Source organism: Phaeocystidibacter luteus, from assembly GCF_008933115.1.
GTDB lineage: Bacteria > Bacteroidota > Bacteroidia > Flavobacteriales > Schleiferiaceae > Phaeocystidibacter > Phaeocystidibacter luteus.
The window spans coordinates 57672-112444 of the sequence record NZ_WBVO01000009.1 but is presented as its reverse complement, the minus strand read 5'-3'; the positions used below and the strand labels follow the sequence as shown (position 1 = coordinate 112444).

General features: G+C 47.2%; 67 protein-coding genes (2 of these 67 cut by a window edge). 43 read left to right on the top strand and 24 right to left on the bottom strand.

The window, feature by feature from the left end; genetic code table 11:
- The 33 genes from fusA to F8C67_RS11095 all read left to right on the top strand — a co-directional run.
- Window positions 1-1274, top strand: the 3' portion of a protein-coding gene (gene fusA / locus F8C67_RS11255) for an elongation factor G (RefSeq protein WP_151667950.1). 829 nt of this gene lie to the left of the window's left edge; 1274 of the gene's 2103 nt are visible here — the last part of the coding sequence; its start codon lies off the left edge, out of view; its stop codon occupies window positions 1272-1274.
- A gap of 13 nt (window positions 1275-1287) precedes the next feature.
- A complete protein-coding gene (gene rpsJ / locus F8C67_RS11250; RefSeq protein WP_151667949.1) occupies window positions 1288-1593 on the top strand; it encodes a 30S ribosomal protein S10 in 306 nt (101 codons plus the stop codon).
- Window positions 1594-1616: 23 nt separating this feature from the next.
- Window positions 1617-2231 carry a 50S ribosomal protein L3 gene (gene rplC / locus F8C67_RS11245; RefSeq protein ID WP_151667948.1) on the top strand — a complete coding sequence of 205 codons (615 nt, stop codon included), beginning with the start codon at window positions 1617-1619 and terminating at the stop codon, window positions 2229-2231.
- Complete coding sequence (rplD, locus tag F8C67_RS11240; protein ID WP_151667947.1) at window positions 2231-2863, top strand: 50S ribosomal protein L4; 633 nt, start codon at window positions 2231-2233, stop codon at window positions 2861-2863. Before rplC ends, rplD begins: the two co-directional genes overlap by 1 nt.
- Window positions 2863-3156, top strand: a complete 294-nt coding sequence (gene rplW, locus F8C67_RS11235; RefSeq protein WP_151667946.1) for a 50S ribosomal protein L23 — start codon at window positions 2863-2865, stop codon at window positions 3154-3156. The genes rplD and rplW overlap by 1 nt, the downstream gene beginning before the upstream one ends.
- 4 nt (window positions 3157-3160) lie before the next feature.
- Window positions 3161-3985 (top strand): 50S ribosomal protein L2, encoded by an 825-nt coding sequence (rplB, locus tag F8C67_RS11230; RefSeq protein ID WP_151667945.1) that lies wholly within the window; start codon window positions 3161-3163, stop codon window positions 3983-3985.
- A 10-nt stretch (window positions 3986-3995) separates the two neighbouring features.
- On the top strand, window positions 3996-4277 hold the full coding sequence (gene rpsS / locus F8C67_RS11225; protein ID WP_151667944.1) for a 30S ribosomal protein S19: 282 nt from the start codon (window positions 3996-3998) through the stop codon (window positions 4275-4277).
- 12 nt (window positions 4278-4289) lie between these two features.
- Window positions 4290-4712, top strand: a complete 423-nt coding sequence (rplV, locus tag F8C67_RS11220) for a 50S ribosomal protein L22 (RefSeq protein WP_151667943.1) — start codon at window positions 4290-4292, stop codon at window positions 4710-4712.
- An 11-nt stretch (window positions 4713-4723) separates the two neighbouring features.
- Window positions 4724-5440 (top strand): 30S ribosomal protein S3, encoded by a 717-nt coding sequence (gene rpsC / locus F8C67_RS11215; RefSeq protein WP_151667942.1) that lies wholly within the window; start codon window positions 4724-4726, stop codon window positions 5438-5440.
- A 26-nt stretch (window positions 5441-5466) separates the two neighbouring features.
- On the top strand, window positions 5467-5886 hold the full coding sequence (rplP, locus tag F8C67_RS11210; protein ID WP_151667941.1) for a 50S ribosomal protein L16: 420 nt from the start codon (window positions 5467-5469) through the stop codon (window positions 5884-5886).
- A 4-nt stretch (window positions 5887-5890) separates the two neighbouring features.
- Complete coding sequence (rpmC, locus tag F8C67_RS11205) at window positions 5891-6100, top strand: 50S ribosomal protein L29 (RefSeq protein WP_151667940.1); 210 nt, start codon at window positions 5891-5893, stop codon at window positions 6098-6100.
- Between the two features lie 5 nt (window positions 6101-6105).
- Window positions 6106-6366 (top strand): 30S ribosomal protein S17, encoded by a 261-nt coding sequence (rpsQ, locus tag F8C67_RS11200; protein WP_151667939.1) that lies wholly within the window; start codon window positions 6106-6108, stop codon window positions 6364-6366.
- Window position 6367: 1 nt separating this feature from the next.
- A complete protein-coding gene (gene rplN / locus F8C67_RS11195) occupies window positions 6368-6736 on the top strand; it encodes a 50S ribosomal protein L14 (RefSeq protein WP_151667938.1) in 369 nt (122 codons plus the stop codon).
- A gap of 19 nt (window positions 6737-6755) precedes the next feature.
- A complete protein-coding gene (gene rplX, locus F8C67_RS11190) occupies window positions 6756-7076 on the top strand; it encodes a 50S ribosomal protein L24 (protein ID WP_151667937.1) in 321 nt (106 codons plus the stop codon).
- Window positions 7076-7621: a 50S ribosomal protein L5 gene (gene rplE / locus F8C67_RS11185; protein WP_151667936.1), complete on the top strand. Its 546-nt coding sequence runs from the start codon at window positions 7076-7078 to the stop codon at window positions 7619-7621. Before rplX ends, rplE begins: the two co-directional genes overlap by 1 nt.
- Before the next feature lie 6 nt (window positions 7622-7627).
- Window positions 7628-7897, top strand: a complete 270-nt coding sequence (rpsN, locus tag F8C67_RS11180) for a 30S ribosomal protein S14 (protein WP_151667935.1) — start codon at window positions 7628-7630, stop codon at window positions 7895-7897.
- 19 nt (window positions 7898-7916) lie between these two features.
- Window positions 7917-8315, top strand: a complete 399-nt coding sequence (rpsH, locus tag F8C67_RS11175) for a 30S ribosomal protein S8 (protein ID WP_151667934.1) — start codon at window positions 7917-7919, stop codon at window positions 8313-8315.
- 19 nt (window positions 8316-8334) lie between these two features.
- Window positions 8335-8892 (top strand): 50S ribosomal protein L6, encoded by a 558-nt coding sequence (gene rplF, locus F8C67_RS11170; RefSeq protein ID WP_151667933.1) that lies wholly within the window; start codon window positions 8335-8337, stop codon window positions 8890-8892.
- 7 nt (window positions 8893-8899) lie between these two features.
- Window positions 8900-9256: a 50S ribosomal protein L18 gene (gene rplR / locus F8C67_RS11165; protein ID WP_151667932.1), complete on the top strand. Its 357-nt coding sequence runs from the start codon at window positions 8900-8902 to the stop codon at window positions 9254-9256.
- 6 nt (window positions 9257-9262) lie between these two features.
- A complete protein-coding gene (gene rpsE, locus F8C67_RS11160; protein ID WP_151667931.1) occupies window positions 9263-9787 on the top strand; it encodes a 30S ribosomal protein S5 in 525 nt (174 codons plus the stop codon).
- A 19-nt stretch (window positions 9788-9806) separates the two neighbouring features.
- Window positions 9807-9989, top strand: coding sequence for a 50S ribosomal protein L30 (gene rpmD, locus F8C67_RS11155; protein ID WP_151667930.1), 183 nt, complete (start codon window positions 9807-9809; stop codon window positions 9987-9989).
- A 23-nt stretch (window positions 9990-10012) separates the two neighbouring features.
- Window positions 10013-10462: a 50S ribosomal protein L15 gene (rplO, locus tag F8C67_RS11150; protein WP_151667929.1), complete on the top strand. Its 450-nt coding sequence runs from the start codon at window positions 10013-10015 to the stop codon at window positions 10460-10462.
- A 15-nt stretch (window positions 10463-10477) separates the two neighbouring features.
- Complete coding sequence (secY, locus tag F8C67_RS11145; RefSeq protein WP_151667928.1) at window positions 10478-11818, top strand: preprotein translocase subunit SecY; 1341 nt, start codon at window positions 10478-10480, stop codon at window positions 11816-11818.
- Window positions 11819-11820: 2 nt separating this feature from the next.
- Window positions 11821-12036, top strand: coding sequence for a translation initiation factor IF-1 (gene infA / locus F8C67_RS11140; RefSeq protein ID WP_151667927.1), 216 nt, complete (start codon window positions 11821-11823; stop codon window positions 12034-12036).
- Window positions 12037-12047: 11 nt separating this feature from the next.
- A complete protein-coding gene (ykgO, locus tag F8C67_RS11135) occupies window positions 12048-12164 on the top strand; it encodes a type B 50S ribosomal protein L36 (RefSeq protein ID WP_037325435.1) in 117 nt (38 codons plus the stop codon).
- 21 nt (window positions 12165-12185) lie between these two features.
- Window positions 12186-12563: a 30S ribosomal protein S13 gene (gene rpsM / locus F8C67_RS11130; RefSeq protein WP_151667926.1), complete on the top strand. Its 378-nt coding sequence runs from the start codon at window positions 12186-12188 to the stop codon at window positions 12561-12563.
- Window positions 12564-12576: 13 nt separating this feature from the next.
- The gene (gene rpsK, locus F8C67_RS11125) at window positions 12577-12966 is read left to right on the top strand and encodes a 30S ribosomal protein S11 (protein WP_151667925.1); all 390 of its coding nucleotides are present in this window, start codon (window positions 12577-12579) and stop codon (window positions 12964-12966) included.
- Window positions 12967-12990: 24 nt separating this feature from the next.
- Window positions 12991-13596 carry a 30S ribosomal protein S4 gene (rpsD, locus tag F8C67_RS11120; protein ID WP_151667924.1) on the top strand — a complete coding sequence of 202 codons (606 nt, stop codon included), beginning with the start codon at window positions 12991-12993 and terminating at the stop codon, window positions 13594-13596.
- 22 nt (window positions 13597-13618) lie between these two features.
- Window positions 13619-14611 carry a DNA-directed RNA polymerase subunit alpha gene (locus F8C67_RS11115; RefSeq protein ID WP_151667923.1) on the top strand — a complete coding sequence of 331 codons (993 nt, stop codon included), beginning with the start codon at window positions 13619-13621 and terminating at the stop codon, window positions 14609-14611.
- Between the two features lie 6 nt (window positions 14612-14617).
- Entirely contained in the window at window positions 14618-15175 is a 558-nt protein-coding gene (rplQ, locus tag F8C67_RS11110; RefSeq protein ID WP_151667922.1) for a 50S ribosomal protein L17, read from the top strand.
- A gap of 104 nt (window positions 15176-15279) precedes the next feature.
- Entirely contained in the window at window positions 15280-16392 is a 1113-nt protein-coding gene (gene carA / locus F8C67_RS11105; protein WP_151667921.1) for a glutamine-hydrolyzing carbamoyl-phosphate synthase small subunit, read from the top strand.
- A 24-nt stretch (window positions 16393-16416) separates the two neighbouring features.
- A complete protein-coding gene (gene eno, locus F8C67_RS11100) occupies window positions 16417-17706 on the top strand; it encodes a phosphopyruvate hydratase (protein ID WP_151667920.1) in 1290 nt (429 codons plus the stop codon).
- 10 nt (window positions 17707-17716) lie between these two features.
- Window positions 17717-19024 (top strand): citrate (Si)-synthase, eukaryotic, encoded by a 1308-nt coding sequence (locus F8C67_RS11095; RefSeq protein ID WP_151667919.1) that lies wholly within the window; start codon window positions 17717-17719, stop codon window positions 19022-19024.
- 58 nt (window positions 19025-19082) lie between these two features.
- Here the strand turns inward: F8C67_RS11095 and F8C67_RS11090 are convergent, their stop codons facing one another.
- The 5 genes from F8C67_RS11090 to F8C67_RS11070 all read right to left on the bottom strand — a co-directional run bounded on the left by F8C67_RS11090 (window position 19083) and on the right by F8C67_RS11070 (window position 24868).
- Entirely contained in the window at window positions 19083-20123 is a 1041-nt protein-coding gene (locus F8C67_RS11090; RefSeq protein WP_151667918.1) for a cytochrome-c peroxidase, read from the bottom strand.
- Window positions 20107-21201, bottom strand: coding sequence for a cytochrome-c peroxidase (locus tag F8C67_RS11085; RefSeq protein WP_151667917.1), 1095 nt, complete (start codon window positions 21199-21201; stop codon window positions 20107-20109). The genes F8C67_RS11090 and F8C67_RS11085 overlap by 17 nt, the downstream gene beginning before the upstream one ends.
- 1 nt (window position 21202) lies before the next feature.
- Window positions 21203-22162: an MbnP family protein gene (locus tag F8C67_RS11080; RefSeq protein ID WP_151667916.1), complete on the bottom strand. Its 960-nt coding sequence runs from the start codon at window positions 22160-22162 to the stop codon at window positions 21203-21205.
- A gap of 122 nt (window positions 22163-22284) precedes the next feature.
- Window positions 22285-23427 carry a DUF2911 domain-containing protein gene (locus F8C67_RS11075; RefSeq protein WP_151667915.1) on the bottom strand — a complete coding sequence of 381 codons (1143 nt, stop codon included), beginning with the start codon at window positions 23425-23427 and terminating at the stop codon, window positions 22285-22287.
- A 754-nt stretch (window positions 23428-24181) separates the two neighbouring features.
- Entirely contained in the window at window positions 24182-24868 is a 687-nt protein-coding gene (locus tag F8C67_RS11070; RefSeq protein WP_151667914.1) for a hypothetical protein, read from the bottom strand.
- A 666-nt stretch (window positions 24869-25534) separates the two neighbouring features.
- Between F8C67_RS11070 and rpsA the strand changes: the two genes are divergently transcribed.
- The 4 genes from rpsA to F8C67_RS11050 all read left to right on the top strand — a co-directional run bounded on the left by rpsA (window position 25535) and on the right by F8C67_RS11050 (window position 31018).
- A complete protein-coding gene (gene rpsA / locus F8C67_RS11065; RefSeq protein WP_151667913.1) occupies window positions 25535-27529 on the top strand; it encodes a 30S ribosomal protein S1 in 1995 nt (664 codons plus the stop codon).
- Window positions 27530-27614: 85 nt separating this feature from the next.
- Entirely contained in the window at window positions 27615-28706 is a 1092-nt protein-coding gene (locus tag F8C67_RS11060; RefSeq protein WP_151667912.1) for a Nif3-like dinuclear metal center hexameric protein, read from the top strand.
- Window positions 28707-28711: 5 nt separating this feature from the next.
- Entirely contained in the window at window positions 28712-29506 is a 795-nt protein-coding gene (locus F8C67_RS11055; protein WP_151667911.1) for a zinc ribbon domain-containing protein, read from the top strand.
- A gap of 48 nt (window positions 29507-29554) precedes the next feature.
- A complete protein-coding gene (locus F8C67_RS11050) occupies window positions 29555-31018 on the top strand; it encodes a tetratricopeptide repeat protein (protein ID WP_151667910.1) in 1464 nt (487 codons plus the stop codon).
- A gap of 1 nt (window position 31019) precedes the next feature.
- Here the strand turns inward: F8C67_RS11050 and F8C67_RS11045 are convergent, their stop codons facing one another.
- The 7 genes from F8C67_RS11045 to F8C67_RS11015 all read right to left on the bottom strand — a co-directional run bounded on the left by F8C67_RS11045 (window position 31020) and on the right by F8C67_RS11015 (window position 37684).
- Window positions 31020-31742 carry a class I SAM-dependent methyltransferase gene (locus tag F8C67_RS11045; protein WP_223277555.1) on the bottom strand — a complete coding sequence of 241 codons (723 nt, stop codon included), beginning with the start codon at window positions 31740-31742 and terminating at the stop codon, window positions 31020-31022.
- A 32-nt stretch (window positions 31743-31774) separates the two neighbouring features.
- Window positions 31775-32581, bottom strand: coding sequence for a type I methionyl aminopeptidase (gene map / locus F8C67_RS11040; protein WP_151667908.1), 807 nt, complete (start codon window positions 32579-32581; stop codon window positions 31775-31777).
- 10 nt (window positions 32582-32591) lie between these two features.
- Entirely contained in the window at window positions 32592-33008 is a 417-nt protein-coding gene (locus F8C67_RS11035; protein ID WP_151667907.1) for a BT0820 family HAD-type phosphatase, read from the bottom strand.
- Window positions 33005-34531 (bottom strand): 2,3-bisphosphoglycerate-independent phosphoglycerate mutase, encoded by a 1527-nt coding sequence (gene gpmI / locus F8C67_RS11030; protein ID WP_151667980.1) that lies wholly within the window; start codon window positions 34529-34531, stop codon window positions 33005-33007. Before gpmI ends, F8C67_RS11035 begins: the two co-directional genes overlap by 4 nt.
- 76 nt (window positions 34532-34607) lie before the next feature.
- A complete protein-coding gene (elbB, locus tag F8C67_RS11025) occupies window positions 34608-35294 on the bottom strand; it encodes an isoprenoid biosynthesis glyoxalase ElbB (RefSeq protein WP_151667906.1) in 687 nt (228 codons plus the stop codon).
- Window positions 35295-35435: 141 nt separating this feature from the next.
- Window positions 35436-36041, bottom strand: coding sequence for a DUF3575 domain-containing protein (locus F8C67_RS11020; RefSeq protein WP_151667905.1), 606 nt, complete (start codon window positions 36039-36041; stop codon window positions 35436-35438).
- A 65-nt stretch (window positions 36042-36106) separates the two neighbouring features.
- Complete coding sequence (locus tag F8C67_RS11015) at window positions 36107-37684, bottom strand: hypothetical protein (RefSeq protein ID WP_151667904.1); 1578 nt, start codon at window positions 37682-37684, stop codon at window positions 36107-36109.
- 149 nt (window positions 37685-37833) lie between these two features.
- Here F8C67_RS11015 and F8C67_RS11010 point away from each other — a divergent pair, with 149 nt between their 5' ends.
- On the top strand, window positions 37834-38517 hold the full coding sequence (locus tag F8C67_RS11010; protein WP_151667903.1) for a hypothetical protein: 684 nt from the start codon (window positions 37834-37836) through the stop codon (window positions 38515-38517).
- 683 nt (window positions 38518-39200) lie between these two features.
- On the opposite strand, the gene pepE is transcribed toward F8C67_RS11010, so the two are convergent.
- Window positions 39201-39899, bottom strand: coding sequence for a dipeptidase PepE (gene pepE / locus F8C67_RS11005; protein WP_151667902.1), 699 nt, complete (start codon window positions 39897-39899; stop codon window positions 39201-39203).
- A gap of 99 nt (window positions 39900-39998) precedes the next feature.
- Entirely contained in the window at window positions 39999-41579 is a 1581-nt protein-coding gene (locus F8C67_RS11000; RefSeq protein ID WP_151667901.1) for a hypothetical protein, read from the bottom strand.
- Window positions 41580-41657: 78 nt separating this feature from the next.
- On the opposite strand from F8C67_RS11000, the gene F8C67_RS10995 reads away from it, so the two are divergent.
- Window positions 41658-42350 carry a hypothetical protein gene (locus F8C67_RS10995; protein ID WP_151667900.1) on the top strand — a complete coding sequence of 231 codons (693 nt, stop codon included), beginning with the start codon at window positions 41658-41660 and terminating at the stop codon, window positions 42348-42350.
- Window positions 42351-42379: 29 nt separating this feature from the next.
- Here the strand turns inward: F8C67_RS10995 and F8C67_RS10990 are convergent, their stop codons facing one another.
- Window positions 42380-43927 (bottom strand): hypothetical protein, encoded by a 1548-nt coding sequence (locus tag F8C67_RS10990; RefSeq protein WP_151667899.1) that lies wholly within the window; start codon window positions 43925-43927, stop codon window positions 42380-42382.
- Window positions 43928-44030: 103 nt separating this feature from the next.
- Here F8C67_RS10990 and F8C67_RS10985 point away from each other — a divergent pair, with 103 nt between their 5' ends.
- Window positions 44031-44690 (top strand): hypothetical protein, encoded by a 660-nt coding sequence (locus tag F8C67_RS10985; protein WP_151667898.1) that lies wholly within the window; start codon window positions 44031-44033, stop codon window positions 44688-44690.
- Window positions 44691-44707: 17 nt separating this feature from the next.
- Here the strand turns inward: F8C67_RS10985 and F8C67_RS10980 are convergent, their stop codons facing one another.
- Entirely contained in the window at window positions 44708-46018 is a 1311-nt protein-coding gene (locus F8C67_RS10980; protein WP_151667897.1) for a sialidase family protein, read from the bottom strand.
- A gap of 85 nt (window positions 46019-46103) precedes the next feature.
- Here F8C67_RS10980 and F8C67_RS10975 point away from each other — a divergent pair, with 85 nt between their 5' ends.
- The 3 genes from F8C67_RS10975 to F8C67_RS10965 are packed head-to-tail and all read left to right on the top strand — an operon-like array spanning window position 46104 to window position 49505.
- Entirely contained in the window at window positions 46104-46616 is a 513-nt protein-coding gene (locus tag F8C67_RS10975; RefSeq protein WP_151667896.1) for a DUF6702 family protein, read from the top strand.
- Window positions 46613-47188 carry a HupE/UreJ family protein gene (locus F8C67_RS10970; RefSeq protein ID WP_151667895.1) on the top strand — a complete coding sequence of 192 codons (576 nt, stop codon included), beginning with the start codon at window positions 46613-46615 and terminating at the stop codon, window positions 47186-47188. Before F8C67_RS10975 ends, F8C67_RS10970 begins: the two co-directional genes overlap by 4 nt.
- 22 nt (window positions 47189-47210) lie before the next feature.
- The gene (locus F8C67_RS10965) at window positions 47211-49505 is read left to right on the top strand and encodes a M1 family metallopeptidase (protein WP_151667894.1); all 2295 of its coding nucleotides are present in this window, start codon (window positions 47211-47213) and stop codon (window positions 49503-49505) included.
- Between the two features lie 85 nt (window positions 49506-49590).
- On the opposite strand, the gene F8C67_RS10960 is transcribed toward F8C67_RS10965, so the two are convergent.
- The 8 genes from F8C67_RS10960 to cysS all read right to left on the bottom strand — a co-directional run.
- The gene (locus F8C67_RS10960; protein WP_151667893.1) at window positions 49591-50121 is read right to left on the bottom strand and encodes a DUF2911 domain-containing protein; all 531 of its coding nucleotides are present in this window, start codon (window positions 50119-50121) and stop codon (window positions 49591-49593) included.
- A gap of 72 nt (window positions 50122-50193) precedes the next feature.
- The gene (locus F8C67_RS10955; RefSeq protein WP_151667892.1) at window positions 50194-50466 is read right to left on the bottom strand and encodes a hypothetical protein; all 273 of its coding nucleotides are present in this window, start codon (window positions 50464-50466) and stop codon (window positions 50194-50196) included.
- 52 nt (window positions 50467-50518) lie between these two features.
- Window positions 50519-50947 (bottom strand): lipocalin-like domain-containing protein, encoded by a 429-nt coding sequence (locus F8C67_RS10950; RefSeq protein WP_223277558.1) that lies wholly within the window; start codon window positions 50945-50947, stop codon window positions 50519-50521.
- Between the two features lie 91 nt (window positions 50948-51038).
- Window positions 51039-51572 (bottom strand): DUF192 domain-containing protein, encoded by a 534-nt coding sequence (locus tag F8C67_RS10945; protein ID WP_151667890.1) that lies wholly within the window; start codon window positions 51570-51572, stop codon window positions 51039-51041.
- Complete coding sequence (locus F8C67_RS10940; RefSeq protein ID WP_151667889.1) at window positions 51572-52681, bottom strand: prolipoprotein diacylglyceryl transferase; 1110 nt, start codon at window positions 52679-52681, stop codon at window positions 51572-51574. Before F8C67_RS10940 ends, F8C67_RS10945 begins: the two co-directional genes overlap by 1 nt.
- A gap of 16 nt (window positions 52682-52697) precedes the next feature.
- Window positions 52698-53792, bottom strand: coding sequence for a TolB family protein (locus F8C67_RS10935; protein WP_151667888.1), 1095 nt, complete (start codon window positions 53790-53792; stop codon window positions 52698-52700).
- Window positions 53793-53861: 69 nt separating this feature from the next.
- The gene (gene yidD, locus F8C67_RS10930; RefSeq protein ID WP_317132321.1) at window positions 53862-54107 is read right to left on the bottom strand and encodes a membrane protein insertion efficiency factor YidD; all 246 of its coding nucleotides are present in this window, start codon (window positions 54105-54107) and stop codon (window positions 53862-53864) included.
- On the bottom strand, window positions 54104-54773 hold the final stretch of the coding sequence (gene cysS, locus F8C67_RS10925; RefSeq protein ID WP_151667887.1) for a cysteine--tRNA ligase. Its footprint extends 815 nt past the window's final position; 670 of the gene's 1485 nt are visible here — the last part of the coding sequence; the start codon falls outside the window, past its right edge — the gene reads right to left on this strand; it ends in the stop codon at window positions 54104-54106. Before cysS ends, yidD begins: the two co-directional genes overlap by 4 nt.

Sequence of the window (54773 nt, the reverse complement as noted above, 5' to 3'; positions counted from 1 at the left end):
ACATGGTGATGGAAATTCTTCCTTCTCCGCTTGACGTTGACGCGATTACTGGTACTAACCCAGACACAGAAGAACAGGAGAGCCGTAAGCCTAGCTACGAGTCTCCATTCGCAGCCTTGGCATTTAAGATTGCTACGGATCCATTCGTAGGTCGTCTTTGCTTTACTCGTGCTTACTCTGGTACACTTGAGTCAGGTTCTTATGTATGGAACTCTCGTACTGGTAAGAAAGAGCGTATCTCACGTATCTTCCAGATGCACGCGAACAAGCAGAATCAGATCGACACTTTGGGTGCGGGTGATATCGCTGCCTTGGTTGGATTTAAGGATATCAAAACTGGAGATACACTCTGCGACGAGAAGAACCCTATCGTTCTCGAGTCAATGAACTTCCCAGATCCGGTTATCGGTTTGGCTATTGAGCCTAAGTCGAAGGCTGACGTAGATAAGTTGGGTATTGCTCTTGGCAAGCTTGCTGAAGAGGATCCTACTTTCCAGGTTCGCACCGACGAGGATTCAGGTCAGACTGTAATCAGCGGTATGGGTGAGCTTCACTTGGACATCATCATGGACCGTCTTAAGCGTGAGTTCAAGGTTGAAGTTAGCCAAGGTGCTCCACAGGTATCTTACAAAGAGACAATTACTGGAACAGTTGATCACCGTGAAGTTTACAAGAAGCAGACGGGTGGTCGTGGTAAGTTCGCCGATATCGTTATAACGATTGAGCCAGGTGACGAAGAGAAGCCAGGTTTGATTTTCGACAATCAGATCAAAGGTGGTAACGTACCTAAAGAATTTATCCCTTCAGTAGAGAAAGGTTTCAAGGATGCTATGTCCAACGGTGTATTGGCAGGCTTCCCTGTAGACAGTTTGAAGGTAACATTGAAAGACGGTTCATTCCACCCTGTGGATTCCGACCAGCTTTCATTCGAATTGGCGGCGAAATTGGCTTACAAGCAAGCGCTTCCTAAGGCTAACCCGGTACTTCTTGAGCCGATCATGAAGCTTGAGGTACTTACTCCAGAGGAGAACATGGGTGACGTTGTAGGTGACTTGAACAAGCGTCGTGGTCAAGTTGAAGGTATGGATAGCCGTAACGGATCACAAGTGATCAAGGCTAAGGTGCCATTGTCTGAAATGTTTGGTTATGTAACCGACCTACGTACAATTACTTCGGGTCGTGCGACATCAACAATGGAATTCTCTCACTACTCGGAGACTCCTAAGAACATTGCCGACGAGGTTATTGCAGAGGTTAAAGGAAGAACAGCATAATAGAGTTCATCAGATGAGCCAGAAGATCAGAATCAAATTGAAGTCTTACGACCATAACTTGGTAGACAAGTCTGCTGAGAAGATCGTTAAGACGGTGAAGAGCACAGGTGCGGTGGTAAACGGTCCAATTCCATTGCCGACTAACAAGCGCATTTTTACGGTGCTCCGCTCACCACACGTGAACAAGAAGTCTCGCGAGCAGTTCGAGCTTAGCTCTTACAAGCGTTTGCTCGATATCTACTCATCTTCTTCAAAGACGATTGATGCTTTGATGAAGTTGGAGTTGCCTAGCGGGGTTGAAGTAGAGATTAAAGTCTAACGAACGGATTTAAGTAATAAGAGATGCCTGGATTGATTGGTAAAAAAATCGGAATGACCAGCATCTTCAGCCCGGAAGGTAAAAACTTGCCTTGTACGGTTCTTGAAGTTGGCCCATGTGTGGTTACTCAAGTGAAGACTGAGGATGTCGATGGTTACAGCGCCGTGCAGATTGGATGGGGTGACAAGAAGAACGCCTCGCAACCTGCCGCCGGCCATGCCAAGAAAGCTGGTACTGAAGCTAAAAAGAAGTACGTGGAGTTCCGCGACTTCGCTGCGGATTCAGTAAAGCTCGGCGACGAGTTGAATGTTGAACTCTTCGCGGAAGGCGAATTCGTTGACGTAATTGGTACGTCAAAGGGTAAAGGCTTCCAAGGTGGTGTTAAGCGCCACGGCTTCGCTGGTGTGGGTCAAGCTACTCACGGTCAGCACAACCGTCTACGTGCACCTGGTTCCATCGGTGCTGGTTCAGATCCATCACGCGTATTCAAGGGTATGCGAATGGCTGGCCACATGGGTGCAGAGCGCACAAAGATTCAAAACCTTCAAGTGTTGAAGGTCGACACAGAAAAGAACCTTCTCGTTGTGAAGGGATCTGTGCCGGGAGCTAAGAACTCATATGTAATCGTAGAGAAGTAATGGAACGTACGGTCATCAATACCCAAGGAAAAGACTCCGGACGTAAGGTGAAGCTCAACGATGGCGTATTCGCTATCGAACCAAACGAGCATGCAATTTACTTGGATGTCAAGCAGTACCTCGCTAACCAACGTCAAGGTACACACAAGGTGAAGGCTCGTGCGGAAGTTTCTCGTACGACCAAGAAGCACCACAAGCAAAAAGGAACTGGTGGAGCTCGTTATGGTTCATTGAAGGGACCTTTGCACCGTGGAGGTGGAACGGCCTTTGGACCAGAGCCACGCGACTACGGTTTCAAGCTAAATAAGAAAGTTAAGGTTCTTGCTCGCCGTTCTGCATTGAGCATGAAGGTGAAGAACGATCAAGTAATTGTACTTGAGGACTTGAACTTCGAAGCTCCAAAGACCAAGCAGTATGCGGAAATCCTTAAAGCTTTGGGACTTAATGAGAAAAAAAGCGTTGTAGTCGTAGGTGATACGAATAAAAACGTATATTTGTCATCCCGAAATTTTGAGGGGTCGAAAGTTGTAACAGCCTCTGAATTAAGCACTTATCAGATTATGAACGCGGGAACGCTAGTGCTAACAGAAGGTTCGATTGAAAGAATTGAGAACGTATTAAGCCAAAAGTGATGGAGAATATCTTGATCCGTCCGATCATCACAGAGAAGGCCTCGGCCGACGCAGAGGAGCAGAATCGCTACTCCTTCGTTGTTCGTCGTGACGCCAACAAAGTGGAGATTAAGAAAGCAGTAGAAGCGTTCTACGGCGTCAATGTAGAGGCTGTTCGTACGCAAGTTGTTCCGGCTCGTAGAATGAGTCGTTACACGAAGGCAGGAATGATTGAAGGATCAAAGTCTGCTTATAAGAAGGCCATCGTGGATGTCCGCGAAGGTGAAATGATTGATATCTACAGCAATATCTAATACCATGGGTGTAAGAAAACTAAAACCGACATCGCCAGGTCAACGCTTCCGCGTTGTCAACGAATTCTCGGCGGTTACGACTTCCACCCCGGAAAAGTCCTTGCTGAAAGGTAAGAAGCGCTCCGGCGGACGTAACAACTCTGGAAAGATGACCATGCGCTACATTGGTGGTGGTCACAAGAAGAGCTACCGCGAGATTGATTTCAAGCGTGACAAGGCTAATATTCCGGCGGTTGTTAAGACAATTGAATACGATCCAAACCGTACAGCATTCATCGCATTGTTGAACTACGTGGATGGAGAGAAGAGATACATCATTGCTCCTAATGGTTTGCAAGTAGGGCAAGAGGTTGTTTCTGGATCTAATGTAGCTCCAGAAGTAGGCAACTCAATGCCACTTTCAGACATTCCATTGGGTACTGTAGTAAGCTGCATCGAATTGCGTCCTGGTCAGGGTGCTGCGATTGCACGTTCTGCAGGAAGCTTTGCTCAGTTGTTGGCGCGTGATGGCAAGTATGCTATCCTTAAGATGCCAAGTGGAGAGACTCGTATGGTTCTCATTACTTGCATGGCCACAATTGGTGTAGTAAGCAATGGCGATCACCAGCAGGTGGTTAGTGGTAAGGCAGGTCGCAACCGTTGGTTGGGTCGTCGTCCACGCACACGCGGTGTTGCTATGAACCCGGTTGATCACCCAATGGGTGGTGGTGAAGGTCGCGCATCTGGTGGCCACCCACGCTCAAGAACAGGTGTTCCAGCTAAGGGATACAAGACTCGTACGCCGAAGAAGGCGTCGAACCGTTACATCATCGAAAGACGAAAGAAATAATTAAAGGGATATGGCTCGTTCGCTGAAAAAAGGACCCTACATCCACTACAAGCTCGAGAAGAAAGTTCTCGCGAATGTTGAGTCTGGCAAGAAGACAGTGATCAAAACTTGGTCACGTGCGTCAATGATTTCTCCAGAATTCGTTGGACAAACGATTGCCGTACACAACGGACGCACTTTCGTGCCGGTGTATGTAACTGAGAACATGGTAGGTCACAAACTAGGAGAATTCGCACCAACGCGTACTTTCCGTGGTCACGCCGGGAACAAGAAGGACAAAGGCAAACGATAATCGACAGACGAAATGGGTGTACGTAAACACAACAGAGCAGTTGCTCTGAAGGCAGCCAAGAAAGAAAAGGCGATTGCAAGCTTGCGCAACTGTCCAACTTCACCACGCAAAATGCGCCTCGTAGCGGATATGATTCGTGGAGTTGAAGTTGAGAAAGCAATGTTCATGCTTCAGCACTCCTCAAAGGAGGCCGCAGGTCGTTTGGAGAAACTATTGCGTTCTGCCTTGGCCAACTGGGAAGCTAAGAATGAAGGAAAGCGTATTGAGGACAACAACTTGATCGTACAAGAGATTCAAGTAGACAGTGCTCGTATGTTGAAGAGAATTCAGCCAGCTCCGCAAGGACGTGCGCATAGAATTCGCAAGCGTTCAAACCACGTAACACTGGTTGTTGGAAGCGCAAGTACTGAAGTGAACGAGACTACTGAAGCCTAATAAACGAGACAATGGGACAAAAGACGAACCCTATCGGGAACCGACTTGGATACATTCGCGGCTGGGAGAGCAACTGGTACGGAGGTAAGAACTACGGCGACAAGCTTGCCGAAGATGCACAAATCCGTAAGTACCTCTACGCTCGTCTAACAAAGGCAAGTGTATCGCGCATCATCATCGAGCGCACCTTGAAGCTCGTTACCGTGACAATTACTACGGCTCGCCCGGGTATCATCATCGGTAAAGGAGGTCAAGAAGTAGATAAACTACGCGAAGAGTTGAAGAAGCTTACTAAGAAAGAGGTTCAAATCAACATCTTCGAGATTAAGCGACCTGAGTTGGATGCCAAGTTGGTAGCTGACAGCGTTGCTCGCCAATTGGAAGGACGTATTTCTTTCCGTCGTGCTGTGAAAATGGCAGTTGGTGCAGCGATGAGAATGGGAGCTGAAGGAATTAAGATCCAGGTTTCTGGTCGATTGAACGGCGCCGAGATGTCTCGTTCTGAGATGTTCAAGGACGGTCGTACTCCACTCCACACTTTCCGTGCGGATATCGACTACCACCAGGCTGAAGCTCACACGACTTACGGTCGTATCGGAGTGAAGGTATGGATCATGAAAGGCGAAGTATACGGTAAGCGCGACTTGTCGAACATGCTTGGCAATGTGAAGAAAGCCGGCGGAGGTAACCAGAAAGGTGGACCGAAGCGTAGAGGCGGAAAGAAGTAATAAGAGCAAATTAAATCGTCGTACCGATGTTATCACCGAAACGGACGAAACATAGAAAAATGTTCAAAGGCCGCATGAAGGGCAACGCCCAACGCGGCACACAGTTGGCCTACGGCTCTTTTGGAATCAAGTCGTTGGACTCAGTTTGGATGACAGCACGTCAGATCGAAGCTGCCCGTATCGCTGCTACGCGTTACATGAAGCGTGAAGGTCAGTTGTGGATTCGTGTCTTCCCTGATAAGCCAATCACCAAGAAACCTCTCGAGGTACGTATGGGTAAAGGTAAAGGTGCACCTGAATACTGGGCAGCCGTGGTTAAGCCGGGCCGCATGTTATTCGAATTGGAAGGTGTTCCTTACGATGTAGCTAAAGAAGCATTGCGCCTAGCTGCGCAGAAGCTTCCGGTACGCACGAAGTTTGTTGTAAGAAGAGATTTTGAAGCTTAAGAAGATGAAACAGTCAGAGATCACAGGTCTTACGACCGAGGAGCTTCAGGAGCAATTGGTAGAGTTCGAGCAGAACCTCACCAAGATGCGAATGACCCACCATATTTCTCCGCTAGAGAACCCAATGAGCCTCCGCGCAACGCGTCGCGATGTTGCTCGTATCAAGACGGAGTTGGCTAAGAGAAATTCACAAGCTTCAGAAGCAAAAGCATAAACGCGATGGAAACAAAGAGAAATCTCCGTAAAGAACGTATTGGAGTTGTTACTAGCTCCAAGATGAACAAGAGCGTTACGGTAAACGTACAACGTCGCGTTAAGCACCCATTGTACGGTAAGTTCGTAAACTTTAGCAAGAAGTTCCATGCTCACGACGAGACGAACGATTGCAATGAAGGCGACACTGTACGCATTATGGAAACACGTCCACTCAGCAAGACAAAGAAGTGGAGAGTAGTCGAAATCATCGAAAGGGCAAAGTAAGATGGTACAACAGGAATCAAGACTTAGAGTTGCCGATAACACAGGGGCGAAAGAGGTGCTTTGCATCCGCGTTCTTGGAGGCACGAAGCGTCGTTACGCTTCCGTAGGCGACAAGATTGTCGTTTCAGTGAAGCAATCCACTCCTTCCGGAAACGTGAAGAAGGGAGCTGTATCGACAGCAGTTGTGGTACGCACGAAGAAAGAAGTTCGCCGTCCAGACGGATCATACATCCGTTTTGATGACAACGCTTGTGTTCTTCTAGGTGCAACAGGTGAGATGCGCGGAACACGTGTATTCGGACCAGTTGCCCGTGAGTTGCGCGACCGTCAGTATATGAAGATCGTATCTCTTGCGCCTGAGGTGCTTTAATCGAATAATGAGCGAAGCAATGGCAAAGTTTCACATCAAGAAGGGAGACAACGTACAGGTAATCGCCGGTAACTCCAAAGGACAAACCGGTCGTGTTATCCGCATGATCCCAAAACAAAACCGTGCCGTCGTAGAAGGCGTGAACATGGTTTCTAAGCACCAGAAGCCGAGTGCTTCTAACCCGCAAGGGGGTATTGTACAAATGGAAGCTCCTATCCACATCTCCAACTTGTTGTTGGTAGATCCGAAGGAGAACAAGCCAACTCGTATTGGTCGTAAGCACGACGAGAACGGTAAGCTTGTTCGTTACGCTAAGAAATCAGGAGAGGTAATCAAGTGATGGACATGGAACCAAGACTTAAAAGCGTTTATCGCGACAAGATTGTAAAGGCGTTGACCGAAGAATTCGGTTACCAGAACCACATGGAAGTTCCTCGCCTACAGAAAATCGTCCTCAGCCAAGGTGTTGGAGCTGCAGTAGCCGACAAGAAATTGATCGAGTACGCAGTGGACGAGATGACACTTATCTCTGGCCAAAAGGCAGTGATGACTAAGTCGAAAAAGGACATCTCTAACTTTAAGCTCCGTAAGGGTATGCCTATCGGTGCACGTGTAACGCTTCGCAGCGTACGCATGTATGAGTTCCTCGACCGTCTGATTTCAGCGTCACTACCTCGCATCCGCGACTTCCAGGGGATTAAGGATGGCTTCGATGGCCGTGGTAACTACACCCTCGGTATCACAGAACAAATTATCTTCCCAGAGATCGACATCGATAAGGTGAACAACATCTCAGGTATGGATATCACATTCGTAACCACCGCGAAGACGGACAAGGAGGCGAAAGCCTTGTTGAAAGCTTTCGGATTACCTTTTAAAAAGTAAGCTACGATGGCTAAAGAATCAATGAAGGCCCGTGAGGTCAAGAGACAAAAACTCGTAGACAAGTACGCTGAGAAGCGTCAGGCTTTGAAAGAAGCTGGCGATTACGAGGCACTACAGAAGCTTCCTAAGAACGCTTCACCTGTGCGCCTCCACAATCGTTGTAAGCTCACTGGTCGTCCACGTGGTTACATGCGTCAGTTCGGACTTTCTCGCGTTCAGTTCCGCGAGATGGCGAACAAGGGACTTATCCCAGGCGTGAAGAAAGCTAGTTGGTAAAAAGAATAAAGCGAAAGAGATGATCACAGATCCAATCGCCGACTTCCTGACAAGAATCAGGAATGCTGCCAAAGCCGGCCACAAAGTGGTTGAGATTCCAGCTTCAAAGCTGAAGATTGAAATGACCAAAATCTTGGTTGACCAAGGATACGTATTGAGCTACAAAGTAGACGAAGATGCGGTTCAAGGAACCATCAAGATTGCGTTGAAGTACGACGTAGTAACCAAGCAGCCTGCCTTCCGTGGATTGCAGCGCGTTTCTAAGCCTGGTCTTCGTCAATATGCCAATACCGACACCATGCCTCGCGTGAAGAATGGTTTGGGTGTAGCTATCGTGAGCACTTCTAAAGGAGTGATGACCGACAAGCAAGCTCGTGCCAACAAAGTGGGTGGTGAAGTTTTGTGCTACGTTTATTAATACTGCAAAGAATTAGACCATGTCAAGGATAGGTAAAGCTACCATCACTATTCCCGAAGGGGTCGATGTGCAGATTAACGGCAATGTGGTTACCGCAAAAGGTAAATTGGGTGAACTCACTCAAACAATCACTGAGCCTGCTATCTCTGCCTCAATCGAGGAGGGTGTGTTGACGGTAAATCGCGACAACGAAGAGAAGTACACTCGTGCACAACACGGATTGTATCGCGCATTGATCAACAATATGGTGATCGGTGTAGCGGAAGGCTTCAAGAAAGAAATGGAACTAGTAGGTGTGGGTTACCGCGCCTCTAACCAAGGTCAAATCCTAGATATCTCTGTAGGGTACTCGCACAACATCATGTTCGAGGTTCCTCAAGAGGTGAAGGTTGAGACCAAGTCTGAGAAAGGTAAGAACCCGATTATCACGCTTACATCGCACGACAAGCAGCTTCTCGGAGCTGTTGCGGCGAAGGTGCGTTCATTCCGCAAGCCGGAGCCTTACAAAGGAAAAGGTATCCGCTTCGTAGGTGAGCACATCCGTAGAAAAGCTGGTAAATCTGCTGCTAAAAAATAAGTAGGCAATGGCACTGACTAAGATTGAAAGAAGAAATCGCATCCGCCGCCGCATCCGCAAAGATGTTGAAGGTACAGCGGAGAGCCCACGCCTAGCGGTATTCCGTTCTAACAAAGAGATCTACGCACAGTTGATCGACGACGTTAGTGGAAAGACGCTTGCATCAGCATCATCACTCGAGAAGAGTGTTGCAGGAGCTGAAGGAACAAAATCCGACCGAGCTAAGCTCGTAGGTAAAGCCATCGCAGAAAAGGCGAAGGAAGCAGGTATCACTACTTGCTCATTCGACCGCGGAGGTTACTTGTATCACGGACGTGTGAAGTCTTTGGCTGAAGGAGCCAGAGAAGCCGGACTCAAATTCTAATAGACCATGTTGAAAGGAGTTAAGAACGCAAGAACAGTAAAGCCATCAGGTCTCGAACTCGTTGACCGCCTAGTAGGTATTCAGCGTGTAACTAAGGTGACTAAAGGTGGACGTACTTTCGCATTCTCAGCCATGGTGGTTGTAGGAAACGAGAAAGGTATCGCCGGATACGGATTGGGTAAGTCAAAAGAAGTTTCTGAGGCTATCACCAAAGGAATCGAAGACGCTAAAAAGAATCTTTACCGCATTCCTCTAGCTGGAACTACAGTTCCTCACGAAGAAAGTGGCAAATTCGGCGGAGCTCGCGTATTTTTGCGCCCCGCTGCACACGGTACCGGTGTAATTGCCGGTGGTGCGATGCGTCACGTTTTGGAGAGTGCCGGTGTACACGACGTACTCGCTAAGTCTAAAGGTTCTTCGAACCCACACAACTTGGTGAAAGCTACTTTCGTTGCACTTCTCAACATGCGCGATGCACGTGAAGTTGCTCGTCAACGCGGTGTGAGCATGGACAAAGTGTTCAACGGTTAATACCACAAAACGAACGAAGATGTCGAAAGTAAAGATCACACAAGTACGCAGCGCCATCAACCGCACTGGTCGCCAAAAGAGAACTCTCGAGGCACTTGGCTTGCGCAAGATGAATCAATCTGTAGAGCACGAAGCTACAGCACAGGTAAAAGGTATGATCGCTCGCGTATCACACCTCATCACTGTAGAAGAAGTACAGTAACAACAGTATAAAGGATCAGAGAAATGGATCTTAGTAATCTCAAGCCCGCATCGGGTTCGACTCACAACAGCAAGCGCGTAGGCCGTGGCGAAGGTACCGGCAAAGGCGGTACTGCTACTCGTGGTCACAAAGGCGCAAAGTCTCGCTCGGGTTACTCACGTAAAATCGGATTCGAAGGTGGCCAAATGCCTCTTCAACGCCGTGTACCGAAGTTCGGCTTTAAAAATATTAACCGTGTTGAATACCGCTCGATTAACCTCGACGCTCTTCAGTCATTGGTTGATAATAAGAAAGTTACAGATACGGTTGACAAAGACGTTCTTGTTGCCAACGGTCTAGCTGACAAAAACGACCTAGTGAAAATCTTGGGTCGTGGCGAATTGAAAGCTAAATTGACCGTCAAAGCAAACAAGTTCAGTGAAACGGCGAAATCGGCTATCGAAGCTCAAGGTGGAGTAGCCGAAACGCTTTAAGCGCTTTAATACCGCATGAAAAAGTTTATCGATACACTGCAGAATATCTGGAAGATTGAGGAACTTAGAAATAAGATTCTCCTTACTCTCGGATTGCTCTTCATCTACCGTGTAGGCTCCAATGTTCCATTGCCTGGGGTTGACATCAATTCATTGTCTCAACTTCAAGATCAAACAGGCAGCGGTTTGATGGGGTTGCTCAACGCCTTTACTGGAGGTGCATTCGCAAATGCTTCTATCTTGGCGCTTGGCATCATGCCTTACATTTCTGCGTCTATCGTAATTCAGCTCCTCGGTCTTGCTGTTCCTTCTATCCAGAAGCTTCAGAAAGACGGTGAGAGTGGAAGACAGAAGATTACTCAAATGACTCGCTACCTGACCATCGCTATCTGTTTGGTACAGGCTCCGAGTTATGTAACCAACTTGATGGCTCAAGGTGTAGGATATGTGATCTCAGACCAGTTGTTCTGGTTCCTATCTATCACAACCTTGGTAGCCGGTACCATCTTCGCAATGTGGTTGGGTGAGCGTATCACCGACCGCGGAATCGGAAACGGTATCTCTATCTTGATTATGGTAGGTATCATCGCTTCATTCCCTATCTCTATCGTGCAGGAATTCACTGCTCGTCTAGAAGGTGGTGCAGGTGGTTTGATTACTATCGTTCTTGAGCTTGCAGCATTCTACCTTGTAGTGATGTTTGCAATCGGACTTACCCAAGCTGTACGTCGCGTACCATTGCAGTATGCTGCACGTAACGCAGCTGGTGGTGGTCAAGCAGGACGCCCATTGGGACGTGAGTACTTGCCATTGCGTGTGAATGCTTCTGGTGTAATGCCAATCATCTTCGCACAGGCTATCATGTTCATTCCTGTTACGGTTGCGCAGTTTGCACAAACAGAGGGTGACAGTTGGGTTATAACCTACTTCAGTGATTTCACTGGATTCTGGTACAACTTAGTATTTGCCGTATTGATCATCGGCTTTACATACTTCTACACTGCAATTCAGGTGAACACCAACAACATTGCAGATGATTTGAAAAGAAATGGTGGTTTCGTACCAGGTGTTAAGCCGGGTCGCGCTACCGCTGAGTATCTCGATGAGATCTTGAGTCGTATCACCTTGCCGGGTGCGATTCTGCTTGCCTTGCTAGCTATTTTGCCAGCATTCGCAATGCAGTTGAACATGACCACGCAATGGGCTCAGTTCTACGGAGGTACTTCACTCTTGATTATTGTGGGTGTTATTTTGGATACCCTCATGCAAATTGAGAGTTATTTGTTGAACCGTCACTATGATGGTTTGATGAAGAGTGGTCGTTTGAAAGGTCGTTCAACTGCTAATGTGATGTAATTATGGCTAAGCAAGGAGCAATTGAACAAGACGGAAGCATCACTGAAGCATTGTCAAATGCGATGTTTCGTGTAGAACTAGAAAACGGACACGTAGTAACAGCACACATTTCTGGTAAGATGCGTATGCACTACATTAAGTTGTTACCAGGTGATAAAGTAAAGCTCGAATTGAGCCCATACGATTTGACGAAAGGACGTATCGTTTACCGATACTAAAAACGAGAGCGATGAAAGTTAGAGCCTCTATCAAGAAAAGAAGCGCTGAGTGCAAGATCGTTCGCCGCAAAGGCCGCTTGTACGTAATCAACAAAAAGAACCCGAAGTTCAAGCAACGTCAGGGTTAAAAGATTTAATTCAAAGGAATTATGGCGAGAATTGCTGGTATTGACTTACCAAAGAACAAGCGAGGCGAGATTGGCCTGACCTATATCTACGGAGTGGGTCGCAGCCGCGCCCGTGAAATCCTCACGGAAGCTGGTGTTGATTTCAACACTAAAGTTGAGGATTGGAACGACGATCAATTGACTGTTATCCGCAACATCATTTCGGAAGGATACAAGGTTGAGGGTGAGCTTCGCTCAGAGGTACAGCTCAACATCAAGCGTCTGATGGACATCGGCGCGAATCGCGGAATCCGTCACCGTTTAGGTCTACCATTGCGTGGACAGCGTACGAAGAACAACTCTCGTACACGTAAGGGTAAGCGTAAGACGGTTGCAAACAAGAAGAAGGCTACGAAATAATAAGTAGGGAGTCATGGCAAAGCAATCAAAGAGCGTAAAGAAAAGAAAGGTGAAAGTTGACCCGGTAGGGGAAGCTCACATCAACGCTACTTTCAACAACATCATCATTTCTCTTACCAACACTACTGGTCAGGTGATCTCTTGGTCTTCTGCAGGTAAGATGGGCTTTAGAGGAAGTAAGAAGAACACTCCTTACGCTGCTCAAACTGCTGCGGAAGATTGTGCAGGTCGCGCTATGGAAGCAGGCTTGAAGAAAGTTAAGGTATATGTGAAAGGTCCAGGTAATGGTCGCGAAAGCGCTATCCGTTCACTTCACAACTCCGGAATCGAAGTAACCGAAATCGTGGATATCACTCCAATTCCACACAACGGTTGCCGTCCTCCGAAACGCAGAAGAGTTTAATAGAACAAGAAAAGAACCGACGAAATGGCAAGATATAGAGGTCCCGTTACCAAGATTGCACGTCGCTTTGGCGAACCGATTTTCGGTCCGGACAGCGCTTACGAAAAGCGTCAGTATCCTCCTGGACAGCACGGATTCGCTCGCAAGCGCGGCAAGAAGTCTGAATACGCGGTACAATTGGCAGAAAAACAGAAGGCTAAGTATACTTACGGCATTCTAGAGCGCCAGTTCCGCACAATGTTCGAGAAGGCTTCTCGTGCAAAGGGTATTACCGGTGAAGTGTTGCTTCAGTACTGCGAATCACGTCTAGACAACGTTGTATTCCGCATGGGCTTGGCACCAACCCGCCGCGCTGCCCGCCAGATTGTAGGTCACCGTCACATTGTTGTGAATGGCGATGTTGTTAACATCCCAAGCTTCCAAGTGAAGCCGGGCGATCAAATCTCAGTTCGTGAAAAATCAAAGTCACTCGAAGTTATTCAGAGCAGCGTTGCCAGCCGTTCTAACGACTATGAGTGGATCGAGTTCAACGACTCAACCTTGACAGGTACTTTCGTTAGCACACCACAGCGCGAAATGATCCCTGAAAACATCAAGGAGCAGTTGATCGTCGAATTGTACTCGAAGTAATCATATTAATCCCATCGTGCATATGGCTATCCTGAATTTCCAGAAGCCCGACAAGGTCATCATGAATTCATCGACCGAAACTGAAGGTCAATTCGAATTCCGTCCTCTAGAACCGGGCTATGGTTTGACCATCGGAAACGCGTTGCGCCGCGTATTGCTTAGCTCCCTCGAGGGCTTCGCCTTCACTTCAGTGAAGATCAACGGCGTAGAGCACGAATTCTCTACCATCAAAGGTGTTGTAGAGGATGTTACTGAAATCATTTTGAACTTGAAGCAAGTACGTTTCAAGCGTCAAATTGAAGATCAAGAGAGCGAAACCGTTAAGGTGAGCGTGAGCGGTAAAGATACCCTCACTGCTGGCGACATCGCCGGTACCATCAACGCTTTCCAAGTGTTGAACCCAGAGTTGGTAATCTGCCACATGGATTCTTCTGTGAAGCTTGATATGGAACTTACCATCGAAAAGGGTCGCGGATACGTACCAGCCGAAGAAAACAAAAAGGCTGATGCAGCGATGGGTACTATCGCCATCGACGCTATCTACACCCCAATCAAGAACGTTCGCTACAGCATCGAGAACTTCCGCGTTGAGCAGAAGACCGACTACGAAAAACTCTTGATTGAAATCGTTACCGACGGATCTATTCATCCTAAAGATGCCTTGACCGAAGCGTCAAACATCTTGATCCATCACTTCATGCTCTTCAGCGACGAGCGTATCACACTCGAAGACCAAGAGAGCAAGGAAACTGATACCTACGACGAGGAAATCCTCCACATGCGTCAGCTTCTCAAGACTAAATTGACTGATCTCGATCTTTCAGTTCGTGCCTTGAATTGCTTGAAAGCAGCAGAGGTTGAAACGCTAGGCGATTTGGTGACCTATACGAAGGCAGACTTGATGAAGTTCCGCAACTTCGGTAAGAAGTCACTCACTGAACTCGATGAGCTTGTTTCTAACAAAGGTCTTGAGTTCGGAATGGACATTACAAAGTATAAACTGGACAAGGAGTAAGTAAGAATGAGACACGGTAAGAAATTCAATCATCTGGGCAGAAAAGCAGCGCACCGTAAAGCGATGCTCTCAAACATGGCCTGCTCGTTGATCGAACACAAGCGAATCAACACCACCGTGGCCAAAGCACGCGAACTTAAGAAGTTCGTTGAGCCTTTGATCACTCGTTCTAAAGAGGATAGCACTCACAACCGTCGCGTTGTTTTCCGCTACCTCCAGAACAAAGAGGCCGTTTCCGAACTGTTCCGCGAAGTAAGCGTGAAAGTTGGCGACCGCCCAGGTGGATACACCCGTATCATCAAAACCGGTAATCGTCTCGGCGATAACGCGGAAATGGCGATGATCGAACTCGTTGATTTCAACGATCTTTACTCTAACGAGAAGAAAGCTAAGAAGAAGTCTACTCGCCGTGCAGGCAAGAAGACCGAAACTGCTCCAGCTGCCGAAGCTAAAGCCGAAGAGGCTAAAGTGGAAGAGAAAGCTGCTGAAGCTGCCGCTGAAGAAGTTGAAACTAAAGCTGAAGGCGACAACGCCGAAGCTTCAGAAGAGAACAAAGGTGAGTGATCATTGGATGACATTCACGCATTGATAAAAGAAGGATAGGGCCTAAGTCTTATCCTTTTTTTTTGTCCCAAAAAAGTGTAACATACTTAATAATAGACATTTCCATGGCTTACGAATCTCGCAAACCCGCTATTCTTCTCCTCGAAGATGGGACTGTTTTTTACGGACGTTCAACAGGTCTAGACGGTACCGCTTGGGGCGAAATTTGCTTCAATACCGGTATGACCGGTTACCAGGAAATATTCACCGATCCTAGTTATTTCGGACAGCTTATGGTTACCGCCACAGCTCATATCGGTAACTACGGAACTTTTGAAGAGGAAGTAGAAAGCGACGGTATCAAAATCGCCGGACTCATCTGCAAGAATTTCTCAACTCACCAAAGTCGTCCATCTGCAGACCACACACTATACGACTATTTCAAGGAGAACAACAAGGTGGCTATCTGCGATGTAGATACACGTGCCCTCGTTCGTCACATTCGTGATGCGGGTGCAATGAATGCCATTATCTCTACAGAAATTACAAACATCGAGGACCTCAAAGCCGAGCTTGCAAAAGTTCCAAGCATGGAAGGTCTCGAGCTTTCGTCTAAGGTTAGCACCACAGAAAAGTATACCGTTGGTGCCGATGATGCTCCACACAAGGTGGCCGCACTTGACCTAGGTATCAAAAAGAACATCCTTCGCAACCTCGTAGCTCGCGGTTGCCAAGTAACCGTGTATCCATGGAATACACCAGCTCAAACGCTACTGGATTCTAAGCCCGACGGTTTGTTCCTATCCAATGGCCCAGGTGATCCAGCCGCCATGTCAGGTGTTATTGCCGAAGTGAAGAAGCTTATCGATAGCGATATTCCTGTATTCGGAATTTGCCTCGGACACCAAATGGTGGCACTTGCATCAGATTTGAGCACATACAAAATGCACAACGGGCACCGCGGAATCAACCACCCTATCAAAAACTTGGTAACAGGTAAAGGGGAAATCACCTCTCAGAACCACGGCTTTGCAGTGAAGATGGAGGATGTTGAAAAGGCCAACAACGTTGAGCTCACCCACGTTCACTTGAACGACGGTACCGTTGCGGGAATTGTGAGAACGGATAAGCCAGTTTTCTCCGTACAATATCACCCAGAAGCAGGGCCAGGTCCACACGATGCACGATATTTGTTCGACCAGTTTGTGGAGAACATGAACGCCGCCGTGAAAGCCTAAGTCCTTCACCAAAAACCTCTAGATATGCCTATCATCACAAACATCTACGCACGTCAAATTCTCGATTCTCGTGGGAATCCTACTGTTGAAGTTGATGTCGTAACCGATACTGGCGCCTTCGGTCGCGCCGCTGTTCCTTCTGGTGCCTCTACCGGAATCCACGAAGCAGTAGAGCTTCGCGATGGCGACAAGAACGTTTACATGGGTAAAGGTGTTCTTCGTGCCATTGAGAACGTAAACTCAGTTATCGCCGAGGAACTTCTTGGATATGCCGTAGAAGATCAAGCTGCCATAGATATGGCAATGATTGAGCTTGACGGTACGTCGAACAAAGCAAACTTGGGAGCAAATGCCATGCTCGCTGTTTCCTTAGCAGTTGCCAAGGCCGCTGCTCAAGAGAAAGGTCAGACGCTTTTCAACTACATCGGTGGCGTTAATGCACGTCAGCTTCCCGTTCCAATGATGAACATCTTGAACGGTGGAGAGCACGCGGACAATGCAATCGATTTCCAGGAATTCATGGTTATGCCATTCGGTGCTTCTTCTTTTTCTGAAGGACTCCGCATGGGAACGGAGATCTTCCACCACCTAAAAGCTGTTCTCAAGGAGAAAGGATACAGCACTAACGTAGGTGACGAAGGTGGATTTGCTCCAAATATTCAGTCGAACGAAGAAGCTATCGAAACGGTACTCATCGCTATTGAGCGTGCTGGTTACAAGGCTGGTGAAGACGTTTGGATTGCTATGGATGCTGCTATCTCTGAGCTTTACGACAAGGAGAGAGGCGTTTACGTATTCAAGAAAAGTGACGGTCGCGAAATGACTTCAGACGAAGTAGTAGCGTACTGGACAGATTGGGTTGAGAAGTATCCCATCATCTCCATTGAGGATGGTCTCGACGAAGACGATTGGGAAGGTTGGGCGAAACTTACAGCTGCCATTGGAGACAAGGTTCAGCTCGTGGGTGACGACCTTTTCGTAACCAATGAAGAAAGAGTTGCACGCGGTATTGAACAAGGAGTGGGAAATAGCGTTCTAATCAAGGTAAACCAGATTGGAACCTTGACCGAAACTATCAATACTGTGACTCTTGCGCAGAACAATGGCTACACATGTGTAATGTCTCACCGTTCAGGTGAAACAGAAGACAGCACTATTGCTGATTTGGCGGTAGCTCTCAATACAGGTCAGATTAAAACTGGTTCGGCTTCACGTTCAGATAGAATGGCGAAGTACAACCAATTGCTCCGCATCGAAGAGATGTTGGGCGATATGGCTACATATCAAGGAAAGAACTTCAAGTACATCAAATAAAAGGCTCGAAATGGATAAGATCAAAGAACATTTTAGCTCCAAAGTTGGGGAAGCCCAAAAGGACGTTAAAGACTTCATATCACAACACGGTGACGAGGTTATCGGTGAAATCAAGGTGTCGCAACTCTACCAAGGGATGCGCGGTATGCCAGCTCTTATCTGCGAGACCTCTAAACTAGACCCAGAGGAAGGTATTCGCTTCCGCGGATATTCCATCCCTGAGTTGCAAGAGAAGCTTCCTTCTATGCCTGATGGCGGCAAAGAACCACTTCCAGAAGGAATCTTCCACTTGATGTTGATGAACGAGATTCCAGGTGACGACGAAGTACGTCGTTTGAGCAACAACTGGGCTCGTCGTTCTATCGTTCCTCCACACGTATTTAAAGTAATCGATTCACTTCCTAAGAGTGCACACCCAATGACTCAGTTCGTTGCAGGTATCATGGCACTTCGTACGGAAAGTGAGTTCGCACGTGCGTATCGTCACGGTATTCACAAGAGCGAGTATTGGATGCCTACCTACGAGGACGCAATGAACCTCATTGCACGTCTTCCGCGCGTAGCGGCCTATATCTACCGTCGCGTATACCACAACGGCGAGCATATTGAGCCAGATCCGAAGCTTGACTGGGCAGGTAACTTTGCGCACATGCTCGGATTCGACAACGACGAGTTCAAAGAGTTGATGCGCCTCTACATGACTATCCACTCGGATCACGAAGGTGGAAACGTTTCTGCGCACGCCGTGAAACTTGTTGGTTCTGCATTGAGCGATTCTTACTTGAGCTTCGCAGCCGGTATGAACGGTCTTGCTGGTCCACTCCACGGTCTCGCTAACCAAGAGGTAATCCGCTGGATCCTTTCTATGCGTGACGAGTTGGGTGGAGGCCTTCCTTCTAAGGAGCAAATCGCGAACTATTGTCGCAAAACTTTGGCCGACGGCAAAGTGATTCCTGGATTTGGACACGCGGTTCTCCGTAAAACCGATCCACGTTACGAAGCACAGCGCAAGTTTGCTTTGGACCACATGCCACACGACGAGATGTTCCTCATCGTGAGCCGCATTTACGAAGTAGTTCCAGATATTCTCAGCGCGACAGGTAAGGTTAAGAACCCTTGGCCAAACGTTGATGCTCACTCTGGTCAGCTTCTCATGCACTACGGACTTACCGAGTACGATTTCTACACTGTACTATTTGGTGTAGCTCGTTCACTAGGAACTATGGCGAATATGATTTGGGACCGCGCACTTGGTCTTCCAATCGAGCGTCCTGGGTCTACGACCACAGCGCTTCTTAAAGATCAGTTCGGGAAGTAATTCTCAACCAGATAGATTTCAGAATCCCGCAGCACAGCAATGTGTTTGCGGGATTTTTTTATGGCTGAAAACGTTCGTCGGCGATAAACTCGTGGTCGGTAAGCGAGCGAAGAAAGTCGATGAGATCTGCTTTTTCAGAAGCTGACAATGCCAAAGGGCGTATCAATGCGCTTTTATTTGGGTGGTTTTCTCCGCCGCTATTGTAATGCTCAATAACTGATTCTAGAGAGGGCAGGCTCCCGTTGTGCATGTATGGACCAGTTACTTCAACATTGCGGAGTGTGGCCACTCGAAAACGTCCCAAGTCGGCTGAATCATTGGTCAAGCGCATACGGCCCTCATCGGTGTATGCTTCGTAAAGACCATTGTTTTCGTAGTCGTTGTTGGTAAAGAATATGCCGCTGTGGCAAGAGGAGCAATCCGTTCGGTTGGAGAAAAACAGTTCCATTCCTCGTTTTTCTGATGCGCTCAATGCCGAGGTTTGGCCTTGGAGGTACTTATCATACCGACTTCCTCCTGAAATCATCGTTCGCTCGTAAGTTGCAATGGCGCGGGTTATGACAAACGGATCTGGATTTCGCTGATAGGCGCGTTGACTCTTTCGAACGTAATCTTCACTATTGGCGAGACGACTAGCTGCATCCACAATATTGAAATCCATTTCGGCATGCTCCTGAATAGGAACGAGCACCTGCATTTCTAGGGTGGGCACGCCGCCCTCTCGCATCATACGAGGGTAATACCCCACGTTAAAGAGGCCGGGTGAATTTCTAAATCCGATTCGGCCTTCCACACCGGGACTAATATCCACATTGTCCGAAAGTGCGAATTCCGCTTTGTGACAACTACCGCAGCTAATGGAGCTGTCTCTGCTCAGGATGGGATCGAAGAAGAGTTGTCTGCCTAGTTCCCACCGATCGATAGTGAAGGCATTGTCTTCCGGAAATTCCATAGCGGGGAAGTGGTCTGGAACACGAAGATAATAGGCCTTCTCCGGTGCTGGCTCTTCATGGGAACACGAAGCAATCAGTACCAGAAAAAGAAAGGCAGCCGAAGCCGCCTTTAAGTGAAGCTTGTATTTCTTAGAACGGACTGGCATAGTCAGGGTTATTCACCATGTCGTAGTCGGTCAGCGTTTTCAAGAACGCCACCAAATCTTGTACATCTTGATTATCGAGCTGCAATCCACCCGCATTAAGAGGGTAGAGGAGGGCAGGGTCAATGGTTGCTGAAGCTTTTAGTCCTGTGTTGTAGTGCTCCACGACTTCTTCAAGTGTTTCGAAACGTCCATCGTGCATGTACGGTGGAGTGAGTTCGATATTTCGAAGGGTGGTCACTTTGAATTTGCCTCTATCGTTAGAATTACCAGTGGCAAGTTCACGGCCGTAGTCAACAAAGTCAGCGTCAGAATCGAGACCGTTATTCATGTATCGATCGTTCTCGAAATTCATCCCTCCGTGGCAATGGGCGCAGTCGGCTCCCGAAGAATCTGGGAAAGCAGGGTTGAATTCAGAAAAGTAGAGTCGACGGCCACGCTCCTCAGATGGCGTAAGCGTAACCTCGCCTCTTAGGTATTGGTCGTACTTAGAATTTACCGAAACGATGGAATTCATAAACTGCTCTAAGGCGAGTCCGATTCTCTCTTCTGTCACTTCGCTGGACCCAAAGGCGCGAATGAACTGATCGCTATATTCTGAATCGTCTCCCAAGATTTGAACCAGTGCGTCGATGTTGTGGTCCATCTCCAATGAATCTTGAATAGGAAGAACTGCTTGGTCTCTTAGCAAGTGCGCTCGGCCATCCCAAAAGAACTCATTGGTGTTGTAGGCCATGTTGAATGCAACCATGGCCTGGCGCTTCCCTGGAAAGCCATTAATACCGATAGAGAATTTGGCTGTATCTGAGAAACCATTAGCCTGAACGTGACAAGTTGCGCAGCTCATGGAATTGTCTCTGCTGAGCTTTGTGTCGTAGAACAGCATCCTACCCAACTTCACCGTTTGCACGGTCAATTGATTGTCGGGAGCAATGTTCGGTGGCGACACATCCTTCGTATCGAGTACGAAAGGAGTGGTGTCGTGCTGAACACCTGTATTTGTAGGCTCATCTGGACTACATGATGTAGCCAACAGCGCTCCTCCGAGCAGAGCGGCGACTAAAAAGTTAGAGGACGTCATGTTATTGATTAACTACCAATCTTTGAGTGTTCACCTTATTGCTTGAACGAAGCTCTACGAGGTAAACGCCAGTGCGCTGTAGGTCGATTTTCACTCTTGAATCGTTGTTCAGCTCACGACGGAATACTTCGCGACCGGTGAGGTCAAGAACACGGATTGTTCCCGAAGTAGCTGTACCGAACTCAGCATAAACATTATTCAGGTTAGCGGGATTCGGGCTCAAAGTGAAACTAGCAGGGGTGTTCTCTTCAACAGAAACTGGATCTACAGACTGAGTAGATTCGGTGAATACATTATCTCTAAAATTCTCGAGATATGTGATTGATGCACCGGTTTCTCCGTGAGAGATAAGGCCACCGCTCATGTCGATGTTGTTGAATGAGTTCAAATATTCAGCATCCAATTGAATCACGAGTGAGCCGAAAACATCAGTTCCGGAAGTGACAATGGTTTGTTCGAAGTAATTCACGTTACCTAGGGCGTGAATCTCCATGGCGTCGGACATATTGGAGCCGGTCATTCCTTCAGCACAAACGAATCTATATCCAGCAGCCCAGCCCCAGTGCATACTTGGAGTTTTTGGAGCGAGAGGATGATTGAAGGCGTACTGAGCCGGGTCCAAGTGATTGGAAGCTTGATCCACGCCGATGGCAAATTTCATTGAATCAAGTGTGGTGATGGGCAGACTTCCGAAGTCGTATTCTGAAGTTGTAGCGGCATCAACAAGGAGGTATACTGAATCAAGATCGAGCATTTGTCCACCATCGTGGTAAAGCTTAATTCCAGAAACGTAATACTGCATTCTGCTGAGGGTCAAATCATCTCCTTCAGAAGTAGTCACTGTGGTGCCGTTTTGGTAAGTCTGACCATCCAGCTGGTGAATGATTCGCATGTACACTTCTTTCTGTGCGAAGCTTGCGAATGAAATGAGGCTAAGGCCTAGGAGTAGAAGTTTCTTCATGATTCTGTAGTTGTGCTTAACGAGTAGTACGAAAGTACTAAAAACATGGTTGTCAACACAGTAAAAACATTCCGGATAACGGTTGGTTCAAAAGTGCCCCGACTCTCGCCGGGGCATTGAATCTAATTAATGTCCTCCCCCTTCCTCAATTTCTCCAAGTTGGCTTCAAGGGCGGGGCCGTTAAGGTTGTCGCCTTCAGGCACATTTTCCAATGCTTTTTCACCGTATTCTATGGCCTTTTCGAATTCGCCCATGGCGGAATAGCCGCGCATGAGTCCTACGTTCACGGGCCACTGGTCTGGGTAGGTATCAGCATTGGCCTTGAAAATTTCCAGTGCGAATTCTGCATCCAATGGAATCATTTGGCGTCCGAGTCCGTGGTTTTGGAACACACTTCCTGTTGGGTGTGTAACTGATTCGAGGAAGAGCGATTTGGCCTCATCCGTCTTTTCGTTCGCCATGAGCACACGTGCTTTTGCGCGAAGGGTAGTGGCATTTCTTTGTCCGATGAACGGAGCGTTCAACGCATAATCGGCCCACTCTTCGGCTTTTTCGAGATCCATATTGTTGTTTGCGAGGAACAGTGCTCCCTGCGCCCAGTTTTGGGCAGTGAATCCTTGTTGATTATGAAGCTCACCTTCGATGGTTGCGGCGTACAACTCCATCACATTGGGAGCCTCGAAAGAAATGGGCACGGCAATATCCTCCCATTGAAGCTCCATCACGCAGCTGGTGAGTTGGCGGTCAGTAAAGGTGAAATTGAGCCATTCGGTGTACTCGTGTTCTTTGGGAGTTACTTCTACACGAAGGGCATCGTATTGTGGGTCGTAAAAGAAACTGCCCCAATCCTCGCTGCGGTGCGAGAAGATGACGGTCCAGGGTCCTTCTTCTTCCACAATCATGTGCAGGCCATACGTGCCGGCTGCGAGGGGTTGACCTTCGACCATTACGTCGTGTGAAAGAGTGACGGTGGTGTTTTCGTTTGCTCCGGCTCTCCAGGGCGAAGGGGACTCTTCGGAACTGGCTCCAAAGCCGAGGTTATTCAATCCATACGGAATGAGTTCTCCCCATATATGGCCGCGTCTATCTTGTCCGTTTGGGCCTTTGACATCGGGACTTGAATAATGGACTTTTACGGAAACTGGCCCCATCCATTGGGTAGTTTCGGCGTGTTGGTTACCGCCAGAGGGCGGACCGGAAATCTGGGCGGAAAGGGAAAGGGAGAGGCACACTGCGAAAGCAGTACTCAAAATTGAAGTTTTCATGATGAGTTGAGGTAGTGCCAGCTCGAGTAGCAGGGTGAAGTTCGGGAAAAGGGTGGGGAAAAGCAAGGGGGGCGCCTGCGGCGGAAAGGATCCGCTTGCCAGCGGAAAGGATTCGCCTGACGGCGGAAAGGATACGCCTGCGGCGGAAAGGATCCGCTTGCCAGCGGAAAGGATTCGCCTGCCGGCGAAAAGGATCCGCCTATCGGCGGAAAGGGTAGAGCTGTGGGCCCGAAGGTAGGTTGAAGGCTGGTTGGTCTATCCTTCCCATGCGTTGACTAAGCCTCACGAGAAGCCTTAATGTCGTCGGTAAATAAGTCTAACGGTCTAACGGTCTAACGGTCTAACCCTCTAACCCTCCTACAGTCCAACCCTCTCCCGAATCGGCTTCGCCTCTCGGGATTCCTCCTTTCAGTCGGAACATTCCCAAAGTCCGTAAGTCCGACCATCTGAAAGTCCAACCCTCTAACCCTCCTAAAGTCCAACGGTCCAAACAACCAACTTCAATCTTTCGAAAGTCTTGTCTGTTGAAAACTAAGCGTTTGTAAACGTTTACTTTCCGATTAATGCCTGGGGGAATCGTAGCTTGAGAACGGGGTGGGGCTAGCAGACCCCACGAAAAAAGATCGCTGACCAGGACATCTGGCCACCAGTTGCCGACCACTTGAGGCCAACATACACACTAAGGAATTCTAGGTGAGTGCTGCTATGTTATTCAGATGGGATGTTCTACTTTTTATGTCGCTTCTAGAAAGTCCTACATGAACACTATTCGATACGTCCATCGACGATGACCTTTCCACGCTTGAATGGTTACGTAGGTAAATTCTTGTTTTTCGATAGCTTGTTCTGAATACCATTCGAGACTATATATGGGCATAATGAGCCGATTGGTTGTGAAGCAAAGCATATCAAATCTTAAGCTGAACCCTTGCCGTTCTAATGATGACTCAATGTCGGATAATGTGGTGTAAACCGGGTAGTAATCACTATTGAGGTTTAGGTCACTAGGAAATTCTAATGAATCCAGTGAGGCACTCCAAAGTGTGTCACCATACAAGCCGGGTTCCACGAAGTAGCGAATGCCATCTCTGTCTAGGTTTAGGAAGGACGTCCCAAATTTGTGTGAATAAATCGGGTCGGGATAAACCAATGTGTCTACCATAAATAAGGTTTCCGATCCGTCAGCTTTAACTTTGAACGTGCCTTCTGCTTTTACGATACTCCGACAACCATTGTTCAAAGGATCGCGACCAACGGAAGCATGGTAGGCAGTTAAACTATCTCTGTTGCGAGAGTAGGGTGAGAGTTTGTTTAATGCTTCAACATCAGTTAAATCAAGACTGAAATAGATTGTATCTACACTTAGGGTTTTGGTAATTGTGTTTTGGCTGAAACTGAAATAACTGCTGAATGCAGCGATGAGTAGCAAAGAGATTTTCATGAGAAGAGCTTTATTCGGTCAAATGTAACGATTATGATGCTTGTTGAGCATTGTTTCAATGGGTCTCCCGCGCAATATTTAGAATTCACGGCACAACAAGTATTGAATCCCGATTTGATATCTAGCAGACCAGTCTACGACATTCCCTCATTGAAACCAGTAGCTCTGCAGTCTCCCGCGTCGGCTATGCCTCACAGAATTCCTCAGTGTAATCGACAACTCTGTCTAACTGTCTAACGGTCTAACCCTCTAACCCTCCTACAGTCCAACCCTCTCCCGAATCGGCTTCGCCTCTCGGGATTCCTCCTGTTAGTCGGAACAACAGACTCCTGGGTAGGCTGAGCCTTTCGAGATGCCTAGCTGAGATTGGTAACCCCGTCTAACGGTCTAACCCTCTAACCCTCTAACCCTCCTTCAGTCCAACCCTCTCCCGAATCGGCTGCGCCTCTCGGGATTCCTCCCTTCAGTCGGAACAATCCAACAGTCCATTAGTCCACCCCTTCTAACCCTATTGTTTATCAAATAAATACCCCGTATATTTGCAGCCCTTTTTCCTAAGGACGCAGACAAGCGGGGAAATAGGTGATTTTCAAATACATGTAAAACGTCTCCCGGTGTTTTTCCTGAATGCTTGTCAACCCGAGATACAAAAAGCTCTTAGGCCGCATGGCAGAAGAAAACAAAAAAGCCGCTGAAGCGAAAGCTGAAAAGGCAGAAGAAACAGTAGTTGCTGAGGAAGCAGTTGCAACCGAAGAAACTACAGAAGAGGTAAAGGAGGAAGCTCCGAAGGCTGAGAAAGCCGCTCCTAAAAAGTCTGCTCCAAAGAAGAAAGCAGCTCCGAAAGCTGAAGAAGTTGAGGAGGATGAAGAATCTGAAGAGGAAGTAGACCTTACTCCAGAACAAGAAACAGAATTCGACTGGGACGCTTACGAAAGCGGAACAATCAAGAAAGGTGCACAGTACGATGAGCTCGCTCAGATGTACGAAGACACCCTTGGTTCTTCAGTTGAGCACCAAGTAGTAAACGGTAAAGTGGTTAACATCACTGATCGTGACGCTATCATCGACATCGCGTCGAAGTCTGAAGGTGTTGTTTCTCTCAATGAGTTCCGCTACAACCCAGACCTCAAAGTAGGTGATGATGTTGAAGTGCTCGTTGACAAGCAGGAAGACAAGTACGGACAGCTCGTTCTTTCACACCGCAAAGCCCGTTCTATCAAGGCTTGGGATCGTGTGAACGAAGCTTACGACAATGAAGAAGTTGTTAATGGTTACGTGAAGTGCCGCACGAAGGGTGGTATGATCGTAGACGTATTCGGATTGGAAGCATTCTTGCCAGGTTCACAAATCGATGTGAAGCCTATCCGTGACTACGATGCGTACGTTGACAAGACTATGGAATTCAAGATCGTTAAGATCAACCAAGAGTTCAAAAACGTGGTTGTTTCTCACAAGGCGCTTATCGAAGCTGACCTTGAAGAGCAGAAGCGTAAGATCATTTCTCAGCTTGAGAAAGGTCAGGTTCTCGAAGGTATCGTTAAGAACATCACTTCTTACGGTGTGTTCATCGACCTTGGTGGTGTTGACGGATTGGTACACATTACCGACCTTTCTTGGAGCCGCATCAACCACCCATCTGAAGTGGTTGAACTCGACCAGAAACTCAACGTTGTTATCTTGGACTTCGACGAAGCCAAGACACGTATCCAATTGGGTATCAAGCAGCTTGAGGCACACCCTTGGGATGCTCTATCTGAGGAACTCAATGTTGGTGACAAGGTTAAAGGAAAAGTTGTTGTTCTCGCTGACTACGGTGCATTCGTAGAAGTTCAGCCAGGCGTTGAAGGCCTTATCCACGTATCTGAAATGAGCTGGAGTACTCACCTCCGCAGCGCTCAAGATTTCGTGAAGGTTGGCGACGAAGTTGAAGCGATCATCCTTACCCTCGACCGCGAGGATCGTAAGATGTCACTCGGCATGAAGCAACTTACTCCAGATCCATGGGCTGATATCCAAACTAAGTACCCTTCAGGAAGCCAGCACAAAGGCGTGGTTCGCAACTTCACCAACTTCGGTGTATTTGTTGAGCTAGAAGAAGGTATCGACGGTTTGATTCACATCTCAGACCTTTCTTGGACTAAGAAAATCAAGCACCCTAGCGAGTTTACTAGCATCGGTGCTGAGCTTGAGGTTAAAGTTCTCGAAGTTGACGTTGAAAACCGTCGCTTGAGCCTTGGTCACAAGCAAGTTCAAGAAAACCCTTGGGATAACTACTCTGCAGTATTCACTGTAGGTAGCGTACACGAAGGAAAAGTTGTTGACGTATTCGATAAAGGAGCCAACGTAATGTTCGAGACTTTCGGTGTAGAAGGATTCTGCCCAGGTCGCCACACTGCGAAAGAAGACGGTTCTTCTATCAAAGCGGGTGAAACACTTGACTTCAAAGTGATCGAATTCAGCAAAGATGCTCGTCGTATCGTAGTATCTCACACTCAACTTCACAAAGAAGTTGCAGGTGGTGCTGAAGACGTACCAGCTGATGACGCAGGTGCAAGCAAAGGACGTCCAGCTAAGAAGGCTGCTCAATCTGTTGAGAAGACCACTCTTGGTGACCTTGACGCACTAGCGAAGTTGAAGAAAGACATGGAAGACAGCGAGTAATCGCCAAACCCAAGTTCTCATATCTAAGCCCTTCTTCAGAAATGAAGAGGGGCTTTTTCTTTTCCACAAAAGCTATATTCGCTACATGAGAATCGCGGATATCATTTCACACCTCGAAGGCATCGCCCCAAATGCCTATCAAGAATCGTATGACAACAGCGGATTGCTTGTTGGTAATGCCAACGACGAATGCACCGGCGTAGTTGTAAGCCTCGACGCCACAGAAGCCGTCATCGAAGAAGCAGTCGCCAAAGGAGCAAACCTCGTCGTTTCTCATCATCCCATCATTTTCAGCGGATTGAAACGCCTCAATGGCAAGAATTACATTGAGCGAACCGTAATGTTGGCCATTGTCAAAGGGGTGGCGCTCTATGCCATCCACACAAATCTTGATAATGTAGATACTGGCGTAAACGCAAAGCTGGCCGAGGTGTTAGGACTTCAGAATACACGGATTCTAAGTCCCAAAAAAGGCTGGATTCGAAAGTTAGTCACCTTCGTTCCTAAATCTCATATTGATGAGGTGATGAGTGCCCTGTTTGCCGCTGGAGCCGGTAATATTGGCACATACGATGAATGTTCATTCCGAAACGACGGTACGGGTACCTTCAGGGGAGGCGAAGGTTCTGATCCATTCGTAGGCGTTCCCGGTCAACGTCACGAAGAAGAAGAGTTCAGATTGGAAGTGTTGTATCCGTTCGACCGACAATCCAAAGTGCTGAACGCACTATTTGCGTCACATCCGTATGAAGAAGTGGCCTATGATCTCATTTCTCTTGAAAATTCTCGAGCCGAAACAGGCTCGGGCATGATTGGAGAGTTGGAGAGTGAAATGACCACTCTAGAGTTTCTGAAATATCTCAAAGAAAAGGTCGGTGGAGTAGTGCGATATACGAAACCGATTGGCGAAAAGGTAAAGAACATCGCTATTTGCGGAGGTTCGGGTAGCTTTTTGCTAAATGATGCCATCCGACAAAAAGCGGATGTTTTTGTTACGGGCGACTTCAAGTATCATCAGTTTTTTGATGCGGATGACCGCATTGTAATCGCCGATATCGGACACTTTGAGTCCGAGCAATTTACGATTGAGCTATTGTACGATGCTATTCGTGAAAAATTCCCTACTTTTGCCACCTTCAAGACGGCAGTCAAAACGAACCCCATTTTATATCTATAAGTTCTATGGCAAAGACGAAAGAAATGACGGTCGAAGACAAGCTTCGCGCATTGTACGATCTTCAAATCATCGATCGCAGAATTGATGAGATCCGCAACCTTCGCGGAGAATTGCCATTGGAAGTGGAAGATCTAGAGGACGAAATTGCTGGTCTCGAGACAAGAGTTGAAAAGGTTTCTAACGAGATCAAAGACTTGGAAGACGAGATCAAAGACCGCAAAATCGTTATCAAGAACGCCACCGAAAAGATCAAGAAGTACGAAGAGCAGCAGAAGAACGTTCGCAACAACCGCGAGTTCGATGCTATCTCTAAGGAAGTCGAGTTCCAAGAGTTGGAAATCGAGTTGAGCAACAAGCGCATCAAGGAATTTGAAGCGAAAATTGCCAACAAGAAGGAAGTAAAGAAAACAGCAGCAGATAAGCTAGCTGAACGCAAGAGTCACCTTGAATTCAAGCAAGGCGAACTCAAGAGCATCATGAGCGAGACCGAAAAAGAAGAAGAAATTCTTCTGAAGAAGTCAGAAGAGCTCGGTAAAGGCATCGAAGAGCGCCTCTACACTGGTTACCGTCGTATTCGCGAGAAAGCTCTCAACCGTCTAGCGGTTGTTTCTATCGAGCGTGGTGCCTCTGCAGGTTCATTCTTCGTTATCCCACCGCAGCGTCAGCTTGAGATTGCACAGCGTAAGAAAATCATCACTGATGAACACAGTGGTCGTATCCTTGTAGACCCTGAACTCGCACGCGAGGAAGAGGAACGCATGGGTAAAATGATCGAAGATATCTTGGCGAAAGCTAAATAAGACACTTCATCTTAGTAACTTCAAGGGCTCAATTTGAGCCCTTTTTTTATGCGCCAAATCGCCATCATTCTCGCCCTGTTCCTCGGGATCTCTGGTACTTCGCGTGCTCAGGTTCAAACCGATCAAACCTTCAATTCAGCAATAGAAGAGATCTTCAAACTGAACTTCAGCTCTGCTCAAGCTCACATTCGAACACTCTCCAACACCAATGATTGGCGAGTTCCTTATCTGAGGTTTCAGATTTCATTCCTCAAGCATTTTGTGGATGAAGACGAAGCGGCCTTTGACAAAGATCGCAGTCGCATGGAAGACTTGATCGAGTCCGTTGAGGATAACGGCGATCAGGATAGTCCCGATTATCACCTCTACTTAGGCGAAATGAATTTGGAAATGGCCTCTATCGAAGCCAAGTTCAATCATAAATGGAGCGCAGCGGGTTATGGTCTCGATGGAATAAATCACCTCGAAGATGGCCAAGAGAAGTTTCCTACCCATAAGCCTATGTATGCCGGTATCGGTGTGCTTAATGTTGCCCTAGGTTCCATTCCAGATAGCTACAAGTCATTCGCGGCATTTCTGGGGTTTTCTGGTGATTTAGAGCGCGGTTTTCGTTACCTCGATAGAGCTATCGATGCGAGTAGCAAATCCGAGTACGCACATCTACGAGCTAAGCATGTCTTCATCTATGTGTACGTGATGAATGCACTCCAGCCTGGTAAAATCGAGTCTCTTACAGCATATGGGGTGAATCCAAAAGAGAACGCCTTGCTCGCATTTCTGGAAGTGAAACTGCTTCAAGCTCGAGGTAAGAACAACGAAATCATCGAAATGATTGAAGCGGTTCAGGCAATTCCGAACAGATACAACTTCCCATATTTGGATTACTTGCTCGGACGAGCGAAGCTGGCCCGAGGAGATGACGACGCCAACTTGGTCTTAGAACGCTATGTGCGAACTACGAAAGGCGTAAATTATCTCAAGTCTACGTTTAGGTACCTCAATTGGTACTACAGACTAAAAGGGGCAAATGCCTTGGCAGAGTCGTACAAGCAAAAGGTACTCGAAGAAGGAAATGACTTTGTAGGAGCCGATAAGCAAGCACTTCGTGAAATGGAGTCGGGTGATTACAACCTCACTCTTATTCGCGCCAGGTTGGCTTTTGATGCGGGCGACATGGTGAAAGCTCTGGAGTACGTTCCGTCTACCGACGCCCACAAATACTCCTATGCAGAGCTCATCGAATTTCACTACCGTCGCGGTCGAGTATTTCAGGAATTGGGACAATTGAGCCTGGCTGTGCAATCGTTTCAACAAGCTGCAAGGATTCAGACCACACCCTTGACGTTTGAACGCGTTAATGCCGAATTACAACTCGCTTTTATCTTAGAGGATATCAATGCAAATGCTTCCATCCGACATTACCAGAGCGTTCTCGAGTTTGAGAATTATCCTTGGTATGAGGGAACGCAGCAGAAGGCGAAGGCCGGTCTGTCTCGCTTAGGTGTGGAATAACTTACTTGGTACAAACGAACAGCGGCTCTCCCTTTGGAAGACGGTAGCGTTCGAATTCCTCTTCACTCAATTCCTCGCTGTAATCGACACGCGTAACCTTGAAGCCGGCTTTTTCCAAGCGATCCTGATAGTCTTTACCATACTTCCGAACGTGGTCGTATTGGCCGAATAGCCTTTCGCGCTCCTTCGGATCAGTAATGGTAGGATCTTCTACGGTCACCTCTTGTTCAGGAATCCAAGGAACTTGAGCAATGGCAAGTCCGCCTGGTTTTAGAACACGGCACAATTCACGCATGCACTGCTGATCGTCGGTTACGTGTTCTAAGACGTGGTTGCAGAACACAACGTCATAGCTATTATCCTCAAAGGGAATTTCGTGGATGTCGAAACTGTAATCTGCAATCGGACTATTCAAGTCTGCCGTGGAATAATCTAGGTTATCCATTTTGCGGAATCGGCCGTAAAAACACTGTTCTGGAGCGATGTGCAGCACCTTGTGATTCTTCGTAAAGAAATCGGAATCACGTTTCAAATAGAGCCACATTAAACGGTGTCTCTCCAGGGAGTTGGTCCCAGGTGAAAGAGCGTTTTCGCGGATATTTCCACCGTACCCGTATGGAAGGAACTTGCGGTAGCTTTTGCCGTCAATCGGGTCAGTGAATTTCGAACCTCCATAAATGACTGGAGCAAAGAACTGTACGATATAACTCAACCGAATGAGCATCGGCCGAGGGATATATTTCAAGGCAAACTTGATCATATTTTCGCTGGAACTGAAAAGTCTTCTTCTGGCAAGCCGAGTGCCTCGAAAACATAGTTGAAGGTAGAAAGAACGTCCGGTTTACCATCTACAATGGCCACGTCGTGTTCGAAGTGTGCAGAGTGCTTGCGGTCGCCTGTTACAATAGTCCAATTGTCTGGCAAGTATGCCACGCGATGCGTACCCATGTTGATCATAGGTTCGATGGCGAGTACAAGCCCTTCCTGCAATTTCTTTCCTCTTCCTTGCTTGCCGTAATTAGGAACTTGAGGATCCTCGTGCATGGTTCTCCCGATACCGTGTCCTACAAGGTCGCGGACTACACCGTAGCCGTTAGACTCGGCGTGCGCTTGTACGGCGTGACCGATATCTCCAAGGCGCTTCCCTGCGTGCATCTGCGCGATGCCGAGGTAGAGAGACTCTAAGGTGACTTGAAGAAGTTTCTTCACCTCTGGGGCAACTTCACCTACCTGGAACGTGTAGGCATGGTCTCCATAGAAACCGTTCTTCAGTGCTCCGCAGTCTACAGATATGATGTCGCCATCTTCCAAGGGTTTGTCATCGGGGTAGCCGTGAACTACAACATTGTTGCGGCTCATGCAAAGCGTGTTCGGGAAATCATACATTCCCAAAAAGCCGGGTTCAGCTCCGTGGTCTCTGATAAATTCTTCAGCAAGTTTATCAAGGTGAAGTGGAGTTACCCCAGGCTTGATTTCACGTGCTACCATGCCGAGTGTTTTCGACACGATTTGTGCGCTCTCGCGCATTAGTTCAATTTCTTCTCTCGACTTGTAATGAATCATTCGTCGTCAATCATCTACGGCCAAAAAAGCCCTTCTTTCTTCTTTTTTTGTGTGCCTCGGCCATTTCCATGGGTTGTTTGGAAATCATTTGATAAACCTCTCCCCATCCTGGAAAGCCACCTACATTTCTATCGTCGATAAAGATGTCAGCATTAATCTTTCTCGGCACATTTCTATCCATTCGATCTTCTCCTGGGAAGCTCGCATTTACGGCGTAGAATTCCACGCCATTCTCTTTACAGAACTCGGCAGCCTTGTCAGCATATCGCCCGTTTCTATAGGTCCACAAAATCAATCTGTGGCCATCTTTTTGAAGCTGCTTCAATGTTTCAAAAGCGAAAAGCTTCGGCTTCCCTATTTCTGGGTAAGCATCTTCAACAACAGTTCCGTCGAAATCAACGGCTATGAGTAATGAGTTTGGAATCATCGTATTAGTAGGCTTTCTCCCGTCATTGCATCTGGCTTGGAGATCCCCATACAATCCAATAGAGTTGGGGCTATGTCTCCGAGTCTTCCCGACTTCAACTTAATTCCGTCCACCTCATTGCTAACGAGGAATACCGGAACCGGTTGAGTGGTATGCGCCGTATTCGGCGAACCGTCAGGATTAATCATGCAATCCGCATTTCCATGATCTGCTAAGATGATAAAAGTATAGTCACTTTTCAAACCTGCTTCAACAACATCTTTTGCGCAAGCATCTACGGTTTCGCACGCTTTAATAGCAGCTTCCATGCTTCCTGTATGTCCAACCATATCCGGATTGGCAAAGTTCAAACACACGAAGTCTGCAGTTGAGTTTTCCAGTTCTGGAACAATCGCATCTCGAATATCACCCGCACTCATTTCGGGTTGAAGGTCGTACGTAGCTACCTTCGGAGATGGACATAGTAGACGCTTTTCACCTTCAAACTCTTTCTCTCTTCCGCCCGAGAAGAAGAAGGTTACATGTGGGTACTTTTCTGTTTCCGCTATTCTGATTTGTTTTTTACCAGCCGCGCTAAGAACCTCGCCAAGGGTCTCCGTCAGGTTGTCCTTTTCGTAGAGTACGTGAACGTTCTTAAAGGTATCGTCATACCTCGCCATGGTCGCATAGTAGATATCTACTGGCTCCATGTTGTATTCTGGAAACGCCTTTTGGGTTAGTGCCATGCTGATTTCACGGCCGCGGTCTGTTCTAAAGTTGAAACAGATGACAACATCGTTCGGTCCAATTGTTGCTACGGGTTGTCCTGATCTAGTGATACAAACCGGTTCGATAAACTCATCGGTAACGCCGTTCGCGTAACTCTCTTCGAGAGCTTTCACAGGCATGGCGTATGATTCACCTTCGCCTTTTACGAGTAGGTCGTAGGCTTTCTTTACACGTTCCCAGCGGTTATCGCGGTCCATAGCGAAGTATCTACCTACAATGGAAGCGATGTGCCCCGTGGTTTTAGCCATGTGGTTCTCGAGATCCTTGATGTAGTTCACTCCACCTTTCGGATCAGTATCTCTACCATCCATAAATGCGTGAACGTAAACGCGGTGTAGGCCTCGGTTGCTCGCTGCAGAAAGTAGGCCTTTGAGGTGTTTGAGGTGGCTATGCACCCCGCCGTCGCTTACAAGTCCAATGAAGTGAACTTTGCTTTGTTTCTCTTCGGCATATTCGAAGGCCTTTACGAGTTCCGGATTTTTCGCCAATCCACCGTTGTCTACTTCGCGATTGATTCTCACCAAGTCTTGGTACACCACACGTCCGGCGCCAAGGTTCATGTGGCCTACTTCGGAATTACCCATCTGACCTTCAGGGAGACCTACGTCGAGGGCGCTCGCCTCAATTTGGTTGTTGGGGTACTTCTGGTAGAGGCTATCGATGAATGGAGTTGAGGCCTTATCGATGGCTGAAACGGAAGGGTCTTTAGCGATTCCCCAACCGTCGAGAATCATGAGAACGGTCTTCTTCAAAATAGTGGATTTAACGAAAAAACGCTTGCTCTCCGCAGAGAATAAGCGTTGCAAAAGTACGGATATTCAACGTATTATATTAGGCTGAGGCCAAGTCGATTACGGTATTAACTGCTTCCTTGATGTTGTTTCGAACCTCGGTGATGCTGGCTTCCATCATGTAGCACGGGGCAGTGACTATTTTGAGCTTTTCATCCACGGCAATCTCATTCACCGTGCGCATTTCCGCATGCGCTCCTGTGCTATTCACACCTTGGCTAATTGCTCCGATGTCGTAAGGAGAAGCTGCCTCCGTAGATCCAACCGTGAGCGTAGCACTGAACTCGCTTCCTTGGAGCGCTTTTGCCACGGTAGTCGGACTCATGCATAGGGCTCCAATTGGTTTGCTGGCAGAAACGAATCCGAGCACCAGGTTTTTAATGGATTCCACAATTTCTCCATCTGGCCCCTCAAAAGCCCATTTTGTAAAGTTCTTCGCGGTGCCAAATCCGCCAGGCATTAGAAGTGCATCGTAATCTTCAATATGGATGTCGGATACGTCCTTTACCTCACCGCGTGCGATTCTGGCAGACTCCACGAGCACGTTGCGTGTCTCTTGCATTTCTTCTCCATTCAAGTGATTCACCACATGGTGCTGATTGATGTTCGGAGCGATACAGGCATACGTGTGTCCAGCTTCTTCAATAGCTAGAAGGGTTAGCACTGCTTCGTGAATTTCGGTTCCATCGTATACGCCAGAACCGTGAAGTAGAACTGCAATATTCATGTCTTGATTTTTTTCTTGAAGATGAAAGTTAAGGTAAGTTGGAGAATTACTGAAGTTAATTCAGCCTGCGCATCTTCTGAAATTCACGGCATAAAAAAAGCCGCCCCGAAGGACGGCTTTAATAAATGTCTATAAATCAGATTAGAATCTGTAACCAACATTCACACCTAGACGGAAGTCCAAGGCAGGAAGTGTGGTAGTGATATCTTGCTCTTGAAGTTCTACTGAAGTCGACTCAACGTCGAAGAGGTAGTAACCGAGACCAGCCCAAGTTCCGAAAGTAAGACCGAAACGGGTTGTCCACATGCGACCAGAGAGAATACCGAGTGCGAGGCCATTGTTAGACTGGTCGTACTCAACGAAGTTTCCGTCTGGATCAAGTCCGCCATAAGGCTCACCTGTAGTACCGTATGAACGGAACTTCAAGTAACCACCTGCGTACCATCCATCGTTTCCTTCTCTTGAAGGATCAAAATAGAAACGGAATTCTGGAGCGATGTAGAAGCCTGAGTATGAAACTTCTTCTGAGCTAGTAGTTGAAGAAATAGAAAGGTTCTGGTAACCGAGAACGGTACCAACAGTCATGTCCTTTTCGAAGTTATAGCCAGCATAGAAGCTATAGTTTGCAAATGCAACGGGCGCAATGTTGAACTGCACGTCGAAAGAGCCACCACCGCGACGTTGCGCCGTAGCTGAGAATGAAAGTGCTAGGCAAGCTACCACTAGGAGTGTAGAAATGTTACGCATTGAATTTGAATTTAGTTAGCGAATTGAATTTCAATTGTTAATGCCCAAAGGCATTGTGAGGTTACTTATTCTGAAATGGTCAGGCGACCAACTTTTACATCTTCATCGTCGGCACTAAAGATTATAGCTTCGCCGTGATGCTTAGAGAATCCTGCGGAGGGAAGGAAGTACGTATCGTCTTCTTCATCCTTGGTTTTTGTGAGAGCTTCGTACCAAACGTTTCCGTTTGTGTCCATGGTTACCATTACCACGTTTCCTCTGCGGATGCTCCAATCTTGATACGTGTCGATTGACGGATCTTCTTCACCCCATTCCTCAATGTTGTCTTTATCATCATTGAAAATGAGATGGAATTTGTCGTTGTTCACTACGAGAAGGTCACCCATGAAGAGGTCGCTTTCAACGAAAACTTGGTTCAATGGAAGGTGAGTCATCCACACAAGTTGACCATTTGAGTCGATTCTTTCGATCAGGTAATCTTCGTAATGGTTGGTGATTACTTTACGGTAGGATACTGGTACTCCCATCACAGTGCCGGTAACTACATAATCTACCTCTTCATATCTGCACTGTTGTACTAGGATAGCTCCTCCGTCATCGATTCTTCTAAAGTGAATCACTTTGAACGGGCGGCCGTACCGATCAAAGATGTCGTAGCGAGTAGTCATGCGATCCTTGATCTGCTCAGGGATCTCATCAAAAGAGGCGCTTTCAACTGCAAATCCTTCATAGTCAATAGTCATGAAGAAAGTGAGATCTGCCTCATCGAAATATTCCATGGAAGCGACCCCGCCAACATGCATGTTGTGATCATCTAGGTGAATCCAAGGGCTCGATACGAAGTAGTCGTCTAATTCGAGGTCTAGCCCCTCGAGTTCATTCGTAGTATTCTCATTTATCTTGTAGATGGCATAGTGCTGATTTGACTTTCCTTCTACGTCTTCTTCACCGCGATCTAGATCGGGCAGGTCGTAAGCCAAAACGTAGAGGTTGCCATCCTTGTGGAGAGCGTAGTCGATAACCTGAAAGTTCTCGTGGTGAGTTCGTACCGTAATCTGGTTGTCCCATTTCTTTTGGAACGCAAGGTCATATGAGACGATTCTAAACTTCGCTTGTTCGTCTCTTATGAACTGTGGAATGGCAACTACGACAAATTCATCACCGTCTTCATTCCATTCAATTTGAAATTTGCCTTCAGTGGCGTCGTCCGTTGTATAGTATTCGAGTTGAGAAAGTCGGCCCATGTCGCCGTCGGCAGTGATATGCTGACCAAGCAATGACATGCGGTCTTTATACTTGTCGAATGCGTTGTAGAAAACGAAAAACTCTCCGTTGATAATTCGAACTTCCTCGAACCCGAGTTCGGCATCGCCCCATTCAAGTGGACGTGTCTCGATGTGCCATACTTGCTCGAACGTTTCAACGTCGTACTTAGTGAAGAACCACTTTCTTCTATCCCAACCTTCACCGTTGTTTACAGCAAAAGCATAGATGTATTGTGAATCGACGCCCGCAATGGTCTGTTCTCCATCAATCTCGTGAATGTCACTCCATTCCAAGTTTGTATTGAAACCTGAAGGCACTTGAGCAAAACAAAATGTGGTAAGCAATGAAACAGAGAGAAGCGAAAGAATTTTCTTCATGAGAGAGTTTAAATGTTAAACCTCTCAATTATAGCGCGTCATATAACACTATGTGAAATACAGGAGAGAGGCGAGGCGACAAAAATAGAAGAATATTTGAAATTGTAACTACTTTTGGCCGCGACGCACATTTTTCACGCTTTCTCAAAATGAAATATCTCTTTCTCTCTCTGGCCATTCTTGGTCTGTCTGTTCCCTCTATGGCGCAATTGACCATCCGCTCGGATAAGTCTTCCTCAAATTCTGAAACCCGCCAAAGCGGATTACCTGATCTTCAAGAAGAAGAGGAAGAGGAGTTTCCACGTTGGTCGGTCGCTTTACTTCCTACCGAAATTCTCGCTGGTGGTGCCCCTGTTTTTGTGCAGTACAATTTTGATAAAAACTGGGCTGTAGAGGTAGGCGTTGGGCCAACCTTTTGGAACTTGGGCTACGCATATTCGTTCGTTGGGCACAGGCGTTTTGACGAAACCTACAATGGCACAGGAATGGGATGGGAATTCTTCTCTAGAGGAAAGCTCTACTTAAATCGACGCAAAGGATTTATGGCCAAACGTGGAGGTTTCTTCTCGGCGGGTTACACCTTTAAAAATCACAACCGAGTGAGTCAGGACGATGCCTCCTTCATTGTAGAAGACAACATCAATTACCATCAGTTCACCCTGAATATTGGCTACCGTCGCAACTATGGGTCTCACTTCTACATGGAAGTATACGGCGGCTATTCTCCGTCATGGACCTACTTCAACAGAGTGTATCGCGATGGAGCTACCGAAACGGATTTGGTACGTGACTTTTGGCCAACTTTTGGGGTAATGGTGGGGTATTCTTTGTAATTCTCAGGTGAGAGAAGAGCTTCATGGTTGACATCCTGGTCGACAAGAGCTCACTCCACCGCGCAATATTTTTGATAACCGGCATGCGCTAAAGCAACATGCCTTTTACCCGGAATTTCGAATCACGCCACGTTGATCCCCTGCGAGCTCACTCCACCACGCAATGCTCAAATTCTCTGCGAGAAACCTCTCCATGAGAAACCTCTCCACGAGCTAGCTTCAAATGAAGCATAAGATTTTTGATAACCGGCATGCGCTAAAGCAACATGCCTTTTACCCGGAATTTCGAATCACGCCACGTTGATCCCCTGCGAGCTCACTCCACCACGTAATGCTCATGTTCTCTGCGAGAAACCTCTTCACGAGAAACCTCTCCACGAGCTAGCTTCAAATGAAGCATAAGATTTTTGATAACCGGCATGAGCTAAAGCAACATGCCTTCTATCCGGAATTTAGATCCGCTATCGAGATATACTCGTACCCTTTTTTTACGCACGAATCACCTCGTAAGGATTTTAATTAGCGTTTTTGCATTTAGCGTATTTGCGCGAAACCCACCACGCACATCCCCCTGCGAACTCACTCCACCACGCAATGCTCAAATTCTCTGCGAGAAACCTCTTCACGAGAAACCTCTCCACGCGAAACCTCCGTGCCCTCTGTTTCTCCGTGTGAGGCACCCCTCACAGCAAATCACTCCAATCTCCCTGCTCTCTTTCTATCGCCGCTGACCCCTTACGGAACAAGCGCGCCGTATGTGGCCCCTTCAACTCAAGCTGGTCGCCTTCTCTTCGCAACCAAGAACCTTCCCGGATACCTATTACAGGTTGGTCATTAAAGTGGTGAAACTCGTTGATCCGGGTTTCTCTGGTTTCCCCCATATGTGTGCTACTCGGATCTGGGTCCAAATAATGCGGGTTTATATTGAAAGGTACTAGACCCAAGGCATCAAAGCTGGGAGGGTAGACAATTGGCATGTCGTTCGTAGTTCTAACCGTCAACCCCGTAAGGTTGCTTCCAGCGCTTGAACCCATGTACGGCAAGCCGTTTTCAACTGCTTCTTTTAAGGGTTTCATCAAGCCAAGGTCGTACAGTGTTTTGACGAGCACGAAGGTGTTTCCGCCACCCGTAAATACGCCGTCCGCCTCTGCTAAAGCTTTAATGGGGTCTTCATGCGTGTGTATCCCAGTCATTTCGAAGCCCCATTCGGTGAACCTTTCGGAAGCCTTTGCGGTGTATTCATCCCATGAAATTCCACCTGGACGTGCATAGGGAACGAAGAGAATTTTCTTCCCTTGGAAGAAGGATTTCACTTCGTCTTCCAGATAGGTGAGGTACGGTTTTCCGTGGATGGAGGAGGTAGAAACGATGAGTAGTCGCATAGATGTCTTTTGGCTTTACATGGCTCAATAAGGTAGGGCAAAAATGAGGAACCTCTCGCTTTCATGAAAACGAGAGGTTCACTCTTTCCATTGAATGGATTAGTCCGCCGCCTGAAAGCGGCCAATTCGAATTTCTTCGAAATCATCGTCATCCCGACGAAGCATGATGAGCTCGCCGTTCGACTTGCCGGTTCCGATGGATGCACGAGGTGCAAACCAAAGGTCATCATCATCTTCACCTTGCTCAATCTGAACGTAGGTGATGTTTCCGGAGATATCTAAAGTCACCATAGCAACATACGTGTCGCTATTCATATCCACATCTGAAATTTCATCGTCCTCGCCCGACCAATATTCCTGGCTGTCTTCATCATCCAAGTAGAAGATGAAAAGCTTATCGTTGAGGGTTGTAATGGAGAAACCTTGAAAAGCGCGCGTGTCATCCACAAATTCCTTTGGAATTCGCTTTGACCATGCTACGGTTCCATTGCTATTGTGGTTAATGGCGATGAGGTCGTTGTCGACATAGGTATATTCATAGTAGCTGCCGTTCTCCGTTCGCACTCTACGTTTCGTGTAATAGTTGATTTGATATAAGCAGAGCAATCCGCCGTCGCCTCTTCGAATCACTCTTCTCAGAACAAGATTGTCATCCAGTCCATCGCCATCCTCGATGTCGTCATCATCCAAATATTCACGCTGTAACGAAAGTTCAAATGGTGTGAATTCTGAATATTCTAAAGCCCATGTAGATTGGACTACCTTAAAAAAGAAGGTGCCGTGTGGGCCGTCGAATTTTTCGTTTTCATACAGTCCCGTAAATACGATTTGGTCGTTTTTATTGTCGAGAATTAAATCACGCGTTTTGAGATTGTAATCGTTACTTGGGATTTTGACTTCTTCAAGTAGAGACGTACCACGATCAAAGCGCATGATGCTGTAGAGGTACATCGGCAAGTCATTGTTGTTCTCATACCTCGGGTTAGGGTAGCTGTAGAGAAAGTAATAATTGCCCTCTGCGTCCATGCCCTTTTCCTCAAGGCCACAATTTTCGTAAGTGTAATCGAAGGTGTGGTCGTATTCGAAGAGGACCTTCAGATCGAAATCCAATATGGTTACGTGATGTTGACGTAAATCTTCTTCCTTGTCGTATTCGGTCTGATAGGTATTGTAGAAGAACTCCTCTCGGTTTTCGTCGAAGTACAAATAGAAATAGCCGTCATCTTCATCTTCAGCCTTTATCGATCCGATTACTTCATAAGGCGTTGTGGAACCATCATTATTCACGAACTGACGAAGTCGAACGAACTGCTCCTGGTCGTCGAGATAACAGCTTGATAGAATCATGAATCTTCCATCGACATAGTAGAAGTCGTTCAGTTCAGGATATTCATCCGCAAACTTCTCGTCGACCACCGTCTGCGTCCAAAAAATGTCAAAAGTGTTTTTGTTCATCTTGATGAGCTGCAAACTCATTCTAGAAAGGTAGCCTTCCGACTTTAGGGCTTTTATGAAAAGGGTATCTCCATCAGTCTCAATGATTTCGTAATCTGAAATGTCATCAATTTCGATAAGCGGACCCCAATCGAGTGAAGCGGAGACGGAGTGGAGGGGGTTGCCCTGTGAAAATGCGAGACCTGACAGGCAAATTCCGGAGGCGAGTGCGAGATTGCGAAGCATGTAAATCTGTTTAATTAGAAACGAAAATAGAAATCGAGTTCTACTTTAGCGGTACAACTCAATTTATTCTCCTCGCAAATGAAGTGCTCTCACCGATTCTACATGATTCTCTTCACGCTAATGATAGCGGCTTCTAGTCTCGAAGCCCAGAACGTAAGTGTCAACAGGCAAGACAAAGCCACGGAGGGAACGGCTGCCCTTCTTACAGAATCGGAGTTTCCGGTAGCGTACAAGATTTGTGTATCTGACTTGCTCTACGGAAATATTGCCTTCGAAACAGAATTGGGTTTGGGAAATGACTACTCTCTAATCGCAGGTGCTGGTCTAACCTTCACGCCACTAAATGCGCTCAGTTCGTTTGAGCTGCCCTATTCCTTTCCGGAGAATGGGACTGGTGAGCAATTGGGCTACAGCTTCAAGGCTGAGATAAAGGCACATCTCTTAGGAGATGCCATTGAGCAGTCTTCATGGTACGGTTCGCTGGGCATGACCTTCAGGAATTACGATCTAATTAGTCAACATCCACAACTTGAGAACTACGACGGAAACTATGACATGTACGGCCTCAGGGCAACGATGGGAACTAATATCAACGTAAACGACCGGCTCTTGATAGACCTCTATGTGTTTACAGAAATCAGGAGAATACTGCATCGGTATGCCAACGCCTCAGAAGGTAATGGCTCATGGCGTTGGGATGAACGCACCAGCGATTTTAATGCACTGACTTACGGAGTAGGAGTTAGTATTGGGCTGATTAGATATTATTGAAGTTCAGCTATCGAAAGGTCAAGCTCACATTATTCATTGCGAACTTCAAGTCTTTGTAAACGCTTTTTTTCATTGTATCTAAGGAGGTATGCCTCGCCATCCGTAGTTCCTATTGAAACATTTGGACCGAATGTGAAACTATCCTCATCCCGAGAGTCATCAATATGTTCGTAGTAAACGGTTCCATCGTTCTCTATGGCAATAAGCACAATTTTGGCATTTCGAATAGACATTGAACTTATGAAATCAATGTTAGGAAACGTTCTTGCCCATGATTTTAAGTTGTCGTCATCGTCATTTAAGAGGATATACTGTCGATCTGCATCGCTAAAGAATGTAGCGCCGGTTGACCACGGAACTCCATAGGCTTGCTGATCTAAGGGGATGTGTGAAAACCATTGAACCTTTGAGCTATCGGTTACCTTCACTATCATGAAGTCTTTCATGTAGTGGATAAAGTACAATTCTGGATCATGTGTGCCAAAAATGTCCATCGCCTCTCGATCCTCCCTGTAATCATGGATTTGAATTTGGAATGTAATCATAGACCCACCATCGCTGGTGTTGCGGACGTTTGATACAATAAATGGGGAATCCTCAGGGGAGTTGAGATTCCATCTTTCCTTCATGCGTTCAATCAATACCTGAGGAACCAACGCAGCGTCGGTTGCTCTCAGCTCTAAGTCAGTTGTGCTGACCGATTGAATTGAGGCTTTAGCCGTTTCATCATCAAATACTGCTAACGTTCCTATTTCGAGATTCCCGTTCTTGAAGTTAAACCAATGGGTCGACCATTCGCTGGCCGGGATGTCTATGAAACTGGATATACTGACACCTTCGTTGTCGTACTTGTATATTCCTAGAGTATTATGTGTAGCCTCATCATAGGAATATTCTAATATCAAGAATTGCTCACCCTCATCCGAGTGCAGCAAGGATACCAAGCTTGTGTGGTCCAGATTGTGAATCAAGTCGACACGCACTCGTACGATATTGTAGCTTTTATCGTAACGCTGAATTTCAAGTATGGAGTCGGTACCCTCTTGATAGATATACTTGTATATGAAGTCGAATGACCGATAGCCTTCAAGACCTGAGATGAGCCATTTTTCAGAATCATCCCCGTATTTGAGGGAGAAGTGTGCAAGGGGTAGATAGCCTTGGGACATTCCATTTTCTGAGATTTCCATCAGATGTAGTTTCATACCACCGGTTTCAGGCGAGATATGAGAAAGTAGAATGCGAAAGACCCCATCAACACAGTCTACCTGTACAATTTCTAATGGTTCTCCTTCAATAGTTCTCGGCTCACCTCGATACTTCCAAGCCACCTCCAGACTTGACCTGTAAAGTACCACGAACTCCCAATTTGGACTTGAAAACCCATTGCCCACTGTGTGATTGTAGAGATAGATGAACTGGTCGTCGATATGCGCAATATCTGTATAGCCTGTCATCCTAAGATCTACTTCCGCGCCCCATTCCAATTGAAGTCCGGAAGGATTCTGGGCTAGTACATCACTGAAGGAGGCTTGCAGAAATAGAAGCGCTAGCAGAACTTTAATGGAGATAGACATATTAGAGAGAAGAATAGGGGAATAGTATGTACAGGAGTCGAAGTAAAAGGCCTACTCTAGGAAATTAGTAATTTCGAGTTCTATCTCCAAACCTCTTGAATAAATGAAAACGCTCCTCTCTTTCCTTTATATAGCGTTGTTCTTAGCTACAAGTTCGCATGCCCAAATTACAATTGCGGCAGATTCGAGCATGGCGCGGATTACTAATGAAAGCCAAGTAGATCCTAAAGCGACTAATAGCAAAGGGGATGTCACCTTATCCTTCTTGCTCTCCGATATTTTCATGGGATCGTATCCCTTCATGCTACAGGTAGAGTCCAATGATTGGGGAGTAGAAGTTGGAATCGGGCCAACTGCAATCCGAAATAACATTCAATATAATTTCTTCTCGTGGGGTCCCGACTATAAGGAACCAGGCATAGGGTTAGTCTTATTAACTCGAGTAAAGAAATACGTAACCTTGTCATCGTTCTCCCAACGATGGAAGGGGTTTGCTGCGTTGCACTTCGCTCGACGCACGTACCGGTATGACGACCTAAACCGAAACATTTCAGGACAAGATGGAGAGGCGTATAAGTACAACCAGTTCTCGATTGCTCTAGGCGCGAGGTATGAAGCCACTTGGGGAATGCGTACCGAATTCTATTTTGGGGTAGGGAGTCGGTTTGAGTCAACAGTTAGTGAGGGCCCAGGTAATTTCGACGAAGTCATAGAGACTCAGTTCTATTGGGTACCTGTAATGGGGTTGCAAATAGGATTTTAAAAGCGGAAATGAGCCTTTCAATCCATCAAAGCCGTCCAAACTTGCAACTTGCCGCCGCGGTATTCCGTCCAAATCGGACGAACCATTCCGTTATAGGCGCTGATGTTGTTGTAATCGCCAAAGAAGACAAATTCTACTGGTAGGAAGCTCTCGTCATTTACGCGTTGCTCCGTCCATGTGTTTCCTCCATCCGAAGAACTCGCCACATATACGTCCGTATTATCGTCGTCGTGCGCTCTCCTGTCGTAGAACACCACGTGCAAATCTCCCGTAACTGGGTCCACCGCCAACCACGGTAAAAACTGCACATGGTTTGTTTCATCTTGATTCACCTTTATTGGTTCACTCCAAGTTTCACCTTTGTCGGTGCTCTTGGCTATCCAAATGTCCATTGGGTCATCCTCCACACGCTGGTCGCTCCATACTACATATACGGTTCCTCTGTTGGGACCTTCACTCACATCGCAGCCTGTAACTGGCATACCATTGCTTCGCTGAATCCCAGGAATGTCCACATCCCATCCTCCAGGTTGATCCGCAACTTTAATGTCTTTTTCGAGCCAAGTTTGACCACCATCTAGCGACTTATCGAACCAAATTTCTTCACTCAACGCCCAAGCCACATAAACCTCGCCATCCGGACCAACGCTTGGAACAGCTCCTTCGGTGGTATTGTCGTCATCCAAACAGCCGCCGCTCTTCTCGTTAATTTGAACGGCCTTACTCCAATTTTCACCGCCGTCGGAACTCATGGAGAACAAGATGTTCGATTGATCTTCATCTTCTTCCGAACCGTAATCATCAAACTGGGTCCATGTGCAATACACGTTGTTGTTTCGCAAGTCTACAGCCGCCCATTCTTTGTCTTGATCTTTCGGGTGATCGAGCCCCATGTAACTTCCGTCGCTCCAGTTTTCGCCACCATCGTCGCTCCACTGGCACACAATGCGGTCGAGAATTTCTTCACTGGCCCAGTTCTTTCCAGTTGGATCGCTGAGGTGGAAGAATAAGAATCGGCCCTTGGCATCACTTACAATTACTGGATCACCCCAAACCCCATAAGAGCTCTGTAGGTCATCCGTCACCCATGTCTTTCCAGAATCATTAGAATAGTACACCCTATCGAGAATAGACCCAGCAACAATGTTAGCCGGATTACTCAGATTGATGGCAATACTCGGCTCACACGGTCCCATTGGATATGCGGGAGCCTCTTTGATTAGAACGGCAATACCCGAATTTTCAGGTGGAGTCTGCTGAGAGAGCTCGGACTGACCAGAACATGCTACTACATTGATGGCCAAAAGTGTAAGGAGTAGATTCTTCATAATGCGTGAATGCTTAGCACAAGTATAGTGAAGGTCGTAAGAATTTCCGTTCAATCCTGTGTGTGAATTGTACTACCTTGGCGGTATGAAGCAATGGAAGACCATCGCCCTCGCACTGGGTTGCGCCACGTTGTTTAGCAGTTTTACCGCTAAGCACGAATATTATGTCAGTGTGGGGGAGATGAGTCTGAATCCCACAACCAATCAGCTCGAAATAGGTCTGCGAATCTTTACGGATGACCTTGAGTATGCACTCGAAAGAGCTGGACATCCTGGGCTGGATGTGCTCAATGACGAGACCAGTGCGGAGCATGTTTCAGAATACGTTCTAGATCATTTCAGAATTTGGAACGAAGATGGCCGAGAAATCAAACTCTTTTACCTCGGGTTAGAAGGAGATGCCGATGGCGTTTTCGTCTACCTAGAAACCAAGGTGAAAAGTGGGCTTCCCGAGGAGGTTCAAGTCAGACACGCGATTCTTATGGAATCCTTTCCCGACCAAATCAATATCTTGCATTACAGTCATCCCGATATACCCACTTCGCTTCGTTTTGATGCCGAAGAGCCTACTCAAACGCTAGAACTACAAGACCTATGAGCCGCTTCGAGATTAACTTTATGCTTGGGTTCGACCACATCACGGCGTGGGAAGGGCTCGACCATATCTTGTTCCTCATAGCCCTAACCGCCATTTACCAGTTTAAGCACTGGGGAAGGGTGTTGGGTGTGGTTACGGCCTTCACGGTCGGACATACCGTAACGATCATTCTCGCGAACACCGGAGCCGTTTCCGTGAATGGGCCTATAGTCGAGTTTCTCATTCCAGTAACCATCATGCTCACGGGAATCGTGAATTTAATGAAGGTAGGTCAAGACCCACGAAGCAACGGAAGATTCTTCATTGCAGCACTTTTCGGACTCATTCACGGGTTGGGATTCTTTCGTTCCTTTCGAATGCTAACGGTAGGTGATAGCGATGGATGGAGCAGTTTGTTGCCCTTTACTTTGGGAATCGAATTGGGACAATTGCTGATTGTCTTCATTTTACTTTTGATTACCGCCATTCTTTTTAATTTCATGCGCCTCAAACAACGCGAGTGGAACCTTTTCTCCTCTGGAATCGTTTGTGGAGTGGCTGGTTTACTCATGATTGAGACCTGGCCCTGGTAATTTTCAATTTTAAGCATCAACTATGCGCCGAATACTCTTAGGAATATTCGCGTTGGGTTCTATTGGACTTTTCGCCCAAGAGAATACCAACCAAAGTCTATTTCGTCAACTTGGTCAAGAGCTGCCTACACCTAATGTTTATAGGACGGGAGCAGGAGCACCCGGACATGAATACTATCAGCAAAAGGCTGATTACGAAATGAAGATTCACCTCAATGATGACGAGCAACGCATCGATGGTGAAGAAGAGATCACGTATACTAACAACTCGCCAGACGCACTCGAGTACCTATGGCTCCAGTTGGATCAGAACATGCGTTCACCTTCCAGCATGACCCGTCAGATTCAGAAAAGTAAGATCACTGAGAACAGTACACTCGACGATGTTGAAGATCTTTTCTGGGAGTTCCCAGGTGGATTTCACATCGAAGAAGTGAAGCGTGGAGGAAGAGATCTTTCCTATTCCGTCGTCAACACCATGATGCGCATCAACCTAGATGAGCCTCTGGAAAGCGGTGAGTCTTTTACCTTTTCCATCAAATGGTGGTACAACATCAACGATCGTCAGGCAATTGGAGGGCGTTCAGGATACGAGTACTTCGCCGAAGAAGACAACTACATCTACACCATCGCGCAGTTCTTTCCGCGCATGGCTGTATATAATGATGTAGACGGTTGGCAAAACAAGCAGTTCCTCGGTAGCGGTGAATTCACACTTCCGTTTGGTGATTATACAGTGGAGTTGACCGTTCCTGCTGACCATGTGGTGGGCGCGACAGGGACACTTCAGAATGCATCATCTGTGCTTACTTCAGAGCAACGCAGCAGACTTCGCGATGCGGCAAAGAATATGGAGGACCCAACGATGATCATCAACGCTGATGAGGCATTGGAGAATGAAGGAGAAAAAGCGGAGGGCGAGAAGACCTGGATTTTCAAGGCAGAGAATGTACGCGATTTCGCTTTTGCATCAAGCCGCAAGTTTATTTGGGATGCCATGGGTGTTGATATCAACGGCAGAACCGTGATGGCCATGAGCTACTATCCTAAAGAAGGTAACCCACTATGGGAGCAGTATAGCACCCGCTCTGTGGCGCACACGCTTCGGGTATACAGCAAGTATACAATCGACTATCCTTACGATAAAGCCATTTCTGTTCACACCGACCGAATTGGAATGGAGTATCCTATGATTTGCTTCAACGGTGGTCGTCCAGAGGCAGACGGAACGTATTCGGAGGCCACAAAATATGGTCTCATCAGCGTAATTATTCACGAAGTGGGACACAACTTCTTCCCGATGATTGTGAACAGCGACGAGCGCCAATGGACATGGATGGACGAAGGTTTAAATACGTTCGTGCAGTATCTCGCGGAGCAGGAGTGGGACCGTGAATATCCGTCGCGCCGAGGTCCAGCATACAAGATCGTGCCTTACATGGCCGACGACAAGGATCGTCAGATGCCGATAATGACGAATTCGGAGAGCATCATTCAATTTGGCAACAACGCCTATGGCAAGCCTGCAACAGCACTCAATATTCTTCGAGAAACTGTTTTGGGAAGAGAACAGTTCGACTACGCTTTCAAGGTGTACTCGGAGCGCTGGGCATTCAAGCATCCTACTCCGGCAGACTTCTTCCGTACGATGGAAGATGCCTCAGCAACGGACCTCGATTGGTTCTGGAGAGGGTGGTTCTATACGACCAACCACGTGGACATCGCAATGAAGCAGGTAGAGGTATTCCAATTGAATACGCTTGATCCAATGGTAGAGTCGAGCTTAGATAGCATCCGCGACCGCCAGGAGCGTGTACACATTGGCTACACGCGAAACGAGGAAGACATCGAGCAGACCGTTGTGGAGACAGATGAAGACGCCAGAGACTTCTACAATTCGTATAACCCGTATCAACGTGAAAGAGGATACGCGGAGGCATATGCGAACTATGTGGCAAACTTGAGTCCACGTCAGCAAGAGCTTTTGCAAGCCGGATACACCTTCGTGCAAATCACTTTTGAAAATGAAGGAGGACTGATTATGCCGGTAATCTTAAAAGTGACCTTCGCTGATGGAACCAACGACATTGTTCGCGTTCCGGCTGAGGTATGGTTGAAGAATGAAGACGAGTTTACCAAGGTGTTTCCTTTCGAGAAAGAGGTTGTGGCCATCGAGCTAGATCCATTCTTGGAAACTGCGGATACCGACAGAAACGACAACTACTGGCCAGCGAGAGCAGAGCCTTCGAGATTCCAATTGTTCAAACGTTCGGAGCGTCAATCACGACCGAACCCAATGCAAGAGGAGCAGCAATAGTTGCGATTCGAGACTTTAGACTACAAATAGAAAAGGCCATCTGCTTCCACACAGATGGCCTTTTTCAATAAATGACAGTCAGTCTTTATTTGATAGAGATCGATACTTTCACATCGTCCCACATCATTACGAGCATTTTGCTGTTGCCTTCGCCTTCGAACGCGATGGTAAAGGCCTCGTAGGTAGAAGGTGCTTCTTGCGTATCCACATTGAAACGAACCACGTCGTTTTCTTCTTTGTAGCGATACGCTCCCCATTGTCCGAGGTCGCTATTGATAATGATTGTCCATGAATCTTCATTCGGTATAGTGAAGATGCTGTATGTTCCCGCAGGAAGCTCTTTTCCGCCGATGGTGATGTCACCTGTAGTTGTGATTTCGGTAGCGGCGTTTGCGCCGGTTCTCCAAACTTCACCGTACGGTACGAGGTCACCGAAAATGGCGCGGCCGCGCTTATGTGGACGGTTGTATGTGATCTTTACGTAGCTATCACCAACCCAAGTTTTGGCAATATCGGTTGGACTAGGCTTCGGCTCGAGCGTTTCGGTTCCGTCTTGTGCGAGTGCTGAAAACCCAAACCCAAGTGTAAGTGCGGCGAGGAGTAGTAGCTTTTTCATAAGTGATAAAAGTGTTTGTGAGTCTATTTCAATACGCTGGATGGACGAAATAGTTCGCCTTGCCTTTCAAAATTAAAAAGCAGAACCAGAGTTTGTGCTGATATAATAGAGGGAGCTTACCACGAAAGAGAAGAAGAGGTAAGACATCATCATGATGAAGTACAGCCAATTTTGAGTGCGCTTCATCATCACATAACCAATGGCGATAAGCGCAACGCGAGTGCTGATAAACAGAAATAAAAACGGACCGTTCTTATCGAAAAGATCTTGATGATACGCTGTAAGCCAGGCCACATCGATGAGTAAGATTGCGAGGAAGGTGATGAGTAGGCCGTACTTTTTCATAGATGCGTATTCGTTTGAGCGAAAATACGATTCAGACGGTTTAACATGAAAGTTAATTATCCCTGCTTCGTACCCACGCCAATCGTATCCCCGAATTCACTGCCTCAACTGGACGCATACGTAAGGTGTCATTTCGGTATTCGAAGGATCTCTCCACTACTTTCCCCCAGTCGTTTGGATTTGAATGAACTCTGCGTGTATGCTGGATTGTCCCCGTCGTTTTCTCCCTGTCAGCCTCCATTTCCAAGAGCTCATAATCCCCAATGTAGTGGTAGGTTCCGGTCAGATATTCGAGCTTTTCTCGCGACAACGTATCCGTAAAGTTGCGAATGGATAAGTCTGTGATTTGATAGTCCGCGTAGCTGAGGTGCAGAGCCACGTGCCCATCTTGGCTGTACAGCAAAACGCCTTGCATTCCACCTTTGAATGGCGTTTCATGTGCCGTACTGTCTAGTAAGTTCATTTCAACCAGTTCCCACATTCCGACAAGCGGGAAGGAGGAATCCGTTTTTTCTTCAGAACAGCTTGACGTTAGCAGCGCAAAGGCTAAAATTGAAAGGTAAAACCGCATCCTAAAAGCGCATCCAGGCTACCTTGGTTCCTGCTGCGATTCCGCGACTTCGTGTGTATCCGGAAGGGACTTCTATAACGAAGCTAGCTGGACCTTCAGAAGGTAGCGATGTATCGTCCATCGGGCGTGCATTTTCAACAATCGAAACTACTTCGCGATTTGAATTGATGTAGATGATGTCCAATGGAACGATGGTATTTCTCATCCAAAAGCTTCTTGGTTGATCACCGCCCGGCATTAGGAAGAGCATGGCGTACATCGTTGGCTTGAAGCTCTTTCTGTACATCATCCCATACTGAATCTCCTCGCTGGTTTCAGCAACCTCCATCGGTAGTGTGGCAAGCGTATCGCCATCTGTCCCAAGGAACCACACTTCCCCTTCATGGGTGAAGCTCGGTTCATAATCCTTGGTTATAGGTTGTTGAACGGGACGTTCCTTTTTTGGAGTGTCTTTAAAGATCCCGGCTTGAAGGACCACAAAGGCTACCATCGCCAATAGGATGACTACAACTCCAATTTTCCTTGCTGCTTGCATTATTCTGCCACCTTTTTAGGTTTCACTTGTACATTTCTGAAAAGGAAGTACAATCCAATAATCACGAGTGGAATGCTCAATTGCTGTCCTCTGTTTAGGGTCATCTCCGCCTCAAATGCAGATTGGTAGTCTTTCCAGTACTCTATCACAAAGCGGAATCCGAAAATCAATACCAAGAAGGCGCCAAACATAAAGCCGTTTCGATAGCGCAAACCCTCTTTGGTAAAGAGGAATCGTAAAATGAGGTATATGAGGAGGTAGCCTAAGCTTTCAATGAGCTGCGTAGGCAGACGAGGCACTCCCAGAACCTTCATTTCAAGTTGTCCTGTATCTTGATTGTATGAAATGTCTTCCCCTGGCATAGGAAGCGCATTCTTCCTGTTTTGCTCTAAATTTTCTAGATAACGAGGTACGCTAGTGCCAAATACGCTCGTAATTTCTTGGTCAGTACGACCCGTACCAATGGCCGGGGTCACTGAGAGCGTATAAACCGGGTACTTGATGGAATCCGTTTCGTAAACTTCTCCAGTCGGACTCATATCCACACTTTCGAAGTAGTCACGAAAAACGGCTTCAAGGCCATCCTGCACATTGGTGACGAACACAGTTTCAATGGCAGAATTCGAAATGTTTCCATAGATCTCGGAGTTCGCAAAGTTTCCTAGGCGAATGAAGCATCCCGCCAAGGCAACAGTAATGACGAGGCGATCCAGCGCCCAAAGGCTTCTTTGATAAACCGATGCAGAGTCGAAGTATTCAACGAGCTTCTTACCGAATAACCACATGGCAATGATGAGCGCAACAGCAGCACCGTGACTAGCTAACCCGCCTTTCCAGACTTTTACTATTTCCCAAAGATTGTCCTTGTAACTGTCCCAGTCGTAAAAGAAGACGTGCCCGAGGCGCGCACCAACTACTGTGGCAATCACGGAGTATACCAACATCTTGTCGAGCATCTTCTCGCTTATTCCTTCTTGCTTGAAGTAGCGCAGCATAATGCGGAATCCAAGAATGAACCCCATAGCGAATAGGACACTGTACCAACGAATGGTTATTGGTCCTAATTCAAGCCCTTTCTCGAGCCCCCAAGTAATGGTCAAGTACTCCATGTGTGCGTTTGGTTGGTTAGTCTACCCAGTCGGCAATAAACAAGTTGGTATTTCTTGTACCCCCGTTGTTTCTGTTCGAAGCAAATACGAGTTTCTTGCCATCTGGCGAGAACATAGGGAATGAGTCGAATGCATTGTCGAATGTAATTTGCTCAATCTCCTGGGTATTCAAATCTAACATGAAGATGTTAAACGGAAATCCGCGTTCGCTCATATGGTTTGAAGAGAATAAAACACGCTCTCCAGAAGGGTGGAAGTAAGGCGCCCAATTGGCATTGCCTAAATCCGTGATCTTCTTCAATTCGCTTCCATCCACATTGCAAACATAGAGCTCCATGTTGGTGGGCTCAACGAGACCTTCAGCTAGGAGTGACGTGTATTTCTCAACTTCCTCCTCTGTTTTTGGTCGTGAAGCGCGGAAGATCAATTTCTTTCCGTCAGGCGAAAAGAATGCACCTCCATCGTATCCCAAATCACTGGTTACTTGTTGAACATTCGAGCCATCGATGTCGCACGTGTAGAGCTCTAGATCGCCGGAGCGCGTGCTTGTGAAGACAATCTTGTCACCTTGAGGTGAGAGCGTGGCTTCAGCGTCGTAACCAGGACCACTTACTAGGGTGTCGATTACTTGGCCGTTCAAATTGCTGACATAAATGTCGAACGTTTCGTAAATCGGCCATACGTAAGCACCGTCTCTTTCGGGAACTTCAGGGCAGCTATCTCCACCGGCGAAGGTGCTCGCATACAGTATGGTTGAGTCACCAGGCATGAAGTAGGCGCACGTAGTTCTACCCAAACCATTGCTGATGGGAGTAGGCTTAGCTAGTTCTGCACTGTCGGCTCCCCATGCAAAAGCATAAATCTGATCGCATTGCAATCCCCAAGCTGGGTTGTTGCTCTGGAAGGTGAGCATTTTGCCATCGAAGCTGAAGTACGCCTCGGCATTATCGCCTCCCCAGGTGAGCTGCTTCACATTTTGCAGATGAACCTCTTCTGGATATTGAACCTTACTTACCCATGTGGCGCCAGATGCACCATCGGTAGAAGAATCTCCTCCGCCATTACAGGCAACTAGTGCGGCAGATGAGAGGAATAGAAATAGTCGCTTCATCAATCTAGAAATAATTGAACGTGCAAGATAATCAACGAATTCGGCCCTGCCGCCTTCCGTAGCCGCTTTCTATTTGGGCTTCTTGGGTACTGGATCGTATCCCCAAGTTCCCCAAGGGTGACATTTAGAAAGTCTTTTCAATCCCAACCAAGAGCCTTTTAACGGTCCCCATTCTACAATGGCCTCGCCCATATATTGTGAACAGGTGGGAGTGTGTCTGCAACTTGGAGGCGTCAGCGGACTTACCACATATCTATACAAGAATACTAGCGCCAACAAAGGCAAGCTCAATACCCATGTAATGGCTTTTATCACGATTTCATCGTGTAAGTGGTGCCGTCTTTTCCGTCCTTTAGAATGATGCCTTTCGCCGCTAGCTCATCTCTGATTTTATCGGAAAGCGCGAAGTCTTTGTCAGCGCGAGCTTGTTGACGAAGGTCGATCAATACGTTCATCACAGAGTCTATTCCACTTTCTGAATCGCTGGCGCCCGCTACTTTTTGTAGACCAAGAACGTCGAATACGAATCCGTGGATAGTGTCTGAAACGACTTTGAGATCTTCAGCTGTGAGTGACGCTTTGCCGTCTACCATGCTGTTGATTTGGCGCACCGCATCGAACAATTTTGCGATCAAAATCGGACTGTTAAAGTCGTCGTTCATCGCGTCGTAGCACTCCTGCCTCCACGTTTTCACATCCCACGAAGAACTCGAGCCTGGCTCAATTCTTTCCAAGCTGTCGATGGCCTCCATGAGACGGAGGTAGCCTTTCTCTGCCGCCACAAGTGCGTCATTAGAGAAGTCCAGCACACTTCTGTAGTGCGCTTGGTGAATGAAGAACCGAACTACGGAAGGGTGGAAGCCTTTCTCCAAGATTGGCGTATCGCCCGTAAAGAGTTCGTATGGCAGTAGCGTGTTGCCGGTAGATTTCGACATGCGCTTCCCGTTCAGCGTAAGCATGTTGGCGTGCATCCACGTTTGG

What these genes read in the sequence shown, in the direction of transcription:
- rpsN (WP_151667935.1), top strand. Translation starts at nt 7,628, where the DNA reads ATGGCTAAAGAATCAATGAAGGCCCGTGAGGTCAAGAGACAAAAACTC.
- rplF (WP_151667933.1), top strand. Translation starts at nt 8,335, where the DNA reads ATGTCAAGGATAGGTAAAGCTACCATCACTATTCCCGAAGGGGTCGAT.
- F8C67_RS11010 (WP_151667903.1), top strand. Translation starts at nt 37,834, where the DNA reads ATGAAATATCTCTTTCTCTCTCTGGCCATTCTTGGTCTGTCTGTTCCC.
- F8C67_RS11020 (WP_151667905.1), bottom strand. Translation starts at nt 36,041, where the DNA reads ATGCGTAACATTTCTACACTCCTAGTGGTAGCTTGCCTAGCACTTTCA.
- F8C67_RS11090 (WP_151667918.1), bottom strand. Translation starts at nt 20,123, where the DNA reads ATGCCAGTCCGTTCTAAGAAATACAAGCTTCACTTAAAGGCGGCTTCG.
- F8C67_RS10960 (WP_151667893.1), bottom strand. Translation starts at nt 50,121, where the DNA reads ATGAAAAAGCTACTACTCCTCGCCGCACTTACACTTGGGTTTGGGTTT.
- rpsS (WP_151667944.1), top strand. Translation starts at nt 3,996, where the DNA reads ATGGCTCGTTCGCTGAAAAAAGGACCCTACATCCACTACAAGCTCGAG.
- rplB (WP_151667945.1), top strand. Translation starts at nt 3,161, where the DNA reads ATGGGTGTAAGAAAACTAAAACCGACATCGCCAGGTCAACGCTTCCGC.
- rpsA (WP_151667913.1), top strand. Translation starts at nt 25,535, where the DNA reads ATGGCAGAAGAAAACAAAAAAGCCGCTGAAGCGAAAGCTGAAAAGGCA.
- F8C67_RS10975 (WP_151667896.1), top strand. Translation starts at nt 46,104, where the DNA reads ATGAAGCAATGGAAGACCATCGCCCTCGCACTGGGTTGCGCCACGTTG.
- F8C67_RS11085 (WP_151667917.1), bottom strand. Translation starts at nt 21,201, where the DNA reads ATGACGTCCTCTAACTTTTTAGTCGCCGCTCTGCTCGGAGGAGCGCTG.
- rplV (WP_151667943.1), top strand. Translation starts at nt 4,290, where the DNA reads ATGGGTGTACGTAAACACAACAGAGCAGTTGCTCTGAAGGCAGCCAAG.
- F8C67_RS10970 (WP_151667895.1), top strand. Translation starts at nt 46,613, where the DNA reads ATGAGCCGCTTCGAGATTAACTTTATGCTTGGGTTCGACCACATCACG.
- rplQ (WP_151667922.1), top strand. Translation starts at nt 14,618, where the DNA reads ATGAGACACGGTAAGAAATTCAATCATCTGGGCAGAAAAGCAGCGCAC.
- rpsE (WP_151667931.1), top strand. Translation starts at nt 9,263, where the DNA reads ATGTTGAAAGGAGTTAAGAACGCAAGAACAGTAAAGCCATCAGGTCTC.
- F8C67_RS10950 (WP_223277558.1), bottom strand. Translation starts at nt 50,947, where the DNA reads ATGTGGGAACTGGTTGAAATGAACTTACTAGACAGTACGGCACATGAA.
- rplE (WP_151667936.1), top strand. Translation starts at nt 7,076, where the DNA reads ATGGACATGGAACCAAGACTTAAAAGCGTTTATCGCGACAAGATTGTA.
- F8C67_RS11035 (WP_151667907.1), bottom strand. Translation starts at nt 33,008, where the DNA reads ATGATTCCAAACTCATTACTCATAGCCGTTGATTTCGACGGAACTGTT.
- rplD (WP_151667947.1), top strand. Translation starts at nt 2,231, where the DNA reads ATGGAACGTACGGTCATCAATACCCAAGGAAAAGACTCCGGACGTAAG.
- pepE (WP_151667902.1), bottom strand. Translation starts at nt 39,899, where the DNA reads ATGCGACTACTCATCGTTTCTACCTCCTCCATCCACGGAAAACCGTAC.
- F8C67_RS10940 (WP_151667889.1), bottom strand. Translation starts at nt 52,681, where the DNA reads ATGGAGTACTTGACCATTACTTGGGGGCTCGAGAAAGGGCTTGAATTA.
- rplP (WP_151667941.1), top strand. Translation starts at nt 5,467, where the DNA reads ATGTTATCACCGAAACGGACGAAACATAGAAAAATGTTCAAAGGCCGC.
- rplN (WP_151667938.1), top strand. Translation starts at nt 6,368, where the DNA reads ATGGTACAACAGGAATCAAGACTTAGAGTTGCCGATAACACAGGGGCG.
- elbB (WP_151667906.1), bottom strand. Translation starts at nt 35,294, where the DNA reads ATGAATATTGCAGTTCTACTTCACGGTTCTGGCGTATACGATGGAACC.
- carA (WP_151667921.1), top strand. Translation starts at nt 15,280, where the DNA reads ATGGCTTACGAATCTCGCAAACCCGCTATTCTTCTCCTCGAAGATGGG.
- F8C67_RS10945 (WP_151667890.1), bottom strand. Translation starts at nt 51,572, where the DNA reads ATGCAAGCAGCAAGGAAAATTGGAGTTGTAGTCATCCTATTGGCGATG.
- rplC (WP_151667948.1), top strand. Translation starts at nt 1,617, where the DNA reads ATGCCTGGATTGATTGGTAAAAAAATCGGAATGACCAGCATCTTCAGC.
- rpmD (WP_151667930.1), top strand. Translation starts at nt 9,807, where the DNA reads ATGTCGAAAGTAAAGATCACACAAGTACGCAGCGCCATCAACCGCACT.
- rpsM (WP_151667926.1), top strand. Translation starts at nt 12,186, where the DNA reads ATGGCGAGAATTGCTGGTATTGACTTACCAAAGAACAAGCGAGGCGAG.
- eno (WP_151667920.1), top strand. Translation starts at nt 16,417, where the DNA reads ATGCCTATCATCACAAACATCTACGCACGTCAAATTCTCGATTCTCGT.
- F8C67_RS11080 (WP_151667916.1), bottom strand. Translation starts at nt 22,162, where the DNA reads ATGAAGAAACTTCTACTCCTAGGCCTTAGCCTCATTTCATTCGCAAGC.
- F8C67_RS10980 (WP_151667897.1), bottom strand. Translation starts at nt 46,018, where the DNA reads ATGAAGAATCTACTCCTTACACTTTTGGCCATCAATGTAGTAGCATGT.
- F8C67_RS10985 (WP_151667898.1), top strand. Translation starts at nt 44,031, where the DNA reads ATGAAAACGCTCCTCTCTTTCCTTTATATAGCGTTGTTCTTAGCTACA.
- map (WP_151667908.1), bottom strand. Translation starts at nt 32,581, where the DNA reads ATGATTCATTACAAGTCGAGAGAAGAAATTGAACTAATGCGCGAGAGC.
- F8C67_RS11060 (WP_151667912.1), top strand. Translation starts at nt 27,615, where the DNA reads ATGAGAATCGCGGATATCATTTCACACCTCGAAGGCATCGCCCCAAAT.
- rpmC (WP_151667940.1), top strand. Translation starts at nt 5,891, where the DNA reads ATGAAACAGTCAGAGATCACAGGTCTTACGACCGAGGAGCTTCAGGAG.
- F8C67_RS10990 (WP_151667899.1), bottom strand. Translation starts at nt 43,927, where the DNA reads ATGTCTATCTCCATTAAAGTTCTGCTAGCGCTTCTATTTCTGCAAGCC.
- F8C67_RS11055 (WP_151667911.1), top strand. Translation starts at nt 28,712, where the DNA reads ATGGCAAAGACGAAAGAAATGACGGTCGAAGACAAGCTTCGCGCATTG.
- rpsQ (WP_151667939.1), top strand. Translation starts at nt 6,106, where the DNA reads ATGGAAACAAAGAGAAATCTCCGTAAAGAACGTATTGGAGTTGTTACT.
- rplX (WP_151667937.1), top strand. Translation starts at nt 6,756, where the DNA reads ATGGCAAAGTTTCACATCAAGAAGGGAGACAACGTACAGGTAATCGCC.
- F8C67_RS11070 (WP_151667914.1), bottom strand. Translation starts at nt 24,868, where the DNA reads ATGAAAATCTCTTTGCTACTCATCGCTGCATTCAGCAGTTATTTCAGT.
- F8C67_RS11075 (WP_151667915.1), bottom strand. Translation starts at nt 23,427, where the DNA reads ATGAAAACTTCAATTTTGAGTACTGCTTTCGCAGTGTGCCTCTCCCTT.
- rpsD (WP_151667924.1), top strand. Translation starts at nt 12,991, where the DNA reads ATGGCAAGATATAGAGGTCCCGTTACCAAGATTGCACGTCGCTTTGGC.
- infA (WP_151667927.1), top strand. Translation starts at nt 11,821, where the DNA reads ATGGCTAAGCAAGGAGCAATTGAACAAGACGGAAGCATCACTGAAGCA.
- F8C67_RS10955 (WP_151667892.1), bottom strand. Translation starts at nt 50,466, where the DNA reads ATGAAAAAGTACGGCCTACTCATCACCTTCCTCGCAATCTTACTCATC.
- rplW (WP_151667946.1), top strand. Translation starts at nt 2,863, where the DNA reads ATGGAGAATATCTTGATCCGTCCGATCATCACAGAGAAGGCCTCGGCC.
- F8C67_RS11050 (WP_151667910.1), top strand. Translation starts at nt 29,555, where the DNA reads ATGCGCCAAATCGCCATCATTCTCGCCCTGTTCCTCGGGATCTCTGGT.
- F8C67_RS11095 (WP_151667919.1), top strand. Translation starts at nt 17,717, where the DNA reads ATGGATAAGATCAAAGAACATTTTAGCTCCAAAGTTGGGGAAGCCCAA.
- rpsH (WP_151667934.1), top strand. Translation starts at nt 7,917, where the DNA reads ATGATCACAGATCCAATCGCCGACTTCCTGACAAGAATCAGGAATGCT.
- secY (WP_151667928.1), top strand. Translation starts at nt 10,478, where the DNA reads ATGAAAAAGTTTATCGATACACTGCAGAATATCTGGAAGATTGAGGAA.
- F8C67_RS11115 (WP_151667923.1), top strand. Translation starts at nt 13,619, where the DNA reads ATGGCTATCCTGAATTTCCAGAAGCCCGACAAGGTCATCATGAATTCA.
- rpsK (WP_151667925.1), top strand. Translation starts at nt 12,577, where the DNA reads ATGGCAAAGCAATCAAAGAGCGTAAAGAAAAGAAAGGTGAAAGTTGAC.
- F8C67_RS10965 (WP_151667894.1), top strand. Translation starts at nt 47,211, where the DNA reads ATGCGCCGAATACTCTTAGGAATATTCGCGTTGGGTTCTATTGGACTT.
- F8C67_RS11000 (WP_151667901.1), bottom strand. Translation starts at nt 41,579, where the DNA reads ATGCTTCGCAATCTCGCACTCGCCTCCGGAATTTGCCTGTCAGGTCTC.
- F8C67_RS11045 (WP_223277555.1), bottom strand. Translation starts at nt 31,742, where the DNA reads ATGCTCATTCGGTTGAGTTATATCGTACAGTTCTTTGCTCCAGTCATT.
- F8C67_RS10935 (WP_151667888.1), bottom strand. Translation starts at nt 53,792, where the DNA reads ATGAAGCGACTATTTCTATTCCTCTCATCTGCCGCACTAGTTGCCTGT.
- F8C67_RS10995 (WP_151667900.1), top strand. Translation starts at nt 41,658, where the DNA reads ATGAAGTGCTCTCACCGATTCTACATGATTCTCTTCACGCTAATGATA.
- rplR (WP_151667932.1), top strand. Translation starts at nt 8,900, where the DNA reads ATGGCACTGACTAAGATTGAAAGAAGAAATCGCATCCGCCGCCGCATC.
- rplO (WP_151667929.1), top strand. Translation starts at nt 10,013, where the DNA reads ATGGATCTTAGTAATCTCAAGCCCGCATCGGGTTCGACTCACAACAGC.
- rpsJ (WP_151667949.1), top strand. Translation starts at nt 1,288, where the DNA reads ATGAGCCAGAAGATCAGAATCAAATTGAAGTCTTACGACCATAACTTG.
- ykgO (WP_037325435.1), top strand. Translation starts at nt 12,048, where the DNA reads ATGAAAGTTAGAGCCTCTATCAAGAAAAGAAGCGCTGAGTGCAAGATC.
- F8C67_RS11015 (WP_151667904.1), bottom strand. Translation starts at nt 37,684, where the DNA reads ATGAAGAAAATTCTTTCGCTTCTCTCTGTTTCATTGCTTACCACATTT.
- rpsC (WP_151667942.1), top strand. Translation starts at nt 4,724, where the DNA reads ATGGGACAAAAGACGAACCCTATCGGGAACCGACTTGGATACATTCGC.